The organism is Streptomyces sp. CBMA291 (genome assembly GCF_014596525.1).
GTDB lineage: Bacteria > Actinomycetota > Actinomycetes > Streptomycetales > Streptomycetaceae > Streptomyces.
Genome location: NZ_MSJP01000011.1, coordinates 112,929 through 154,221 on the forward strand (window position 1 = coordinate 112,929; position 41,293 = coordinate 154,221).

Genomic DNA, 41,293 nt, shown 5'->3' on the forward strand with positions numbered 1-41,293 from the left:
CGCTGCCCGTGCTTCCGGTGATCGGGGCGAGTTCGACGGCGCAGCTGGACGAGACGCTGGGCGCGGTAGGGCTGCGGCTCGACGCGGAGCTGAGGAAGCGGCTCGACGATGTCGACTGAGCGGCGGGCCGGACTGCCGGTGTTCGCGGTGCGCCACCGGGTGGCGTTCGGGGTGGCCTGGCTGCTGGTGCTGCTCCTCGGCGGGGTGGTGACGGTGGCGGGGCTCGGACGGCTCGACCAGTCGTTCACCCCGTCGGGCGGGCCCGGCTTCCGGGCGAACCAGGCGGTGCAGGAGCGGTACGGGAACGGGGCGGCGGTCGCCCCGCTGGTGGCCGTCGCGAGCTGGCCGGCGGGGGTGGACGTACGGGCTCCGGAGGCGGCGGGCCGGTTCGCCTCGGCCGTGGCGCGAGCGGCGGGTCCGGGGGCGCGGGCGGTCTCGTACGCGTCGACGGGTGACACCGGGTTCCTGGGCGCGGACGGGCGGAGCGCCTACGCGCTGGTGTATCCGGGGGCCGGGAAGCCGGATCTGGCGGGGCTCGCCGTCGTCGAGGACACGGCGGTGGCCCTGCGTGCGGGGCTGCGGTCGGCGCTGCCGGAGGCGCGGGTCGAGGTGACGGGTGTGCTGCCGCTTCAGCACGACAGCGCGCTCGCGGGGCCCGGTCCGGTGGCCCTGGCGGTGAAGGCGGGCTGTGCGCTGGGGCTGCTGGTGCTGCTGTTCCTGGTGTTCCGTTCGCCACTTGGGGTGCTCGCCCCGCTGTTCGTGGCGGGGGCGACCTCGGCGGGGGCGCTGGCCCTGGTGGTGGCGGTGGCCGGGTTCACCGAGGTGGGGTTCACGGTGGTGTATCTGGTGCCGGTGACGGCGCTGGTGCTGGCGGTGCACCGGTGGGCGTGGCCGCCGGGTCCGGCGGCCGCCCGGTCGGCGGTCGTGGCGGGGGCGGCGGGGGCGGCCGCGTGTGCGGTGCTCGCGCTGTTCCCGGCGGGCGCGCTGCGGTCGGTGGGGCTCGCGGGGATGGCGGTGTGGCTGGTGGGCACGGCGGCGACGCTGACCCTGGCCCCGGTGCTGGCCTCGCTGCGGGGCGGCCGACCGTCCGCCACCCCGGCTCCGGCCTCACGGGGCCTGGAACCGCCCGCAGCCGCCGTGGTGCCGGGCACGCTGCGGGGCGGTCGGCCTGCCGTCGCCGTTCCGGTTCTGGTTCCGGGCGCGTCGCGGGGCGAGCGGCGGACTGCCGCTGTACCGGTGCCGGGCGCGCTGCGGGGCGGACAGCCGACTGCCGCCGTACCGGTGCCGGGCTCGCGGGGTTCGAAGTCGCTCGGCTCCGTCCCGGTGGCGGGCTCGTGGGGCGGTGTGTCGTCCGCCGTCGTCCCGGTCTCGTCCCGGTGGCGGATTCTCGCCGGGGCGGTCGGTGCGATGCTGCTCGTGCTGCTCGCGGGGGCGTCCGTCCAGCTGCGGGTGGGCAATCCGGAGGCGCGGGCGCTGGTGGCGAGCGGTCCCGCGCGGGACGGGCTCGACCGGCTCGCGGCGGCCGGGGTGCCGTCGGGCGTGCTCAATCCGCTGGAGGTGCTGGTCCCGGCGGGCGGCGACGCGGCGGCGGTGGCCGAGCGGGCGTCGCGGGTGCCGGGGGTGCTGCTCGCGGCGGCCCCTTCGGCGGGCGAGTGGCGCAGGGGCGGTACGGCGCTTGTCGTGGTGGTGCCGGTGGCGGAGCCGATGACGGCGGCGGGCGCGTCGACGGTGACGGCGCTGCGGTCGGCGCTCGCGGACACGTCCGCCCTGGTGGGCGGCTCGGGTGTGGTGGACCGGGATCTGGTGGAGGGGGTGTACGGGCTGCTGCCGTACGCGGTTCCGGCGGCGGCGCTGGCCGCGTTCGGGGTCCTCGCTGCCTTCGGTGCGGCCGGGGTCGGGGCGCGGGCGGTGCCGGTGGCGGTGCTCGCGGCGGTCGCTCCGGCGGGTGCGCTGGCGCTGCTGTGGCAGGAGGGCCCGGCGGGGACGGGCGCGGTGACGGGATGGGTGCCGCTGGTCGTGGGCGGGTTCGCCTTCTGTGTGTCCCTGGAGCGTGCGGTGGCGTCGGCGGCGGGTGGTCCGGGCCGGGCGGGGCCGGTGGCGGCGGGTGCGGTCGCGCTCGCGGTGCTGGCGGTGGGGATCGGCCCCCAGGTGGAGCTGGCCCTGCTGGTCTCCGGGTTCGCGATGGCGGCGGTGGTCGACGCGTGGGCCGGGCGGCTGCCGGGTGGCGGTCGGCTGCCGAGTGGCGGTCGGCTGCCGGGTGGCGACGGCAGGCCGCCGGGCGGGCGGACGCGGATACGGGACGCCATTCACCGGAGATCCCCTCAATTGGTCTAGACCTAGACGGCTCCGGCGCCTAACATCGACGACCGCGCTCACCGGAAACGGGTGAGTGTGTGACGGAACGTGACGAGGGGGAGTTGCGGATGCTGGAGGCGCTCGGCATACAGGAGTCGACGGAGGCCGTCTACCGGCTGCTCCTGGAGCGACCGGAGTACGACGCGACGGACATGGCGGCCCATCTGGGCCGCCCCGAACCCGAGGTCCGCGAGGCGCTCGCCTGCCTCGCGGACCTCAAGCTCGTCCTGATGGACGACTCCTCGGGCGAGGTGGAGCCCTTCAACCCCGATGTCGGCTTCTCCTTCCTGCTCTCCCGCGCCGAGGCCGAACTGAGCAAGCGCAGACGCCAGGTCGAGCAGGCGGGCAGAGCCGTGGCGGGCATCCTCGCCTCGTACACGGACACCTCCGACACCGGCGTACGGCATGACCTCGTGGACCGCATCACCGGGCTCGACCAGGTCCGCGAACGGCTTGAGGACCTGGCGGCGAACGCCCGCACCGAGTGCCTCTCGCTGCTCCCCGGCGGCGCCCAGCTCCCCGACACCATGGACGCCAGTCAGCCGCTCGACCAGCTCGCCCTGGAACGCGGGGTGAAGATCCGTTCGATCTACCAGGAGAGCTTCCGCAACGACCAGCCGACCGCCGAATACGTGCGCTGGTACTGCGACCTCGGCGGCGAGGCGCGGACCGTGCCCGTGGTCCCGATGCTCATGGTGGTCGTCGACCGCGAGGCGGCGCTCGTGCCCGTCGACCCGGAGGACGGCCGCGCGGGAGCCCTCGAAGTCCGCAGTCCCGGTCTGGTGCACGCGCTCGTGGTGCTCTTCGACCGCCTGTGGGAGGCGGGCACCCCGTTCGGCGAGGCCCCACGCCGTAACGAGCACGATCTCTCGCCGCAGGAAAGGGAGTTGCTGATGCTCCTCGGCATCGGCTGCACCGACGACATCGCCGCCCGGCGCCTCGGCGTCTCGCTGCGGACCGTCCGCCGGATGAGTTCCGAACTGATGAACAGACTCGGTGCCCGCAGCCGCTTCGAAGCGGGCGTCCGAGCCGCCAAGGAAGGCTGGCTCTAGCCATCGGCCCCCGCCCCCGGTACGGAAGAGGCCGCACGGAGTCCCTTCCGTTATACGGGCGGGGGTTCCGTGGAAGCCTCGAAGTCCCCTAGATTTCCCCAGCACTACCGAGGTGATCAGCGAGGGGACGGAATCGCCATGCCAGAAGCGACACAAGGGAAACAACCCACCATCACACCCTTGAGGGTGGTGATCGCGCTCTGTCTGATCGCCCCCTTCGTGGCGATGCTCTGGGTCGGCTCCTACGCGAAGACGGAACCGCTCCTCGCCGGCGTCCCGTTCTTCTACTGGTACCAGATGCTCTGGGTCCTCATCTCGACGGTGCTCACCGTGATCGCCCACAGGCTGTGGCGGCTCGACCAGCGCGCCCGCAAGGGAAGTGAGCAGCGATGAACGACGGTGTGAACGGCGTCGCGCTCGGCGTCTTCATCTTCTTCTTCCTGGCCGTCACGGTCATGGGCTTCCTCGCCGCGCGCTGGCGCAAGGCGGAGAACGAACAGAGCCTCGACGAATGGGGGCTCGGCGGGCGCTCGTTCGGCACCTGGGTCACCTGGTTCCTGCTGGGCGGCGACCTCTACACCGCGTACACCTTCGTGGCCGTCCCCGCGGCCATCTACGCGGCGGGCGCGGCGGGCTTCTTCGCCGTCCCGTACACGATCCTGGTCTACCCGCTGATCTTCACCTTCCTGCCGCGTCTCTGGTCGGTCTCGCACAAGCACGGCTACGTCACCACCTCCGACTTCGTCCGGGGACGCTTCGGCTCCAAGGGGCTCTCCCTGGCGGTGGCGGTCACCGGCATCCTCGCCACCATGCCGTACATCGCGCTCCAGCTCGTCGGCATCCAGGCGGTCCTGGACGTGATGGGCGTCGGCGGCGGCGAGAACACCCACTGGTTCGTCAAGGACCTGCCGCTGCTGCTCGCCTTCGGCGTCCTCGCCGCGTACACCTACTCCTCGGGGCTGCGCGCGCCCGCGCTCATCGCCTTCGTCAAGGACACCCTGATCTACCTGGTCATCGCGGTGGCGATCATCTACATCCCGATCAAGCTGGGCGGCTTCGACGAGGTGTTCAGCAAGGCGACCGAGGCCTACGCGCAGACCAATCCGGCCACCGGGAAGCCACGCGGCGCGCTCGTGCCCGGCGAGGCGGGCCAGTGGACGTACGCCACGCTCGCGCTCGGCTCGGCGCTCGCGCTCTTCATGTACCCGCACTCCATCACGGCGACCCTGTCGTCCCGGAGCCGTGAGGTCATCCGCCGCAACACCACCATCCTGCCGCTGTACTCGCTGATGCTGGGCTTCCTCGCGCTGCTCGGCTTCATGGCGATCGCGGCGGGCATCCAGGTGAAGAACGGCCAGCTCGCCATCCCGCAGCTGTTCGAGAACATGTTCCCCGACTGGTTCGCGGGCGTCGCCTTCGCCGCCATCGGCATCGGCGCGCTCGTCCCCGCCGCGATCATGTCCATCGCCGCCGCCAACCTCTTCACCCGCAACATCTACAAGGACTTCATCAAGAAGGACGCCACCCCGGCCCAGGAGACCAAGGTCTCCAAGCTCGTCTCCCTCCTGGTCAAGGTCGGCGCCCTCGCCTTCGTCCTCACCATGGACAAGACCGTCGCCATCAACTTCCAGCTCCTCGGCGGCATCTGGATCCTCCAGACCTTCCCCGCCCTCGTCGGCGGGCTCTTCACCCGCTGGTTCCACCGCTGGGCCCTCCTCGCCGGCTGGGCCGTCGGCATGGTCTACGGAACCGTCGCCGCCTACGGTGTCGCCAGCCCCACCCAGAAGCACTTCGGCGGCTCCTCCGCCGAGATCCCCGGCATCGGCGAGATCGGCTACATCGGCCTCACCGCCTTCGTCCTCAACGTCGTCGTCACCACCGTCCTCACCCTCGTCCTCAAGGCCCTCAAGGCCCCCGAGGGCGTCGACGAGACCTCTCCCGAGGACTACACCGCCGACCGGGGCGACACGGGCGTCAAGGACCTGCCGAAGGTCGGCGCCGAGGCGCACTGACCCCGCTCCGCTCCCAGGGGCCCGGGATCTCCGTACGGGGATACCGGGCCCTTCCCGTTCCCCCGTCCGAGGCAGACTTTCCCCATGGACTTCACGATCAGGGCGGTACGGCCCGAGGAGTACGAGGAGCTGGGTGACCTCACCGGGCTCACCTATCTGAACGACGGACTGCTGCTGCACGGGGAGGACGACTCCTATCTGGCGGTCCTCCGCGACACCGCCCGGCGGGCCCGCGAGAGCGAGGTGCTCGTCGCCGTCGACGCCGACGAGCGGCTCGTCGGCGGGGTGACCTTCGCCCGCGGCGGCACCGCCTGGGCGGACATCGCGGTCGAGGGCGAGGCCGAATTCCGGATGCTCGTCGTCGGGCCCGACGCCCGTGGCCGGGGCATCGGCGAGGCCCTCGTCCGGGTCTGCCTCGACCGGGCCCAGGCCCTCTCCGGCTGTGCCCGGCTCGTGCTCTCCACCGGCGAGACGATGGTCGCCGCGCACCGGATCTACGAGCGCATGGGCTTCGTCCGCACCCCCGAGCGGGACTGGGAACCGGTCCCCGACCACCTGCTGCGCACCTACGCCCTGGAGTTCTGACCCCGGGCGGCGACACAAGATGTGGGGGGTGCGACGAGCAGCGCCCCCCACATGTATGCTCGTCCTCGCTGTCGTCGCAGGGGAATCCGGCGTGAATCCGGAACTGTCCCGCAACGGTGTGCTTCGTACCGACATGTCACGTGTACCGACATGTCATGGGCACGGAGCGAGTCCGAAGACCTGCCGACGGTGCGCCCGGTCCGTCCGTTCCGGGTGCCAGAGACGTCCGGGCCTCGCGGAGTGGGCCGGTGGACGCGGCGCACCCGCGCGTACGGGTGCCCGCCTGCCCGCCTCCCTCCCGTGCCCAGAGCCGAGCGAGGGAGAGCCCCCACGTGACCATCGCGCCTGCCGATCCGGCATCCGCCGAGGCTTCCGCGGTCGAGAACGACGGCCCCGGGACCACGCTGCTGCGGACCCTGACCGGCCTCACCGCCGATCTCCCCGACACCGACCCGGGCAGGGTCGCCGCCGCCGCGCTCCGCGTCCGCAGCGCCGCGGCGGACGAGGCGGAGCTGCGCGAGCTGGCCACCGAGGCCGCCGCCGGACTGATCGCCGACGACCCCGCGTACTCCCGGCTCGCCGCCCGGCTCCTGGCGATCACCATCGCCGAGGAGGCCGCCTCGCAGGGCTCCGTGCTCTTCTCCGCCTCCGTGGCCGTCGGCCACCGCGAGGGCCTGATCGCCGACCGCACCGCCCGCTTCGTCGCGCTCCACGCCGACCGGCTCGACGCGACGGTCGACCCGGCGGGCGACGACCGCTTCGGCTACTTCGGCCTGCGCACCCTCTACTCTCGCTACCTGCTGCGCCACCCGATCACCCGCAAGGTGATCGAGACCCCCCAGCAGTTCATGCTCCGGGTCGCCTGCGGTCTCGCCGAGGACGACGGCGTCCGCGCCCTCGACGAGGTCGCGGCCCTCTACGGGCTGATGAGCCGGCTGGACTACCTGCCCTCCTCCCCCACGCTCTTCAACTCCGGCACCCGCCACCCGCAGATGTCCTCCTGCTACCTCCTCGACTCCCCGCAGGACGAGCTGGACTCCATCTACGACCGCTACCACCAGGTGGCGCGGCTCTCCAAGCACGCCGGCGGCATCGGCCTCTCGTACTCCCGCGTCCGCGCCCGGGGCTCGCTGATCCGGGGCACCAACGGGCACTCCAACGGCATCGTGCCGTTCCTGAAGACCCTCGACGCCTCCGTCGCCGCCGTGAACCAGGGCGGTCGCCGCAAGGGTGCCGCCGCCGTCTACCTGGAGACCTGGCACGCCGACATCGAGGAGTTCCTGGAACTCCGCGACAACACGGGCGAGGACCAGCGCCGTACGCACAACCTGAACCTGGCGCACTGGATCCCCGACGAGTTCATGCGCCGGGTCAACGCCGACGCCGAGTGGTCGCTGTTCTCCCCGGCGGACGTGCCCGAGCTGGTCGACCTGTGGGGCGAGGAGTTCGACGCCGCCTACCGCGAGGCCGAGGCGGCGGGTCTGGCCCGCAAGACCATGCCCGCCCGCGACCTGTACGGCCGGATGATGCGGACCCTGGCCCAGACCGGCAACGGCTGGATGACCTTCAAGGACGCCTCGAACCGTACGGCCAACCAGACCGCCCTGCCCGGCCACACCGTCCACTCCTCCAACCTCTGCACGGAGATCCTGGAGGTCACCGACGACGGCGAGACGGCCGTCTGCAACCTGGGCTCGGTCAACCTGGGCGCGTTCGTCTCCGGCACCGGCATCGACTGGGAGCGGCTCGACGCCACCGTCCGCACCGCCGTCACCTTCCTCGACCGGGTCGTCGACATCAACTTCTACCCGACCGAGCAGGCGGGCCGCTCCAACGCCCGCTGGCGTCCGGTGGGTCTGGGCGCGATGGGCCTCCAGGACGTCTTCTTCCAGCTGAAGCTGCCGTTCGACTCCCCCGAGGCGCGCGCCCTCTCCACCCGGATCGCCGAGCGGATCATGCTCGCCGCGTACGAGGCGTCCGCCGACCTCGCCGAGCGCAACGGCCCGGTCCCCGCCTGGGAGTCCACCCGCGCCGCCCGGGGCGTGCTGCACCCGGACCACTACGACGTGGAGCTGAACTGGCCGGAGCGGTGGGCCGCGCTGCGCGAGCGGATCGCCGCCGTCGGCATGCGCAACAGCCTGCTGCTGGCCATCGCGCCGACGGCGACCATCGCCTCGATCGCGGGCGTCTACGAGTGCATCGAGCCGCAGGTCTCCAACCTGTTCAAGCGCGAGACGCTCTCCGGCGAGTTCCTCCAGGTCAACTCGTACCTGGTCGACGAGCTGAAGGAACTCGGCGTGTGGGACGCGCAGACCCGCGAGGCGCTGCGCGACGCCAACGGCTCCATCGCCGGCTTCGGCTGGGTCCCGGCCGAGGTCCGCGAGCGGTACCGCACGGCCTGGGAGATCCCGCAGCGCGGCCTCATCGACATGGCGGCGGAGCGGACCCCGTTCCTCGACCAGTCGCAGTCCCTGAACCTGTTCATGGAGACCCCGACGATCGGCAAGCTGTCGTCGATGTACGCGTACGCCTGGAAGCGGGGGCTGAAGACGACGTACTACCTGCGCTCCCGCCCGGCCACCCGGATCGCCCGCGCCGCCCAGGCGTCGACGGTCCCCGCCGCCCTCCCCGTCCAGCAGGTCACCGACCCCGACGCGGTCGCCTGCTCCCTGGAAAACCCCGAGTCCTGCGAGGCCTGCCAGTAATGACCAACGAGACGAAGAACCTCCTCGACCCGGGCTTCGAGCTGACCCTCCGCCCCATGCGGTACCCGGACTTCTACGAGCGCTACCGGGACGCCATCAAGAACACCTGGACCGTCGAGGAGGTCGACCTCCACTCGGACGTCGCCGACCTCGCCAAGCTCAGCCCCGGCGAGCAGCACATGATCGGCCGCCTTGTCGCGTTCTTCGCGACGGGCGACTCGATCGTGGCGAACAACCTGGTCCTGACGCTGTACAAGCACATCAACTCCCCGGAGGCGCGGCTCTACCTCTCGCGCCAGCTCTTCGAGGAGGCCGTCCACGTCCAGTTCTATCTGACGCTCCTGGACACCTACCTCCCCGACCCGGACGACCGCACGGCCGCGTTCGCCGCCGTGGAGAACATCCCCTCCATCCGCGAGAAGGCCCAGTTCTGCTTCAAGTGGATGGACTCGGTCGAGAAGATCGACCAGCTGGAGACGGCCGCCGACCGCCGCCGCTTCCTCCTGAACCTGATCTGCTTCGCCGCCTGCATCGAGGGCCTGTTCTTCTACGGCGCCTTCGCCTACGTGTACTGGTTCCGCTCCCGCGGCCTGCTGCACGGCCTGGCCACCGGCACCAACTGGGTCTTCCGCGACGAGACCATGCACATGAACTTCGCCTTCGAGGTCGTGGACACCGTCCGCAAGGAGGAGCCGGAACTCTTCGACGCGGAACTCCAGCAGCAGGTCACGGACATGCTGAAGGAGGCGGTCGAGGCGGAGCTCCAGTTCGGCCGCGACCTGTGCGGCGACGGCCTGCCCGGCATGAACACGGAGTCGATGCGCGAGTACCTCCAGTGCGTGGCCGACCAGCGCCTCCAGCGCCTGGGCTTCCCCCCGGTCTACGGCTCCGAGAACCCCTTCGCCTTCATGGAACTCCAGGGCGTCCAGGAACTCACCAACTTCTTCGAACGCCGCCCGTCCGCCTACCAGGTGGCGGTGGAGGGCTCGGTGGACCTGGACGAGGACTTCTGAGCCGGGTCCTGTAGCGCCACGGGGAGGGGCCCCGCACTCTGGGGAGTGCGGGGTCCTTCCCCGTATCCGGCAGTACGATTCCCCGATCCGAGCGGCCGTTCACGAAGAACGGCCACGCGAGGCCGGACCGCTCGGCCGCGAGGGAGGATGCCATGGGTACCGGAGACTGGGTCAGCACGTCCATGCCGTACCTGACGCCGCAGGGCGGGGACGGGCAGTCGGACGCCTGGGCCGCAGAGGCGGCGGCCAAGGGGGGCGTGGGGACTCAGCGCATCCTTCATGCCGGTGAGACACCGGCCCCCGAGGCCGTCGCCGCGCTGCTCGGTGTGGCCGTCGGCTCGCCGGTCGTCGTACGGCGCCGGGTCATCGAGCTGGACGGCGAACCGTGCGAGTTGACCGACACCTACTACCCCGTGGACATCGCGCGGGGGACCGGCCTCGCCGAGACGCGCAGGATCCGGGGCGGCGCCGTCGCGCTGCTCGCCGGACTCGGCCATGCAGGCGTTCGCGTACGCGAGGACGTGACGGCCCGGATGCCCGACGCGGAGGAGCGGGAGGCACTGCGCACGGGCCCCGAGGAGCCGGTGCTCCGGCTGGCGAGGGTGACGCTCGACCGCCGGGACCGGCCCGTCCAGGTGGACCTGATGACCATGCCCGCGCACCGGCAGCGGCTTCGCTACGAGATCACGATCGGATGACCACCGGAGCACCCGCATACGGGGAGGGGCCCCGCACTCCCAAGAGTGCGGGGCCCCTCCCCGTATCCGAAGACGATCAGGCGTTCGGCACCGTCTCGTAGCGCGGGGTGCCCTCGGACATCTGGCGGAGGGCGTCCTTGCGGTCGCGCTTGGAGAGGCGGTCGATGTACAGGTAGCCGTACAGGTGGTCCGTCTCGTGCTGGAGGCAGCGGGCGAAGTAGCCGGTGCCCCGGACCTTGATCGGGTTGCCCTGGGCGTCCTGGCCGTGGACCTCCGCGTAGTCCGGGCGGGCCAGCTCGGCGTAGGCGGTCGGGACGGAGAGGCAGCCCTCGTTGGACTCGTCCAGGACGCGCTGCTCGGCCGGCAGCTCCTGGAGGACCGGGTTGACGACGACGCCGGTGTGCCGGACGCCCTCGTCGTCGGGGCAGTCGTAGACGAAGACCTTGAGGTCCACACCGATCTGGTTCGCGGCGAGGCCCACGCCCTCGGCGGCCTTCTGGCTGGCGAACATGTCGTCGATCAGCGCCGCGAGCGAGTCGTCGAACTCGGTGACGTCCTTGCACTCCTTGTGCAGCACCGGATTGCCGACCACCGTGATCGGGCGGGCCGTGCCGCGCTCGCGGTAGGCGAGCTCGCGCGCCTCGCAGTCCTCCGTGTCCACGACGTAACCGTCGTCGATCTGCGTCTGCTCGTCCGTCTCCTGCTGCGCCATGTCCGGCCGCGCCCTTCTGAAAACCCGATTCCGTCGTAGGACAGCCTACGGGCCCGGCGGCGGACGCTCAGCAGACCTCTTCGAGATCGCGCCACTCCCTGCTGTCGGGACTGTCGGCCACCCAGCCGTCGAGGAGCCCGCGCACCAGGCCCGGCGGGGCCGCGATGCCGCACTCCCGCTCCGGGACCCACAGCTCGCCCGGCGAGCGGTGGCCCAGCGGCCCCGGGTGCCCCGGCTCGCTGTGGTCGTGCGGGTCGTTGTGCTCGCCCTCGCCCTCGGCGCTCGGCATCGTCGACTCCGAGCAGGCCCGGCACAGCAGCCGCACGGAGGACGACCAGTCCTCGGCGGCGAAGCCCGCCTCCGCGGCCAGCTGCTCCAGGGCGTCCCGGTCGGCCTCGGTGGCCGCCTCCAGGAGGACCACCCAGGTGGGAACGGGTGACGGCGCCCACAGCTCGATCTCGTCGAAGACCGGGTAGGAGGGGCCCGCGGTGGTGGTCCGCTCGCCGTTGGGCACACCGTCGTGCAGGACGACCTCGCCCCAGCGGCGCCCCGACGACGGCAGCGGGATCGAGAGGACCTCCATCCGCGCCGGGTCGAGCCTGCGGCCCCACACCACCTCGGCCTCGCCCTCAGGCGAGAGCCGCACGGCGGCGCTGCCCAGCTCCATCCCGGCGGGCTTCCCGGTGCCCTCGGCGGCCCCGGGCACCTTGAGCCCGTACGCCTGCCAGGCGCGGCGGGCCAGCGGCCAGTCCTGGAGCGCGGTGGCGGCGATGCCCACGTTCCACCAGTCCGGGGCGCCGGTCTCCTTGTCGAGCAGGGCGACCGCCCGCAGCCCGGCGGCCCGCGCCTGCTCCCAGTCGTGCCGGAACTTGTGCAGCAGCGCCAGGTTGAACCAGGACTCGGAGAGCCAGGGCTCCAGATCCGCCGCGCGCGTGAGCAGGGCTCCCGCGTCCTCGTACCGGCCGTCGCCGATCAGCGTGAACGCGCGGTCGGTGGCCTGCCGCCACGAGGCGGAGGGCCGATGCCGTACCTTCCCGAAGATCTTCACGATTCCCGCCTGCCGGTCGCTTCACCCTCTTGTTCGCATCCAACCATGCCCGGTCCGACGCGCGCTCATTACCCATGGGTTACCCAGAGACGAGGGGAGCCACCCCAGTCCCGCCGCCCCGCGCGAGGACCCTGGCCAGGCATTCGACGACATCCGGGTGATAGTCGCGGGCGGTGCCGAGCCGGAGCCGTTCCAGGGCGTCGAGGGCGGCGCCCGCGTGCTCGCCGCCCGCGAGGTCGTCGTAGGCGTTGACGGCCCGGACGATCCGGGCGGGCAGCGGCTGCTCGCGGTACGGGTCGGCCTGCCGCTCCACGACGAGCGCCACGGCGACGGGCACGCCGGTCCTGCGCACCACCTCGCCGCCGAGCAGGGCGATCCTGCGCTGCTCCTCGGCGGGCAGCAGGGCGGTGGCCCCGCCGGGCACCGGGTCGACCAGGGAGAGCTGTCCGATGTCGTGCATGAGCGCGGCCTGTTCGAGAAGGGTCAGTTCGGCGCCGGAGAGTCCCAGCTCCCGCCCCACGGCCGCGCTGAGGGCGGCGACCCGGCGGGCGTGGCCGGGCGGGGTGCAGCCGGCGATCTCGGTGGCGCGGGCCAGCGAGGCGATCGTCTGCCGGTTGACCGTGCGGACGGCCGCGTACCGCTGGAACGAGACCTGGGTGAGCAGCAGTGGCACGGCGAGCACGGGCAGCGCCCAGAGCCCGGCGGCGGCCACACCGAGCGCCATGACGGCTCCGGTGGCGCAGACGGCGGAGCCGATGCCGAGGAGGGCCCGCAGCTCGTCGCGGAGGAGGGGCCCGTACGGGAATCCCGTACGGGCCCGGAGCAGGAGCGCGGCGAGTACGGCGTCGCACAGGGCGGTGAGGCCGAGCAGCAGCAGGAGGAAGAGGGCGTACGAGGGGCCCTGGCCGAGCTGTCCGACGGCGGAGCCGGAGTTGTACAGCGGCTGGAAGCAGAGGGCGGCGAAGCCGACGGTGAGGACGCGGCGGGCGATGTGGTCGGGGCAGGGACCCCGGCCCCGGGCGGCGTGGGGGGCGATCCCGGCGAGGCAGGCGGTGACGACGACCGCGACGATCTGGAGGACGCCGTGGGGGGTGGTGGTTCCGGCGCTGGAGCCGAGCATGGCGTAGCCGAGGGCTCCGGCGGCGGCCAGCGGCGCGAGTTCCCGTTCGCGCGCCCCGTCGGGCGGGGTGGCGGCGCAGGGGGTGCGGGCGGCGCCCCAGCGGGCGAGTTCGCCCAGGGCGGTGAGGGCGCCGAAGGCGAGGGCGGTGCCGGGTTCGTCGATGCCGTAGCGGAGGGTGGAGACGATTCCGGCGATCCCGAGGAGCAGGGCGGCACCGTGGACGGCGCCGAGGGTGAGGACGCCGGGGCGGGGGCGCGGGAGTGGCCGCTGCGGTTGGGGTTGGGGTTGGGGTTGGGCTTGGGGTTGTGGTTGGGGCAGAGGTTGCGGTTGGGGTTGCGGTCGGGGTCTCACGCGCGCTCCCTGGAGCGGGGGGTGGGCCCGGCGGGGCCGCCGGGCGGGGGTGGGACGTTTCCGCCGGGGGTGGGGGTGGGCTCAGGGGCGGGATCGGGGGCGCGTGGGGGCGGCACGTTGTCGTCGGGGGCGGGAGCGCCGGGGGTGGCCCTTACGGGGGGCTGGGGGGAAGGGGTCGTGGGCGCGGCGCCCTCGGACGGGACCGTGCCAGAGGGCTGGGGGGAAGGGACCGTGGGCGCGGCACCGTCGGACGGGACCGTGCCAGAGGGCTGGGGCGGGGAGACCGTGGGCGCGGCGCCCTCGGACGGGGCCCTCGTGGGGGGCTGGGGTGCGGTGGGGGTCGTCTCGTCGGAGGTGACGGCCGGGCGCCAGCCGTGGCGGGCGAGGGCGCGGACCAGGGCGGCGACCATCCGGGGGTCGAACTGGGTTCCGGCGCAGCGTTCGAGTTCGGCGACGGCCGTGGGGACGGGGCGGGCGCGGCTGTAGGAGCGGGTGGAGGTCATGGCGTCGAAGGAGTCGGCGACGGCGACGACCCGGGCGAACTCGGGGATCTCCTCGCCGCGCAGCCCGTAGGGGTAGCCGTTGCCGTCCATGCGTTCGTGGTGGTGGAGGATCGCGGTGCGGGCCTCGCCGAGGAAGCCGATGCCCCGGACCATCTCGTGGCCGTACTCGGGGTGCAGTTCGATGATCCGGCGTTCCTCGGGGGTGAGCGGACCGTCCTTGGTGAGGACCCGGGTGGGGACGCCGAGTTTGCCGACGTCGTGGAGGATCCCGGCGAACCGTACGACGTCGAGCCGGTCCCCGGTCATGCCGAGTTCGCGGGCGATGAGGACGGAGGCGTGTCCGACGCGTTCGCTGTGGCCCCGTGTGTAGTGGTCCTTGATGTCGACGGCCTGGACGAGGGCGCGGATGGTGGCCTGGTGGGCGGCGCGTTCGCGGTGGTACTGGGCGAAGACCCAGCAGGAGATGTACATCGGCAGGAGGACGAAGAGCGCGGCGACGGGCCCGTAGGAGCTGCGCCAGAGCACGGCCATCATCAGTCCGGCGAGGCCGTGGACGGCGTGCGGGGCGAGGGAGCGGCCGAGGAGTCCGCGCCAGGCGCGGCGGAGGGCGACGCCGTCGGCGGTGGCGCGGATGCCGCCGTCGAGGGCGGTGAGGACCAGGCAGAAGGCGAGCGCGGCGGCGAGCGCGGGCAGCAGCGCGTAGGGGAAGTCGGGGGTGTCGGGTCCGTGGCCGAGGGCAGGGCGGCAGCTCAGGGCGGCGGCGGTGTGGGCGGCGGCCCAGACGGCGAGGGCTGCGGAGGCGGCCCGCCAGGCGCGGCGGGGGGCGGCCGGTGGGTCGTCGACGCGGGTGAGGAGGCCGCCGGGCAGGGCGGTGAGCGCGGCGGCGGCGGGGGGCAGGAGGAGGGCGGCGGCGAGGAGGACGGGGAAGAAGGGGCCGGTGCCCAGGGCCGCGGAGCCGCCGGGGGCGCGGTCCCTCGCGGGCAGTTCGCAGAGCGCGTACAGGGTGGTGAGGAGGGCGACCGTGCCCCAGGGGGTGGTCGCGCCGGGGCGGAGCGCGGGCAGGACGCAGGCTCCCGCGCCGAGCAGGGCGCAGCCGATGTACCCGCGGGCCGCTCGGGGAAGGGACTGGTATCCGAGGGCCGCTCGTGGAAGGGACTTCGCGCCGGTCATGGCCTGGCCTTCACGCCGATCATCCCCGTCACGGTAGCGAGCGGGACGGCCGGTGGCGGGCGGGCGCCGAGGGATTCGCACCTTCGGGTGATACAAGCTGATGTACGAAGGAGGCCGCCGTGATCGTGTCACGGCGGCCTGCGAGTCCCGGTGCGGGTGGTTCTACTCCTGCGCCGCGGGGCTGGTGGGGAGGCCCGGCGCCAGCTCCTGCTCGGGCACCGGGTGTCCGGCGCGGATCAGGTCGATCCGGCCCATCACCTTGGCGCGCAGATCGGTGGGGACGTCGTCGCTGCCGCAGCAGCGCTTGACGAGCTTCTTCACCGCCTGTTCGAGCCCGTACTTCTCCAGGCACGGGGAGCACTCCTCGAAGTGCACCTCGAACTTGGTGCAGTCACTGTCGGGCATCTCGTGGTCGAGGAACTCGTAGAGATGGTCCAGGACTTCCGAGCAGTCCGTCTCGTGCGGCTCTCCGCAGCTCATGAGCCCGAGCCTTTCAGATCGTGCGACGACTCTCCGGCGCCCGCCGGGACGAGCCCGCGGTCGCGGGCGTAGTCCTCCAGCATGCCGCGCAACTGGCGGCGGCCCCGGTGCAGTCGGGACATCACCGTACCGATGGGAGTCCCCATGATGTCCGCGATCTCCTTGTACGCAAAGCCCTCGACGTCCGCGAGATAGACGGCGATGCGGAACTCCTCGGGAATCGCCTGGAGCGCTTCCTTCACATCGGAGTCGGGGAGGTGGTCGAGCGCCTGGGACTCGGCGGAGCGCAGACCGGTCGACATGTGCGACTCGGCGCGGGCCAGCTGCCAGTCCTCGATCTCCTCCGCCGCGCTGCGCTGGGGCTCGCGCTGCTTCTTGCGGTACGAGTTGATGAAGGTGTTGGTGAGGATGCGGTACATCCACGCCTTGAGGTTGGTGCCCTCACGGAACTGGTGGAAGGAGCCGTACGCCTTGGCGTAGGTCTCCTGCACCAGGTCCTCGGCGTCCGCCGGGTTGCGCGTCATGCGCAGCGCCGCCGAGTACATCTGGTCCAGGTAGCCGAGGGCGTCCCGCTCGAAGCGCGCGTTGCGCTCCGCGGTCGTCTCCTCGGGGCCTTCCTCGGTCCCTGTGTCGGTACCGGTGACCGGACCCACCTCCTCCAGCGTGGCGTCGGGCCCGGGGACGGACCCGCTCGTTTCGGAGGATAGACGAGGAACCGCTCCGCCCGCCGCTCGAATGCGGCCTCCCTTGGGTGCGGGCAGCACTGTCCAGTCGAGGTCAGCGGCGCTCGCACGCTCCGGGCAGATGGTCGAACCCATGCGACGGACTCCCTCTTCCTTGGCTCTCACCGGCGCCCCGAACAACAGCGGCCGCACCGCCCGCATTCCCGGGGCGTCAGCGCAGTCCGGAAAGCCAGCCGTCGACTCCGGCCACGAGGAGGGCCATGGCCTCCCGGGGGTCCAGGGGTGCCTTCTTGGGCAGGGCGAAGCCGTGGTCCCCGTAGGGGATCTCCAGGAGGTCGTGGGGGCCGTCCGGGAATTCGGCGGGGCGTCCGAAGGGGTCGTTGCCGCCCTGCACGACGAGGGTCGGCAGGCCGGTGCCGAGGAGTTCCTCGGCGCGGGAGCGCTCCGGGCGGCCCGGCGGGTGGAGGGGGAAGCTCAGGGCGAGGACGGCGCGGGCGCCGAGTTCGCTTCCGGTACGGCAGGCGACGCGGGCTCCGGCGCTGCGTCCGCCCGCGATCACCGGGAGGCCGGGGGCGGCGAGGGCGGGCCACACCCCGCGCCAGCCGGTGTCGAGGGTCTTCGGCGCGGGCGCGACCTTCTTCCCCGCGACCCGCCAGGGCTGTTCGACGAGGGCCACGGTCACGCCGAGGGCGGGCAGCGCCACCGCGAGGGCCCGCAGGTCACGGGCCTCGATCCCGCCGCCCGCCCCGTGTCCGAGGGCGAGGACGGCCCAGGGCTTCGTCCCCTCGTGCCAGGTCACGCGCGCCTCACCGGCTCCGGTGGGGACGGTCTCGTACGGGGTGGGGTGGGCGGGGTCGCGCGGTGCGTCTTCCGGGAGGCCGTGCGGTGCGTTTTCCGCGGAGTCGTGCGGTGCGTTTTCCGCGAGGCCGTGCGGTGCGTCTTCTCGGGTCACGGGGTCATCCTGCCGCCCGTACGGGCGGATCCGTACGGGACCCGCCACCCCGTCGCCCGCGGACTCCTGCGGGGCCCCCGGTCAGAACAGGGTCGCCTCCTCCGGGCCCTCCAGTTCCGTGAGGAGTTCCGGGCCGTTGTTGCGAACGTTGCTGACGGCGGTCGAGACCGGGTAGGCCCGCATCAGGCCCTCCGGCGGCGGGGCGAGCAGGCCGCGCAGTTCCTCCGGGTGGGCGCGCGCCGGGTCGAGCCAGGCGTCCCAGCGGTCCTCGGTGAGCATCAGCGGCATCCGGGGGTGGATGTCGGCGAGCGAGCGCGGGCCCTCGGCGGGCGCCACGCCCAGCGGGCCGGACTCCGCCTCCGTGGTGATCACCGAGCAGGTCGCCCACCACGCGGAGGGGTGTCCGGCGGGGAGGGTGGGGTCGCGCCAGAACTCGTAGATCCCGGCCATCGCGAAGACCGAGCCGTCCGACGGGGTCACGAAATACGGTTGCTTGCGGGGCCGTTTCCGCTTCCCCTCGACCTCCAGATCCCGCTCCCCCGCCCCCGTCACCCATTCGTAGTAGCCGTCGGCGGGCAGGATGCAGCGGCGGGACTCGAACGCGCGCTTGAACGAGGGCTTCTCCGTCAGCGTCTCGGCCCGCGCGTTGATCATCCGGGCCGCGCCCTCGGGGGACTTCGCCCAGGACGGCACCAGACCCCACTTCAGCACGCGCAGCTGGCGAACCGGACGCGGCGATCCCGCGTCTTTCAGAGGGCGCTCCAGAACGGCCCAGACCTCCTTGGTCGGGGCCACGTTCCAGTCGGGGGCCGGCCCCTCCGCCGGCTCGTGCCGCTCGATCCCGAAGGCGTCCACCAACTCCTCGGGCCGCCGACTCGCCGCATACCGTCCGCACATGCGTGCCACACTGCCACGTTCCACGACCCCCGAGGAGCCGCCCGGACCATGGACCCCTTCCGTACACAGGCCGCCCCCGCCGACTGGGTGGTGATCGCCACCGGTCTCGCCGCCCTCGTCGTCACCACCGTCCGCCGCCTCTGGCTGCCCGCCCGCAACGCCGTCACCATCGCCCACGAGGGCGGCCACGGACTCGTCGCCCTGCTCACCCGGCGCCGCCTCGAAGCGATCCGGCTGCACTCGGACACCAGCGGACTGACCGTGACCCGGGGCCGCCCGACGGGGCCCGGCGTCGTCCTCACCCTCGCCGCCGGATACCCGGCGCCCTCCCTGCTCGGCCTCGGCGGCGCGGCCCTGATCGGCACCGACCGGATCACCCTGGCCCTGTGGATCGGCTCGGCGCTGCTCCTCGCCCTGCTCGTGACGGTCCGCAACGCGTACGGCGTCCTCACCGTCCTGCTCAGCGCCGCCGCCTTCCTCCTCGTCTCCTGGCTCGGCTCCCCCGCCGTCCAGGCCGCGTTCGCCTGCGCCGGGGTCTGGTTCCTGCTGCTCGGCGGCGTCCGCCCGGCCTTCGAACTCCAGGCGCGACGGCGCAGGGGCGGCGCGCCCGACTCGGACGCGGACCAGCTCGCCCGGCTCACCCAGGTGCCCGCCGGGGTGTGGCTTTTCTTCTTCCACGCGGTCGCGATCTGCGCCCTGATCGGCGGCGGTCGCTGGCTCCTGGGCATCTGACACCCCCGTACAGTGAGTCCATGACCGCAGTGACCCCCGTGCGCACCGACCCGCCCACCGACCTCTGGCCCGCCCCGTACGCGCGCGGCGCCGTCGACGCGACCGTCACCGTGCCCGGATCGAAGTCGGTCACCAACCGTGCCCTCGTGCTCGCCGCGCTGGCCGCCGAGCCCGGCTGGCTGCGCCGTCCGCTGCGCTCCCGCGACACCCTGCTGATGGCCGAGGCGCTGCGCACCCTCGGCGTCGGCATCGAGGAGGGCGTGGGCCCCGACGGCACCGGCGAGGCCTGGCGGATCGTCCCCGGCCCGCTGCGCGGCCCGGCCGCCGTCGACGTCGGCAACGCCGGTACGGTCATGCGCTTCCTGCCGCCGCTCGCCGCGCTCGCCGACGGCCCGGTCCGCTTCGACGGCGACCCCCGCTCCCACGAGCGCCCGCTGCACGGTGTGATCGACGCGCTGCGCGCGCTCGGCGCCCGGATCGACGACGCCGACCGGGGCGCCCTGCCGATGACGGTGCACGGCACGGGCGGTCTGGACGGGGGTGCCGTCGAGATCGACGCCTCCTCGTCCTCCCAGTTCGTCAGCGCCCTGCTGCTCTCCGCGCCCCGTTTCAACCAGGGCGTCGAGGTGCGACACGTGGGCGGCAGGCTGCCGTCGATGCCGCACATCCGGATGACGGTCGACATGCTGCGCGCGGTCGGCGCCCGGGTCGACGAGCCGGAGCACGGCGGCGAACCCGACGTGTGGCGGGTCGCGCCGTCCGCGCTGCGCGGCCGTGACCTGGTCGTGGAGCCCGATCTTTCGAACGCCCAGCCGTTCCTGGCCGCCGCCCTGGTCACCGGGGGCCGGGTGACCGTCCCCGACTGGCCCGAGCGGACCACCCAGCCCGGCGACGCGCTGCGGGAGATCTTCACCGCGATGGGCGGTGCCTGCGAGCTGACCCCTGCGGGACTCGTCTTCACCGGCACGGGCAGGATCCACGGCATCGACGCGGACCTCGGCGAGGTCGGCGAGCTGACCCCGGGCATCGCGGCGGTCGCCGCCCTCGCCGACTCCCCTTCGACCCTGCGCGGCGTCGCCCATCTGCGGCTGCACGAGACGGACCGGCTCGCGGCGCTCACCCGGGAGATCAACGGTCTCGGCGGCGACGTGACCGAGACCGAGGACGGTCTGCACATCCGCCCGCGCCCGCTGCGCGGCGGCGTCTTCCACACGTACCACGACCACCGCATGGCCACCGCCGGAGCGATCATCGGCCTGGCCGTCGAGGGCGTGGAGATCGAGGACGTGGCGACGACGGCGAAGACCTTGCCCGACTTCCCCGGGATGTGGACCGAAATGCTCGGGGTCTGAACCATGCGGCGTTACGGCAAGCACACCGACGAGGACGACATCCGCCAGCGGCCCAACCGCAAGGGCACCCGTCCCCGTACCACCATCCGGCCCAAGCACGAGGACGCCGTCGAGGGCATGGTCCTCACCGTCGACCGGGGCAGGCTGACCTGTCTGGTCGGCGAGCGGGTCGTCACCGCGATGAAGGCGCGCGAGCTGGGCCGCAAGGCGGCCGTCGTCGGCGACCGGGTCCTGCTGGTCGGCGACCTCTCCGGCGAGAAGGACACCCTCGCGCGGATCGTGCGGATCGCCGAGCGCAGCTCGGTGCTGCGGCGCACGGCCGACGACGACGACCCGTACGAGCGGGTGGTGGTGGCCAACGCCGACCAGCTGGCGATCGTCACCGCGCTCGCCGACCCCGAGCCGCGCCCCCGGCTGATCGACCGCTGTCTGGTGGCCGCGTACGACGGCGGTCTCAGCCCGCTGCTCGTGCTCACCAAGTCGGACCTGGCGTCGCCGGACACGCTCCTCGACATGTACGGGGCGCTGGGCGTGCCGTATGTGGTGACCACCCGGGACGAGTTCGTGGACGGGGTCGCCGCCGAGCGGGTCCACGAGCACCTCAAGGGCCGGACGACCGCGTTCGTCGGGCACTCGGGCGTCGGGAAGACGACGCTGGTCAACGCGCTGGTGCCGCCGGACAGGCGGCGGACCACGGGCGTCGTCAACGCGGTCACCGGCCGGGGCCGGCACACCACGACCTCGGCGCTCGCCCTGCCGCTCGACGCCAAGGAGGGCGGCTGGGTCATCGACACCCCGGGCGTGCGCTCCTTCGGCCTGCACCACGTGGACCCCTCGCGGGTGATCCTCGCCTTCCCCGACCTCGTACCGGGTACGGAGAACTGTCCGCGCGCCTGTAGCCATGACGAGCCGGACTGCGCGCTCGACGCGTGGGTGGCGGAGGGGCACGCCGATCCGGCGCGCCTTGTCTCGCTGCGGCGGCTGCTCTCGACGCGGGAGCGGCGCGAGGGCGACTGAACCGTCATGTTGACGGGCACCCACCGCGGTCAAGTGCATAATCGCACCGAGTGCGACGAAGCGGTCACCGACGGCGTGGGAGGCACTGACGATGGCGTGGCTGCTGGTGGTGGTGGCGGGCATCCTGGAGACCGGGTTCGCGGTCTGTCTCAAGCTCTCGCACGGATTCACCCGGCTCTGGCCGACGATCGCCTTCGCCTCCTTCGCGCTTGGCAGCTTCGGTCTGCTGACCCTCGCCCTGCGCAAGCTCGACGTGGGTCCGGCGTACGCGGTGTGGACCGGGATCGGCGCGGCCGGTACGGCCATCTACGGCATGTTGTTCCTCGACGACCTGGTCTCCACGCTCAAGATCGTCTCGATCACGCTCGTCATCGTCGGGGTGATCGGGCTCCAGCTCTCCGGCTCCGGCCACTGACCCTCCGCGCCCGGCGGCTCCGGCGCCACGATGTGGCTGAGCGCGAGCCGCACGGCCAGTTCACAGCCCGCCGCCCACTCCTCGGCCGCACAGGCGGCAGCGGCGGCCACCAGTTCGCCCGGCGAGGGCGGGCCCGCGTCCGCCCGGCGCTGGGCGGGGACGGGCGCGGGGCGGGCGCCGGGTCTGGCCGGGCGCGGCGCGGGCAGCCGGTCGCTCCAGGCACCGGTGAGCAGCGCCCGGAGCAGCGGGTGGGCGGCGGCCCGGGTCACGGTCCACTCGGCGACGGCCACCAGGTTCCGCTCGGGCGGCCCGGGGACGGCGAGCAGCCGTCGGACGCCCGCGAGGAAGGCGTCCGCCTCCCGGCGCACGAGGGCGCGGGCGAGCCCCTCCTTGCTGCCGAACTCGTTGTAGAGGGTCTGCCGGGAGACCCGGGCGATGGCGGCCAGATCGGCCATCCGCACGGTGGACCAGGGCCGGTGCACCAGCGCGGCGTGCGCCGCGTCGAGCAGGGCCTCACGGGCAGTCGGCATGCTCGCCTCCCGGAACGAACGTTTCCTTACGCGGTTCCGCGCCCAGCGTCGACAGCGGGCCGGGCCCTGTCAAGGGGACACGGAGGGCCGCCGTGGACGGGTTCCCGTGCTCCGGCCACGCGCGGATAGAGTGCCGGACATGGCCGATTACCACGATGATCTGCGTCTCGCCCATGTCCTCGCGGATGCCGCCGACGCGGCCACCATGGACCGATTCCAGGCGCTCGACCTCAAGGTCGAGACGAAGCCCGACATGACCCCGGTGAGCGAGGCCGACAAGGCGGCCGAGGAGCTGATCCGGGGCCAGCTGCACCGCGCCAGGCCGCGTGACGCGATCCTGGGCGAGGAGTACGGACTGGAGGGCTCGGGCCCGCGCCGCTGGGTGATCGACCCGATCGACGGGACGAAGAACTACGTGCGCGGGGTGCCGGTCTGGGCGACCCTGATCGCGCTGATGGAGGCCGGGGAGACCGGCTTCCAGCCGGTGGTCGGCGTGGTGTCGGCCCCGGCCCTCGGGCGCCGCTGGTGGGCGGCGAAGGGGCTCGGCGCGTACACCGGGCGCAGCCTGGTATCCGCCTCCCGGATCGAGGTCTCCAAGGTCGCGTCCCTGGAGGACGCCTCCTTCGCGTACTCCTCGCTGAGCGGCTGGGAGGAGCAGGGCAGGCTCGACGGCTTCCTCGACCTCACGCGCGCGTGCTGGCGGACCCGGGCATACGGCGACTTCTGGCCCTACATGATGGTCGCGGAGGGCTCCGTGGACATCTGCGCGGAACCGGAACTGTCGCTGTGGGACATGGCGGCGGTGGCGGTCGTGGTGCAGGAGGCGGGCGGCACGTACACGGGCCTGGACGGCCGGCACGGCCCGCACAGCGGCAACGCGGCGGCCTCCAACGGCCTGCTCCACGGAGAGCTGCTGAGCTATCTGAACCAGGAGAACGGGGAGGGCTGAGGGTCTTCCCTCACGGGCGGGTCCAGGCAGGCCCGTACGGGGCCGAGGTTGCTCCCGTACCAGGCCGAGGTTGCTCCCGTACGGGGTTCAGGCGGGCCTGACGGGGCTGAAGTTGCTCCCGTACGGGATCCAGGGCGGCCCGTGAGGGGGCCGAGGGCGTTCCCCGTACGGGGGCCCCCGTCGAAGGGCTGGGGTCGCTCCCGTACGGGCCCGCGAGAGGCTGGGGTCGCTCCCGTACGGGATCCAGGGCGGGCCCCGAAGAGGCCGAGGGTCTTCCCGTACGGGGTCCGGCGCGGGCGTTCGCGCCGTGTGCGCGGGCGTGGGGGCGCTCCGGGGCCTGCCGGTGGTACCGCGTGTGCCCCTTGTCGGTGCCCGCTCCCCGGTGCGACCCTGGGAGTCCCCCCACTTTGTGAACTTGTGCATTCACATCGGGCGCCGTCCGGCGCCGGGCTTCCCCTCGAATGGCTTCGTCAAGGAGGTGGCTCCGCCCATGCTCGTCCGTGACGCCATGAGTACCGTGGTCCTCACCATCGGTCCCGCCCACACCCTCCGCCAGGCCGCCCGGCTGATGACGGCGCGGCGCGTCGGCGCCGCCGTGGTCCTCGACGCCGACGCCGGCGGCCTCGGCATCCTCACCGAGCGGGACGTCCTGCGCTCCCTCGCCCGCGACCAGGATCCCGACCGGGAGACGGCGGGCTCCCACACCACCCATGACGTCGTCTTCGCCGCGCCGGGCTGGACCCTGGCGGAGGCGGCGGCGGCGATGACCCACGGCGGCTTCCGCCATCTCGTCGTCCTCGACGACCGGGGACCCGTCGGCATCGTCTCGGTGCGCGACATCATCCGCTGCTGGATCCCGGTGCACAGCGTCGCGAGCTGAGCGGGCCCGGCGGACCGGACGCGTGAAGGCGGGCCGGATCCCCCGTACGGAGATCCGGCCCGCCTTCCCTACGGCAGGCGCCGTCAGCCGCGCAGGGCCTGGACCGCGGCGTCGAGCCGCTTGCCGAAGTCGTCGTCCGCCTTGCGGAAGTTGTCGACCGCGCGCTCCACGATGTCCTGGCGCGAGACCTTGGCGATGAAGCCCGCCAGGTTTCCGACCAGACGGCCCTTCTCGTCCTCCGACATCAGCCGGTAGAGGTTGCCCGCCTGCACGAAGTCGTCGTCCTCGGCGTGCGAGGGGGCGACGTGGTCGCCGGTGGCGCCGGTGACGGCGCTCGGCTGCCAGAGCGGGCGGTCCGTCTGCACGGGGCCGCCGAAGCTGTTCGGCTCGTAGTTCTTCGCGCCCTTGTGCCGGCCGTCGTAGAGGAAGCCGTCACGGGAGTGGGTGCGTGCCTCGGTGGCGTGCGGACGGTTCACCGGCAGGTGGTCGGCGTTGATGCCGACGCGGTAGCGGTGGGCGTCGCCGTAGGCGAAGAGACGGCCCTGGAGCATCTTGTCCGGGGACGGGCCGATGCCGGGCACGAAGTGCGCGGGGCTGAAGATGGACTGCTCGACCTCGGCGAAGACGTTCTCCGGGTTGCGGTTCAGCTCCAGCTTGCCGATCTCGACCGGCGGGTAGTCCTCGTGCGGCCACACCTTGGTGAGGTCGAACGGGTTGAAGCGGTAGTTCGCCGCGTCCGCCTCGGGCATGATCTGGACCTGCACGGTCCAGGTCGGGAAGTCGCCGCGCTCGATGGCCTCGCGCAGGTCGCGCTGGTGCGAGTCCGGGTCCTCGCCCGCGAGGCGGTTGGCCTCGTCCTGGGTGAGGTTCTTGATGCCCTGGTCGGTCTTGAAGTGGTACTTGACCCAGAAGACCTCGCCCGCCTCGTTGTTCCACTGGAAGGTGTGCGAGCCGTAGCCGTTCATGTTCCGGTACGAGGCGGGGATGCCTCGGTCGCCGAAGAGCCAGGTGACCTGGTGGGTCGACTCCGGGGAGAGGCCCCAGAAGTCCCAGACGTTGTCCGCCTCCTGCGAGCCGGTGTACGGGTCGCGCTTCTGGGTGTGGATGAAGTCGGGGAACTTGATGGCGTCCTTGACGAAGAACACCGGGGTGTTGTTGCCGACGAGGTCGTAGTTGCCCTCCTCGGTGTAGAACTTCAGCGCCCAGCCGCGCGGGTCGCGCACGGCGTCGGCCGCGCCGAGGTTGCCCGCGACGGTGGAGAAGCGCAGGAAGGTCTCGGTCTGCTTGCCGACCTCGGAGAGGAAGGCGGCGCGCGTCCACTGCGAGACGTCACGCGTGAGGGTGAAGGTGCCGTAGGCGCCCGCGCCGCGTGCGTGGACCACGCGCTCCGGGATGCGCTCGCGGTTGAAGTGGGCGAGCTTCTCCAGGAGGAGCTGGTCCTGGACGAGGACCGGTCCGCCGACGCCCGCCGTCTCGCTGTTCTGGTTGTCGGCGACCGGCGCGCCGGCCTCCGTGGTGAGCGGTCCCTGCGTCACGTGCGCCTCCTGCGTCGTGTTCCTGCGTGCCCTGTCCGTCGGCCGGTCCCCGCCGGGGATCTTGGCCGATGCCGATTCCGATCCTACAATGGACATTGTCTAAGTCAAGTGAACTTCCAAAGTCATACTTCTTCGGAGTCCTTTCCCCCCGACTGTTAGGCTGGCCCTCATGAGCGACTTGTTGGAACGACTGCGCGGACGCGGCTGGCGGATGACCGCGCAGCGGCGCGTCGTGGCCGAAGTGCTCGACGGGGACCATGTGCATCTGACCGCCGACGAGGTCCACGCGCGCGCGGTGTCCCGGCTTCCGGAGATCTCCCGGGCGACCGTCTACAACACGCTGGGCGAGATGGTCACCCTCGGCGAGGTCATCGAGGTCGCGACCGACGGCCGCGCGAAGCGGTACGACCCGAACGCGCACCGGCCCCACCAGCACCTGGTCTGCGGCCGTTGCGGTGCGATCCGTGACGTCCACCCGGGCGGCGACCCGCTGGCGGACCTCCCGGCCGCCGAGCGCTTCGGTTTCACGATCTCCACGGTCGAGGTCACCTACCGGGGCGTCTGCCCCACCTGCGCCGGCACCGCCTGACCGGCCCACCTCTCCGTACGGAAAAGGCCCCCGCCTCGACGGGGGCCTTTTCCGTACGCGCCTCGATCCGGCCCCCGTACCCGCCTCGGCCCGCCTCCCGTACGCGCCCGAACCCGGCCCCCGTACGCGCCCGAGCCCGCCCCCGTACCCCCGAAAAGCCCCGTACACACACCGAAGTCCTGTGCGCACGAGAAGGCCCGGACACACGACGAAGGCCCGGATCCAGTGAATGGATTCGGGCCTTCGTGCTACTGAGTAGCGGGGACAGGATTTGAACCTGCGACCTCTGGGTTATGAGCCCAGCGAGCTACCGAGCTGCTCCACCCCGCGTCGGTGAACCCAACCTTACGGGCACACCCCCCAGCAGGGCAAATCCATGTGTCGCCGGGTCTCAGGCGGTGAGTTCCTGGTGGAGTGCCTCGCTCAGCCGGGCCGCCCGTTCGGCGACCTCCGCCGGTCCCAGCTCCACCGCGCGGGCGCACCAGTGGCGCCCCTCGGACAGTTCCCCCCTGCGGGCCGCGAGGAGCGCGAGGCGGAGCGCGGCCCTGCCGTGCCCGGCCCTGGCCGCCCGGGTCCACCAGAGGGCCGCCTCGCGCTCGCTGCCCTCACGGGCGAGGAGCAGTCCGAGGTTGAAGGCGCCGTTGCGGCTGCCCGCCTCGGCGGCCTCGCGGTACCAGCGGTCGGCCTCGGCGAGGTCGCCGCGCCCTGCGGCGAGCATCCCGACCCTGACCTGGGCGCGCCGGTGGCCCTGTTCGGCGGCCCGCTCGTACCACTCCTCGCACTCGGTCTTCTCGTCCCTCGGCGCACCGAGGACGGCGGGGCCGGGCTCGGGGCGGCGCGCGTCGAGCACCGAGGCGAGCCGGAAGGCGGCCTCGGCGCTGCCGCCGCCTGCCGCGCACCTCAGGTGCCGCTCGGCGGTCTGCTCGTCGCCGTCGCGGAGGGCGGCGATGCCGACCTGGAGGGCGGCCTCGGTGTGTCCGGCGGCGGCGGCCCGCTCGTACCAGACCAGGGCGGTGTGGTCGTCGTCCCGGCCCGCGTGCAGGATGCCGAGGTTGAAGGCGGCGTCCACGCTGCCCGCTTCGGCCGCCTTGGAGAACCAGGGCTCGGCGCCGTTGGCGTCACCGGCCTGGAGGAGCAGGACGGCGAGCGCGTTGGCGGCCTCGCGGTGGCCCGCGTAGGCGGCCCTGCGGTACCACTGCTCGGCCTGCTGGATGCGGTCCTGGGCGGCGCAGAGCAGCCCGAGGTTGTAGGCGCCGTTGACGTCGCCCGCGTCCATGGCGGCGCGGTACCAGCGCTCGGCGGTCTGCTGCTCGCCCCGGGCCGCGTGCAGGGCGCCCAGCGCGTTGGCCGCGTTGCCGTCGCCGTCCTGGGCGGCGCGCAGCCACCAGACGGCGGCGCTCTCCACGTCGCCCGCGTCGCGGAGCAGGAAGCCGAGCGCGCAGGCGGCCTTGGCCTCGCCCTCCTTGGCGGAGCTGAGGTACCAGCGTCCGGCCTCCTTGAGTTCGCCCCGGTGTTCCAGGAGCGCGCCGAGGTGGAGGGCCGCCTTCCGGTGGCCGCGCGCGGCGGCCTGCCGGAACCATCCCTCGGCCTCGGTGGGCTCTCCCCCGGCCTCGCCCGTGGCGGACGGGGGCAGGACGGGGCCCGGGGCGGCGGAGCCGGGCACGATGGCGCCGGTGCCGGGGACCCTGAGCCGGGTGCCGGTGTCGTGCGGGCCCCGGGTGGTCTCTGCGGCGCGGCGCTCCAGGGCGAGGGCGAGCCGGTAGGCGGCCTCGCGGTGGCCCTGTTCGGCGGCGGCGCGCAGCCAGCGCTCGGCCCCGACGTCGCTGCGGTGTTCCAGGAGGTCGGCGAGGGCGTACGCGCCGAGGGCGTGGCCCTGTTCGGCGGCCTGGCGCAGCCAGTACTCGGCGGCGGGTTCGTCGCCGCGCTCGCGGTGGTGGCGGCCGAGGGCGTGGGCGGCGGGCGCGGAGCCCGCGACGGCGGCGACCCGCCACCATCCCGCGGCTTCTTCGGCGTATCCGCGCTGGTGGAGCAGGACGCCGAGGTTGTTGGCGGCGGCCCGGTCGCCTTCGGCGGTGGCGCCGCGCAAGTAGGGTTCGGCGCCGTCGAGGTCGCCGCGGCGCAGCAGCAGCGCGCCGAGCGCGCTCATGGCGGCGAGGTCGCCGTGCTCGGCGGCGCGTCGGTGGCGGGCTTCCGCCTCGGTCTCGTTCTCGGCGTCGTTTACGGTGTCGGGATCGGTCTCGGCGGTGGTGTCGACGGCCGCGTCGACGGCCCTCGCTGCCTCGATGATCTCGTTCGCGGCGTCTCTGGTGTGCCGCTGCACAAACCGCCCTGTCTCCAACAGAGTTGCCCTGTCCCCCATAAATACCATCGTCGCACCACCCACAACACGAGCACACCTGGTATACCGCAGCCGGCGAGCCGCTCAGCGTTGTTTTGTCGACATGCCCACAGAGAGACAAGTCAAACACGACTCACGCCAACTCACCCTTGCCTACCGCCCTTTACGCCTCCATGCACCTCGACACACGACGAGGGCCCGGATCCTTATGGATCCGGGCCCTCGTTCTCAAGTAGCGGGGACAGGATTTGAACCTGCGACCTCTGGGTTATGAGCCCAGCGAGCTACCGAGCTGCTCCACCCCGCGTCGGTGAAACAACAGTACCACGCATGCGGGGTGGAAAAGCTCAGGTCAGCCGCTTGATCCCGGCGTCTTGAGCCTGGCCCCGGCCTCGGCCGCCCGCTGGAGCGCGGCCTGGAGGTCCTCCTGGGCCTTGCCGTACGCGTTCCAGTCGCCCTTCTGGAGCGCCGCCTCGCCCGTGTCGTACGCCTTCTGGGCGTCGGCGATGGCCTGCTTCAGGGCCACGTCGGTGGAGGCGGTCGGCGGGGTGGTGGTGCCCGGCGGGGTCGTGGGCGGGGTGGGCCCGGTGGGCGCCTCCACTCCGAAGACCGCGTTGAGCGCCTTGGTGAGGTTGTCCTCGAACACCGTGGTGTCCTTGGTCGTGTCACCGCTCGGCTGGTCCGCGTCCACGTACGACACCGCGACCTTCTTCAGGAGCGGGTAGAGCGCGTTGCGGCCCTGGGCGTAGACCGGCTCGACGTACAGGAAGCCGCCGTCGAGCGGGACGGTCAGCAGGTTGCCGTACTGGATGTCGGAGTCGGCGCCCTTCATGTCCCGGACGAAGGTGGCCACCGACGGCAGACCGTTCAGCTTGCTCTGCACCTGGGCGGGGCCGGGCACGTCCTCGGTGACCCGGAGCAGTCTCAGCCGGCCGTACTCCTTGCTGGTGGCGTCCGCGTCGACCGCCATGAACGCCCCGAGGTTGGGCCGCCCGTTCGGGGTGAACGTCGTCGTCAGCGAGAAGCGCTGCGCCGAGTCCCCGGGCATCTTCATGCTCAGGTAGTACGGCGGGACCGCGTTGCCGTCCTTGTTGGTCGGGTCGTCCGGCACCTGCCAGGCGTCCGAGCCGCTGTAGAACTGCGCGGGGTCGGTGACGTGGTAGCGGGTCAGCAGCTCGCGCTGGACCTTGAACATGTCCTGCGGGTAGCGCAGGTGCTGGAGCAGGTCGGCATTGATCTCCGACTTCGCCTCGACCGTGCCCGGGAAGGCCTTCATCCAGGTCTTGAGGACGGGGTCCTCGGTGTCCCACTCGTAGAGCTTCACCGTGCCGTCGTAGGCGTCGACGGTGGCCTTCACCGAGTTGCGGATGTAGTTGACCTGGTTCTGCTGGGCGACGACCGCGCGCTGCTGGTTGCCGACGGTCAGCGAGTCGGCCGTGGTGTCGCCGAGCGTGGTGCGCGAGGCGTACGGGTAGCCGTTGGTCGTGGTGTAGGCGTCGACGATCCACTGGATCTTGCCGTTCACGACCGCCGGGTAGGCGTCGCCGTCGATGGTCAGCCAGGGGGCGACGGCCTCGACGCGCTCCTTGGGCGTGCGGTTGTAGAGGATCCGCGAGCCGTCGCCGATGGCCCCCGAGTAGAGGATCTGCGGCTCGCTGAAGGCCACCGCGTACGCGGCACGGTTGAACGTGCTGGAGAGGCTGACGCCGCTCTTCTCCTGGTAGCTGGTGGTCTTCTCGCCGTTCTCCTCGTAGTCCAGCTCCTTCTGGGGGCCGCCCACGATCGAGTACTGGTCGGTCTTCTCGCCGTAGTAGATCCGCTGCTGGTACTGGCCGAGCTGACCGGTGGTCGGCAGCCCGGACTCGGTGAAGACCGGGGAGCCGTTGGCGTCCGTCTGCGTGCCCGAGGCCAGGATCGCGCCGTAGCCGTGGGTGTAGGTGAAGTGGTCGTTGATCCAGTTCCGCTTCGGGATGCCCTTGATGTTGAGCTCACGGAGACCGACGACGGTGTCCTTGCCGTCGTAGCGGTCCACGTCCAGGGTCGTCGGGAACTGGTAGTACTTCCGCTTCTGCTCCAGCTGCTGGAACGTCGGCGAGACGATGTTCGGGTCGAGGAGGCGGTAGCTGGCCGCCGTGTCGGCGTTGGTCCGCAGCTGGTCCTTGGCCTTGACCGTCGACTTGCCCGAGTAGTTCTCCGGCTTCGTCCCGTCGATCGCGTACGCCTTGCGGGTCGCGTCGATGTTCTTCTGGATGTACTCGGCTTCCTTGGCCTGCTCGTTCGGCTGGACCTGGAACTTCTGCACGATCGCCGGGTAGAGACCGCCGATCAGGACGGCGGAGAGCACCATCAGGCCGAAGCCGATCACCGGCAGCTGCCAGGTCCGGCGCCAGAGCGTCGCGAAGAACAGCAGGGCGCAGATCACGGCGATGCAGAACAGGATGGTCTTCGCCGGCAGATACGCGTTGGCGTCGACGTACCGCAGACCCGTCCAGTTGCCGGTGGCCTTGAAGTCGCTGGACTTCACCGCGAGACCGTACCGGTCGAGCCAGTACGCGACCGCCTTCAGCGACACGAAGACGCCGAGCAGCACCGAGAGGTGTCCGGTGGCGGCGGCGGTGGCCCGCGCACCCGGGCTGGTGATCCGCAGCCCGCCGTACAGGTAGTGCGTGATCCCGGCGGCGATCAGCGAGAGGATCGCGGCGGCGAAGCCGAAGGAGAGCAGGAAGCGGTACCAGGGCAGGTCGAACGCGTAGAACGACACGTCGAGACCGAACTGCGGGTCCTTCTGCCCGAACCGCACCCCGTTGATCCACATCAGCCAGGTGCGCCACTGGCCCGAGGCGGAGGCACCCGCGATCAGCGCCACCAGGGCGGTGACGGCGAGCAGCACCCACTTCTTGAACGGGGCCAGGCCCATCCGGTACCGGTCGAGGCTCTGCTGCTCCAGCGACATCGCGCTGAGCGGCGGACGCAGCCGGTACGCCAGCCAGACGTTCAGCCCGACGGCGAGCCCCATCAGCAGACCGAAGACCGCGAAGAGGCCGATCTTGGTCCACAGCGTGGTGGTGAACACGGACGAGTAATCGACCGAGCGATACCAGAGCCAGTCCGTCCAGAACCCGGCGAACATCACGAACGCCATGGCCAGAACGGCCAGCACCCCGAGAGTCATGAGCAGGGTGCGGGCCCGCCGGGACGGCCGGCCGACTCTCATCCTCGGCCCGGACGGACTTCCGCCCCGGTCCGGCATCTGGAAAGCCAACGTGCGCCCCTCGATGTTGATACGTCTGAAAGCAGGCCCCGCGAATCGTAGAGCCCACTGGTGCAACTTACTGAGGCTTTACCTAGTTCCCGTGTTCCGGTGCAAAGGAGGCAGGATATTGGTCATGTCCAATGTTTCCCCCTCCGGCCCGGCTATGGCCGCGAGCCCCCTCACCCGCGCGGTGCTTGAGATCGACGAGTACGCGTCGGGTCTCGGCTGGGACCAGCCCGCCCGCCTTTTCGCCCTGGTCGACACCGCACGGCTGCGCGCCCAGGAACCCTCTCTCGCCTCCCAGCTGGGCCTGGGCGACGACGCCACCGCCTACACCCCGATCGAGCAGGACAAGCTGCCGCGCGGGAAGCCCCTCGACGAGTTCCTCGGCACCATCGCCTGGCCCACCGCCGTGGTCGGCTGCGCCCTGACGGTGGAGCGGCTGATGCTGCCCCCGTCGGCCGAGGCCCAGGTCCCCCAGGGCCTGAACGACAAGCAGCTCGCCAAGTGGGTGGCCGCCCACCCGGACCGCCAGGAGGTCCGGATGACCGTGGCGGTGCTGCGGAAGGGCACCCGCGAGGCGGCGATCCGGCTGCGCGAGAAGGACAGCCCTACCGAGGTCCTGACCGGCCCCGACCTGGTGCCGGGCCTGGCCGAGGCGCTGGCGGCGACCTTCGAGAGCTGAGGACCGCTCCCGGGGCTCCGATGGAGAAGGGCTCCCGGCCGGTCGGCCGGGAGCCCTTTTCGACGCCACTGGAGGGCGGTCGTTTTCCGTGCGTACGCGCGCGCGTGCCCGGTCCCGGACCTTCGCGGCGTCCGGATTCAGCCCTTCGAGCAGCTCGGCAGGGACTTCGTGTCACCCGCCTGGAGCATTTCCAGGGACTTTCTGGCGTCGTCGATGGTGTCGACCTTGATGAGGGTGAGGCCGTCGGGCGTGTCGGCGGCGGCGGCCGCGCAGTTGTCCGCGGGGGTGAGGAAGTACTGGGCGCCCGCGTTGCGCGCGCCCACCAGCTTCATGTCGATGCCGCCGATCGGGCCGACCTCGCCCGCGTCGTCGATCGTGCCGGTTCCCGCGATGAACCGGCCGCCGGTGAGACTCTCCGGGGTCAGCTTGTCGACGATTCCGAGGGCGAACATCAGACCGGCGCTGGGCCCGCCGACATCGGCCAGGTTGATGTCGATGTCGAACGGGAAGACGTGGTCGGTGCCCGCCTGGATGCCGACCACGGCCCGGTCGCCCTCCTCCGACGTGGTGGTCGTGATGACCACCTCGCGGGTGACGGTCGGCTCCTTGCGCGCCTTCTCGGCGGCGACGGCGTCCTTCGCCGGGACGATCGTGAACGTGACATCCTGACCGGGCTTGTGCTTGACGACCTGCTTGGCCACATCGCCCTGGCCGACGATCGGCACCCCGTCGACGGCCTTGATCACGTCACCGGCGTGCAGTCTGCCCTCTGCGGGCGAGTCCTTGACCACCGCGCCGACGACGACCCGCGAGACCACCGGGATGTCCAGCTCCCGGAGCGCGGCGACCTTGGCGCTCTCCTGGGACTGGCTGAACTCCTCGGCGTTCTCCTGGCTCGACTGCTCCTCGGTCTTGCCGTCCGGGTAGAGGGTGTCGTGCGGCACCACCACGTTGTCGTGGGCGAGCCAGCCGTAGATCGCCTCGACCGCGTTCATCCGGTAGTCGGCGCTGGTGACCCGGACCGTGGTCATGTTGAGGTGCCCGTCGGTCGGGTAGGTCTTGCGCCCCGAGATCCGCAGGACCGGTTCTCCCCTGGCCTCGCCGAGGGTGTTGACCGTGGGTCCCGGGCTCATCTCCGCGTACGGCACCGGGATCAGAACGCCCGCGATGAGCAGACAGATCAGGACCAGGGTGGAGGCGAGCATCGTCGCGGTGCGGCGTGGCATGGAACGACAGTACGGGACTCGCCTGTGGGCGCACCCGTGGGGCGGGGCCGGACGGGACCGCCCGCGTCAGCCCGAGGCGGAGGTGGTGACGGGGCCTGCCGTCGTGGCCGGTTCTCGCTCCGGCCGGGGGGCGTCGGGGGCCGGGGTGTGGGAGCGTTCCATCGCGTCCCTGAAGCGGGCGTAGCCGGCGAGTTCGGCCACGTCGCCCGTGGTCTTGTCCCTTGAAGCCCAGCTTCCCCATATCGCCGCGCCGACGACTGCGAAAAGCGGAATCAGCAACCAGGCCAGCGCTGCCATCCCGACCTCCCATCCCCAGTGAGTTGATCAGCAGACTGTGTCATCCGTGGGGTCAACGCTCGCGCGTGGGGGGCGGTTACGCAAATCGGGCGTTCGACTACGTCGTGTCGGCGCGGCGCCTTGCCGATCCGGAAGCTGATGGTAGAGGGGCTACGGGACCCCTGGAGGCGGGTTCCGGGGTGCTGCGAAGCCGGGACAGGGGGCCTCGGAAGGCGGGGTCCGGAGGCTTCGGAAGGCGGGGTCCCGGCACCTCGGAAGGCGGTGCGGCCCGGGTGCTCCGGAAGGACGGGGTCAGCAGGCCCCGACCCACTCCTCCGTACCGTCCGAGAAGGTCTGGTGCTTCCAGATGGGGACCTCGTGCTTGAGGTCGTCGATGAGCTTGCGGCAGGCGGCGAAGGCCTCGGCCCGGTGCGGACAGGAGACGGCGACGACGACGGCGATGTCGCCGACCCGCAGCTCTCCGACCCGGTGGACGGCGGCCAGCGCCCGCACCGGGTGGTCGGCGACGACCTTCTCCGCGACACGACGCAGCTCCGCCTCTGCGGTCGGATGGCAGGAGTAGCCGAGCGCGTCGACGCCCGCGCCGCCGTCGTGGTCGCGCACGGTGCCGACGAAGAGCGTGGTGCCACCGGCGGCGTCGTCCCCGACCGCCCGGAAGACCTCGTCGACGGAGAGCGGGGTCTCCCTGATCGCGAGGAGCTTGATCGGGTCGTCGGCGGCCAGCTCGCCGGGGTGCTCATGCGTCGGTCCCATGGGCCCATCGTGCCCCACCCGTACGACATCCCGGAAGCGAGACCCGGACCGGCGGTTCGGACCGGGGATTCGGACCGGGGAATCGGATGGGGCGGGCCGGGATCCGCGCGGGAGGGACGGGCCGGGACGTAGGGGGGGCTGGAAGGCGCGGACCGAGGGTTCTGGTCGTGCGCGCGGACCGCCCGTCCGCCCACGCGCGCGTACGGCGTCGGGGCGCCCATCGCACGGCCCCACGCGCGCGTGCCCCCGCTCCCGTACCCATAGAGCGCGGCCCGTGCCCGTGAAGCCCGGCCCGTACCCGTAAGGCCCCGCCCCCTTGCCCGTGAGCCCGGTCCCGCGCGCGTGGCCCCGGTCAGATCCCGCGGCGCTTGCGCATCTGGCGGACCAGGGCCGCCGTGCCGAGCAGCGCCACCGTCGCACCGGCCGCGCCCGCCGCCGTGGCGTCCTTGCGGCCCAGACGGCGGCCCGCGACAGTGTGGCGGCCCTCGACCTCCGCCAGGAGCGAGGCGAGGACCTCCTCGTTCGTCCACTTCGGGCGCCATCCGGCGTCGTGCAGCCGGCCGACGCTCACCACCCACGGGTGCATGGTGTAGGCGAGGTCGCCCGCGGGCGAGGGGGTGAGACCGATCCGGTGGAGCCTGGCCGCCGCGCCGAGCGCCACCGCCGAGGGCAGCTCCATGCGCCGGATCCCGGAAAGCTCCTCGACCTCCTCCTGTTCGAGCCAGCCCTCGCAGCCGACCGCGAACTCTCCCTCGACCTTGCCGAGGGCCGCGTACTCCAGCGCGCTCACCAGGTCCTCGACATGGCAGAACTGCCAGGTCGGCCGGGAACCGGCGACGACGAGCAGCCGGGGCGACTCGAAGTAGCGGGTCAGCGCCGTGTCCGTACCGCCGACGAGGACGGCCGGGCGGACCACGGTGACGTGGAGTCCGGGGTGCGCCCGGGGCGCGCGGCGGCCGAGCCGCTCGATCTCCAGGAGGTCGCCCACGCCGGTGGCCTCCGCCGTGGCCCGCAGCTCGGCGTCCTCGGAGAGCGGGATGTCGTTGTCCGGCAGGGCGCCGTAGACCATCGCGGAGGTGCACAGCACGACCCGGTGGACCCCGGCAGCGGCGGCGGCGGTCAGCACGGTCTGCGTCCCGCGCACGTTGTAGGCGGTACGGGCGGCGGGGTCGGTCTCCAGGTCGAGATCGACGGCGAGGTGGACGACGACGTCCGCGCCGCGCAGTTTCTCGGCGATGGCCGGGTCCCGCACGTCGAGGACGTGCCACTGCGCCTCGGCGATCTCGCCCCGGCGCTCGTCGAGGGCGACGACCTTTCTGATCTCGTCGGACGCCGCCAGGCGTCGGGTCAGCAGCTCACCGATGCCGGACGCGGCGCCGGTGACCGCGACGACGGGGCCGCGCACGGCGGACCGGGTTGAGGGGTTTCGCGCTCCGCGAACCTGTGGATCTGGGGAACTCACCGGGCGTCTCCAGCGGTTGTCTTCAGTACGTACGGGCATGACGCGTACGGACCAGGTGGCGTCCATCCTGCCGCAGGGCACGTCCCGGCGGAGCACCGAGCCCGATTCCGGCCCGGATGTCTACGCTGGTGGTGTGCGGGGCCTGTCTGGACAGGCCCTGGTCGGGCAGTCGCCGTCGGCAGGAGGCCGGCGGCCCTACGAGCCGAGGAAACCTGTGAGTGACACCCCATTCGGATTCGGCCTTCCGCCGGAGGAGCCGGAGAACGGCGACGAAGGCAAGAAGAAGGACCCCGCCGGAGGTGGCCAGGGGTCCGGCGGCCAGGGCGGCGGCAACCCGTTCGGTGCGAACCCGTTCGGCTTCGGCGCCCTGCCGGGCATGGGCATGGGCGGGCCGGGCGGCGGCGGGGACAACCCGTTCGCGGCGATGTTCGGCTCCCTGAACCCCAACGATCTGGGCGCGGCCTTCCAGCAGCTCGGGCAGATGCTCAGCTACGAGGGCGGTCCCGTGAACTGGGACATGGCCAAGCAGATCGCCCGCCAGGTGGTGGCCCAGGGCACCCCTGACGGCACCAAGGACGCCAGTGTGGGACCGGCCGAGAAGTCGGCGGTCGAGGAGGCCGTGCGCCTCGCCGACCTCTGGCTCGACCAGGTCACCCCGCTGCCCTCCGGGGCGGGTACGGCGGTGGCGTGGAGCCGCGCGGAGTGGGTCGAGGCGACCCTCCCGGCCTGGCAGCAGCTCGTGGACCCGGTCGCGGAGCGGGTCGGCGCGGCGATGGGCGACGTCCTGCCGGAGGAGATGCAGGCCATGGCCGGCCCGCTGATCGGCATGATGCGCTCCATGGGCGGCGCCATGTTCGGCCAGCAGATCGGCCAGGCCGTCGGAGCGCTCGCCGGTGAGGTCGTCGGCTCGACCGATGTCGGTCTGCCGCTCGGTCCGGCCGGTCGCGCCGCGCTGCTGCCGCTGAACATCGAGGCCTTCGGCAAGGACCTGGGCGTGCCCTCCGACGAGGTGCGGCTCTACCTGGCGCTGCGCGAGGCCGCCCACCAGCGGCTCTTCTCGCACGTGCCGTGGCTGCGGGCGCATCTCTTCGGTGCGGTCGAGGGATACGCGCGCGGGATCAAGGTCGACACGTCGAAGCTGGAGGAGGCGGTGGGCCAGCTGGACCCGACGCACCCCGAGCAGCTTCAGGAAGCCCTTCAGCAGGGCATGTTCCAGCCGGAGGACACCCCGGAGCAGAAGGCGGCCCTGGCCCGTCTGGAGACGGCGCTCGCGCTCGTCGAGGGCTGGGTGGACGCGGTGGTCCACGAGGCCGCCAAGTCGCGGCTGACCTCGGCGGACGCGCTGCGCGAGACGCTGCGCAGGCGCCGTGCGTCGGGCGGTCCCGCCGAGCAGACCTTCGCGACGCTGATCGGTCTGGAGCTGCGGCCGAGGCGGCTGCGGGACGCGGCGCGCCTGTGGGCCTCGCTCTCCGACGCGCGCGGGGTCGACGGCCGGGACGCGCTGTGGGAGCACCCGGACATGCTGCCGACCGCCACCGACCTGGACGACCCGGACGGCTTCGTGCACCGCGAGCACCTGGACTTCTCCGAGCTGGACAAGATGCTCGGCGAGGCGGCCGAGGGCCGTGCCGACGAAGCCGGCGAGAACGGCAAGGACGGCAAGGACGACGAGGGCAAGGGCGACGGCGCACGGTGAGCCTGTACGACGACGCGGTCCTCGTGCTCAAGCAGTACGAGGACCAGCCCGAGCTGCGCGATCGGTATCTGGCGCATCTGGCGGAGCACTCGGACGGCATGTACAAGCCGTGCGGGGCGGGGCATCTGACCGGCAGCGCGCTGGTGGTCGATCCTTCGCGGGGGCGGGTGCTGCTGACCCTGCACAAGAAGCTGGGCATGTGGTTGCAGATGGGCGGTCACTGCGAGTCCGGTGATCCGACGATGGCGGCGGTGGCCCTGCGGGAGGCGACCGAGGAGTCGGGGATCGAGGGTCTGACGTTGCTGCCGGGCGGTCCGGTGCGGCTCGACCGGCATCCGATTCCGGCGCCCTGTCACTGGCATCTGGACGTGCAGTACGCGGCGCTCGCCCCGGCGGGGGCGGCGGAGCGGATCAGCGAGGAGTCCCTGGACCTGCGCTGGTTCGCGTACGACGAGGTGGCGGGGGTGGCGGACACCTCGGTGGTCCGGCTGCTTGAGGCGACGCTGGCCCGGCTCGCGTAAGAGTCCGGCGCGCGTAAGAGCCCGGCTCGCGTAGGGGCCTGGCGCGCGTAGGAGCCCGGGGCCGTGTCCCGACCGGGACAGGAGTCCGGGGCCCGGTCCCGGCTCGCGTGGAAGGGCGGTCGCCGACGGCGACCGCCCTTCGTGTCGCTTCCCTCTCTTCGCGTCCTCGCTCCGGTCAGTTCCAGGCGTTGTTCTGGTTCTGGCCGTGGACGCCGTGCTGACCCATGCCGTACTGGGCGGCGATGCCGTGGAGGGCCGCGTGCTGCGGGGGCAGGACCTCGCTGGGCTGGACCAGCGCGAAGCCCTGGCCGAGGAAGCTGAGTTCCCAGCCCTCGCCGGTGTCGCCGCGCCTGCGGCGGACGCTGGAGCTGTGCGTCTGCGCCTGCATCTGGACGCGCAGTCCGGTGGACCAGGCGACGATCGCGTCGGCGTCGGCGCTCACGTACTTGTCGGGGGTGACGTGCATCATCAGGGGCTGCCCTGAGGTCATCAGGGCGACCTTGCCCCGGCCCGAGACGTTGAGCTGGTACTTGCCGGAGCCGGAGACGCCGTACTGGCTGTCGACGGCGATGACCTCGGTGTGGAGGGTCGAGTCGAGCGCGAGCACGTACGAGCTGTCGACGGTCAGGCCCTCCTGCTCGACGTCCACGACGTGCACGTACTGGGCGAGGTTGGCGAAGTAGACCGTGCCCTGCCCCGAGCAGCGCATCAGGTCGAGCCCCTCGCCGGTGTGGGCGCGGGCCCGCTGCTGGCCGCTGCTCTGGTACTCGCCGTCGAAGTCGATCAGCCCCTGGTACGCGACCATGGCGCCCTTGCGGGCGAGGACGTCGTCCTGTCCTGTGAGGCTGACCCGCAGGAGCTGCGGGTTCTGGACGACGTAGCGCTCCTGGCTCTGCTGTTCCGCGTGGTTGAAAAGCGGGCTCTGCATGGTGTGTTCTCGCTCCCCCTCAGCCCCGGACCCGCAGGCGGTCGGTGCTGTCCTCGCTCGGCTGTACGACGACGATGCCCTGGCCCGAGAAGGCCATCTGGTAGGCCTCGCCGCTGCCCCGCCCGATGAGCGAGGAGGCCTTGAAACTGCGCTTGCCCTTGACCTTGAGCGCCGGCGACCAGGCGACGAGCGCGTCGGGGTCGACGTACGTCTCGTCCTCGCCGCGTCCGCAGTCGACGACGATCGGCGTGCCGCGCGAGGTGAGCGCGATCCAGCCGGTGCCGGAGATCGTCACGTTGAACAGGCCCTGTCCGGTGAACTTGGCGAGCCCCTTGACCCGCTCGACGCCCCACTGGAGGTGGGCGTCGAAGGCGAGCACATTGGTGCCGTTGACGGAGAGGGCGTCGTTCTGGAGGTTGATCACGACGACGTCGGCGCCGTAGTCGGCGAGGTAGAGCAGTCCGTCGCCGGAGCAGCGCATCACCGGGGTGCTCTCGCCGGTGATCCACTGCTGGGCGACCTGCCGGACGGCGGGGGGGTTGGGCTCGTAGGTGATGAAGCCCTCGTAGGCGACCATGGAGCCGGTCCGGGCGTAGAGGTCCTGGCCGGAGGCCATGGCGACCTTCAGCATGGAGTGTCCGTGGTTCTCCATCCGGGCCGCGACGGGCGACGGGGCGTAGCCCGCGAGTTGCTGGTTCATGACTTCCGGCTCCCTCAGACCTCGTAGGGCTGGACGACGACGAAGTTGCCGGGGGCTCCCCGGAACTGGAGGTTCACGGTCTCCCCGCTGTGGCCCGGGTAGGCGTTGCGGCGCAGCCGCACCTGGCTGGAGAGGACCACCTGGGCCGCGGAGGACCAGGCGACGACGGCGTTGCAGTCGGCGAAGGTGGTCGGCGTGACGGGCAGGACGACGGGGGTGCCGTGGGTCTTCACGACGACGGTCCCCGAGCCGTGGAACTGCATGGTGAAAAGGGCGCCGCCGGGGATGCCGTGGCCCTCGATGCGCCGGACCTCGTACTGGAGGGACTCGTCGAACGCGAGGACGTTCTCCGCGGAGACGCAGATGCCGTCGCCCTGGAGCTCGATCGGGTGCAGATGGGTGCCCTCCTCCGCGAGGAAGACCTGACCGCGTCCGGTGCAGCGCATGAGCTGCATCTCCTGACCGGTGGCGTTGCCGACGATCCGGCCCGCGAAACCCGCGCCCTTGTAGCCGAAGTCGACCTTGCCCTGGTACATGACCATGGAGCCCTGCCGGGCCAGGACGGGTGTGCCGCCCTTGCCGAGGTCGACCCGCATGAGCTGCTGGTTCTGCGGGGTCCAGCGGGCGCCGGTGGCGGTCTCCTTGTACGGCGCGAGCGCGGCGGCGAGACCCGCCCCGGCGGCCGGGGCACCCCCGGGAACGCCTCCCGGGACTCCCTGATGCTGCCCGTAGGGGGCGGGGGCCTGCCCGTAAGGGGCCGAAGGCTGCCCGTAGGGGGCGGAGGCGTTCTGCCCGTACGAGGGCGGGCCCTGCTGCGGGTAGGGACCGGGCGCCTGTCCGGGGTACGGCCCGGGGACCTGACCGTGCTGGGGAGGCTGCGGCGGCTGCCCGTAGGGGGCGGGGGCCGGGCCCGGCGGCGGGACCGGGGTGTGCGTCGGGGTGTGCGTCGGCGCGGGGACCAGCGGGGCCACCATCGTGGGCGCCGAGTGGACCGACGGCAGGGGCGCCGGGGGCTGGGGCGCGTGCGGCGGCAGGGGCTCGTGCGGGGCCTGGGGTACGTACGGGGGCTGGGGCGCGGGAGGTGCGGGGGGCGCGCCGA

At 72.3% G+C, this 41,293-nt stretch carries 37 protein-coding genes, 2 tRNA genes, 1 pseudogene and 1 riboswitch (1 of these 41 running past the window's edge); of the genes and pseudogenes, 19 read left to right on the forward strand and 21 right to left on the reverse strand.

Annotated features, from left to right (window positions below; translation table 11 throughout):
- From BU197_RS03155 to BU197_RS03195, 9 genes are all read left to right on the forward strand, one after another.
- Positions 1-119, forward strand: the end of a protein-coding gene (locus BU197_RS03155; protein ID WP_188266610.1) for an aldo/keto reductase. 847 nt of this gene lie to the left of the window's left edge; 119 of the gene's 966 nt are visible here — the last part of the coding sequence; its start codon lies beyond the left edge, outside the window; the stop codon is at positions 117-119.
- Positions 109-2,334: an MMPL family transporter gene (locus tag BU197_RS30910; RefSeq protein ID WP_188266611.1), complete on the forward strand. Its 2,226-nt coding sequence runs from the start codon at positions 109-111 to the stop codon at positions 2,332-2,334. The genes BU197_RS03155 and BU197_RS30910 overlap by 11 nt, the downstream gene beginning before the upstream one ends.
- Before the next feature lie 89 nt (positions 2,335-2,423).
- The gene (locus BU197_RS03165; RefSeq protein ID WP_188266652.1) at positions 2,424-3,407 is read left to right on the forward strand and encodes a helix-turn-helix transcriptional regulator; all 984 of its coding nucleotides are present in this window, start codon (positions 2,424-2,426) and stop codon (positions 3,405-3,407) included.
- 138 nt (positions 3,408-3,545) lie between these two features.
- On the forward strand, positions 3,546-3,800 hold the full coding sequence (locus BU197_RS03170; RefSeq protein ID WP_188266612.1) for a DUF3311 domain-containing protein: 255 nt from the start codon (positions 3,546-3,548) through the stop codon (positions 3,798-3,800).
- A complete protein-coding gene (gene mctP, locus BU197_RS03175) occupies positions 3,797-5,419 on the forward strand; it encodes a monocarboxylate uptake permease MctP (protein WP_188266613.1) in 1,623 nt (540 codons plus the stop codon). The genes BU197_RS03170 and mctP overlap by 4 nt, the downstream gene beginning before the upstream one ends.
- Before the next feature lie 84 nt (positions 5,420-5,503).
- Complete coding sequence (locus BU197_RS03180) at positions 5,504-6,004, forward strand: GNAT family N-acetyltransferase (RefSeq protein WP_188266614.1); 501 nt, start codon at positions 5,504-5,506, stop codon at positions 6,002-6,004.
- A 38-nt stretch (positions 6,005-6,042) separates the two neighbouring features.
- A riboswitch (cobalamin riboswitch) is annotated at positions 6,043-6,207 on the forward strand.
- A gap of 129 nt (positions 6,208-6,336) precedes the next feature.
- Entirely contained in the window at positions 6,337-8,709 is a 2,373-nt protein-coding gene (locus BU197_RS03185) for a ribonucleoside-diphosphate reductase subunit alpha (RefSeq protein ID WP_188266615.1), read from the forward strand.
- Complete coding sequence (locus BU197_RS03190; RefSeq protein ID WP_188266616.1) at positions 8,709-9,722, forward strand: ribonucleotide-diphosphate reductase subunit beta; 1,014 nt, start codon at positions 8,709-8,711, stop codon at positions 9,720-9,722. The genes BU197_RS03185 and BU197_RS03190 overlap by 1 nt, the downstream gene beginning before the upstream one ends.
- Before the next feature lie 152 nt (positions 9,723-9,874).
- Entirely contained in the window at positions 9,875-10,420 is a 546-nt protein-coding gene (locus tag BU197_RS03195; protein WP_188266617.1) for a GntR family transcriptional regulator, read from the forward strand.
- 76 nt (positions 10,421-10,496) lie between these two features.
- Here the strand turns inward: BU197_RS03195 and def are convergent, their stop codons facing one another.
- From def to BU197_RS03235, 8 genes and pseudogenes are all read right to left on the reverse strand, one after another.
- On the reverse strand, positions 10,497-11,132 hold the full coding sequence (def, locus tag BU197_RS03200) for a peptide deformylase (RefSeq protein ID WP_188266618.1): 636 nt from the start codon (positions 11,130-11,132) through the stop codon (positions 10,497-10,499).
- 67 nt (positions 11,133-11,199) lie between these two features.
- Positions 11,200-12,180 carry a tetratricopeptide repeat protein gene (locus tag BU197_RS03205; protein ID WP_188266619.1) on the reverse strand — a complete coding sequence of 327 codons (981 nt, stop codon included), beginning with the start codon at positions 12,178-12,180 and terminating at the stop codon, positions 11,200-11,202.
- A 79-nt stretch (positions 12,181-12,259) separates the two neighbouring features.
- Entirely contained in the window at positions 12,260-13,507 is a 1,248-nt protein-coding gene (locus tag BU197_RS03210; RefSeq protein WP_188266653.1) for an HD-GYP domain-containing protein, read from the reverse strand.
- A 395-nt stretch (positions 13,508-13,902) separates the two neighbouring features.
- Positions 13,903-15,324 (reverse strand): annotated as a pseudogene (locus BU197_RS03215) (HD-GYP domain-containing protein); the annotation flags it as partial.
- A 162-nt stretch (positions 15,325-15,486) separates the two neighbouring features.
- On the reverse strand, positions 15,487-15,804 hold the full coding sequence (gene rsrA / locus BU197_RS03220; RefSeq protein WP_188266621.1) for a mycothiol system anti-sigma-R factor: 318 nt from the start codon (positions 15,802-15,804) through the stop codon (positions 15,487-15,489).
- Positions 15,801-16,457 carry a sigma-70 family RNA polymerase sigma factor gene (locus BU197_RS03225; RefSeq protein WP_188266622.1) on the reverse strand — a complete coding sequence of 219 codons (657 nt, stop codon included), beginning with the start codon at positions 16,455-16,457 and terminating at the stop codon, positions 15,801-15,803. The genes rsrA and BU197_RS03225 overlap by 4 nt, the downstream gene beginning before the upstream one ends.
- A gap of 241 nt (positions 16,458-16,698) precedes the next feature.
- Positions 16,699-17,286: an alpha/beta family hydrolase gene (locus tag BU197_RS03230; protein ID WP_188266654.1), complete on the reverse strand. Its 588-nt coding sequence runs from the start codon at positions 17,284-17,286 to the stop codon at positions 16,699-16,701.
- Between the two features lie 234 nt (positions 17,287-17,520).
- Entirely contained in the window at positions 17,521-18,336 is an 816-nt protein-coding gene (locus BU197_RS03235) for an SOS response-associated peptidase (protein WP_188266623.1), read from the reverse strand.
- Between the two features lie 48 nt (positions 18,337-18,384).
- Between BU197_RS03235 and BU197_RS03240 the strand changes: the two genes are divergently transcribed.
- The 4 genes from BU197_RS03240 to BU197_RS03255 all read left to right on the forward strand — a co-directional run bounded on the left by BU197_RS03240 (position 18,385) and on the right by BU197_RS03255 (position 21,852).
- The gene (locus BU197_RS03240) at positions 18,385-19,068 is read left to right on the forward strand and encodes a M50 family metallopeptidase (protein ID WP_188266624.1); all 684 of its coding nucleotides are present in this window, start codon (positions 18,385-18,387) and stop codon (positions 19,066-19,068) included.
- Positions 19,069-19,088: 20 nt separating this feature from the next.
- Positions 19,089-20,420, forward strand: coding sequence for a 3-phosphoshikimate 1-carboxyvinyltransferase (aroA, locus tag BU197_RS03245; RefSeq protein WP_188266625.1), 1,332 nt, complete (start codon positions 19,089-19,091; stop codon positions 20,418-20,420).
- A 3-nt stretch (positions 20,421-20,423) separates the two neighbouring features.
- On the forward strand, positions 20,424-21,437 hold the full coding sequence (gene rsgA / locus BU197_RS03250; protein WP_188266626.1) for a ribosome small subunit-dependent GTPase A: 1,014 nt from the start codon (positions 20,424-20,426) through the stop codon (positions 21,435-21,437).
- Between the two features lie 91 nt (positions 21,438-21,528).
- The gene (locus BU197_RS03255; RefSeq protein WP_188266627.1) at positions 21,529-21,852 is read left to right on the forward strand and encodes a DMT family transporter; all 324 of its coding nucleotides are present in this window, start codon (positions 21,529-21,531) and stop codon (positions 21,850-21,852) included.
- Here the strand turns inward: BU197_RS03255 and BU197_RS03260 are convergent.
- A complete protein-coding gene (locus BU197_RS03260) occupies positions 21,744-22,382 on the reverse strand; it encodes a TetR/AcrR family transcriptional regulator (RefSeq protein WP_188266628.1) in 639 nt (212 codons plus the stop codon). The genes BU197_RS03255 and BU197_RS03260 overlap by 109 nt on opposite strands.
- A gap of 139 nt (positions 22,383-22,521) precedes the next feature.
- Between BU197_RS03260 and hisN the strand changes: the two genes are divergently transcribed.
- Positions 22,522-23,331, forward strand: a complete 810-nt coding sequence (gene hisN / locus BU197_RS03265; protein WP_188266629.1) for a histidinol-phosphatase — start codon at positions 22,522-22,524, stop codon at positions 23,329-23,331.
- Between the two features lie 490 nt (positions 23,332-23,821).
- Entirely contained in the window at positions 23,822-24,211 is a 390-nt protein-coding gene (locus BU197_RS03270) for a cyclic nucleotide-binding/CBS domain-containing protein (protein WP_188266630.1), read from the forward strand.
- A gap of 83 nt (positions 24,212-24,294) precedes the next feature.
- Here BU197_RS03270 and BU197_RS03275 read toward each other — a convergent pair whose 3' ends face one another.
- Complete coding sequence (locus BU197_RS03275) at positions 24,295-25,746, reverse strand: catalase (protein ID WP_188266631.1); 1,452 nt, start codon at positions 25,744-25,746, stop codon at positions 24,295-24,297.
- Positions 25,747-25,915: 169 nt separating this feature from the next.
- Here BU197_RS03275 and BU197_RS03280 point away from each other — a divergent pair, with 169 nt between their 5' ends.
- Positions 25,916-26,335 (forward strand): Fur family transcriptional regulator, encoded by a 420-nt coding sequence (locus BU197_RS03280; protein ID WP_188266632.1) that lies wholly within the window; start codon positions 25,916-25,918, stop codon positions 26,333-26,335.
- Between the two features lie 256 nt (positions 26,336-26,591).
- Here BU197_RS03280 and BU197_RS03285 read toward each other — a convergent pair.
- The 4 genes from BU197_RS03285 to BU197_RS03300 form a co-directional block, all read right to left on the reverse strand.
- Positions 26,592-26,665 (reverse strand) — tRNA-Met (locus tag BU197_RS03285).
- Between the two features lie 61 nt (positions 26,666-26,726).
- A complete protein-coding gene (locus BU197_RS03290; protein WP_188266633.1) occupies positions 26,727-28,703 on the reverse strand; it encodes a tetratricopeptide repeat protein in 1,977 nt (658 codons plus the stop codon).
- Positions 28,704-28,906: 203 nt separating this feature from the next.
- Positions 28,907-28,980: transfer RNA gene (locus tag BU197_RS03295), tRNA-Met, on the reverse strand.
- Positions 28,981-29,025: 45 nt separating this feature from the next.
- Positions 29,026-31,923 carry a UPF0182 family protein gene (locus tag BU197_RS03300; RefSeq protein ID WP_188266655.1) on the reverse strand — a complete coding sequence of 966 codons (2,898 nt, stop codon included), beginning with the start codon at positions 31,921-31,923 and terminating at the stop codon, positions 29,026-29,028.
- A gap of 136 nt (positions 31,924-32,059) precedes the next feature.
- On the opposite strand from BU197_RS03300, the gene BU197_RS03305 reads away from it, so the two are divergent.
- The gene (locus BU197_RS03305) at positions 32,060-32,611 is read left to right on the forward strand and encodes a PPA1309 family protein (RefSeq protein ID WP_188266634.1); all 552 of its coding nucleotides are present in this window, start codon (positions 32,060-32,062) and stop codon (positions 32,609-32,611) included.
- Between the two features lie 137 nt (positions 32,612-32,748).
- Here the strand turns inward: BU197_RS03305 and BU197_RS03310 are convergent, their stop codons facing one another.
- From BU197_RS03310 to BU197_RS03320, 4 genes are all read right to left on the reverse strand, one after another.
- Positions 32,749-33,837 carry a PDZ domain-containing protein gene (locus BU197_RS03310; RefSeq protein ID WP_188266635.1) on the reverse strand — a complete coding sequence of 363 codons (1,089 nt, stop codon included), beginning with the start codon at positions 33,835-33,837 and terminating at the stop codon, positions 32,749-32,751.
- A gap of 66 nt (positions 33,838-33,903) precedes the next feature.
- Positions 33,904-34,038 carry a hypothetical protein gene (locus BU197_RS30915; RefSeq protein ID WP_262928223.1) on the reverse strand — a complete coding sequence of 45 codons (135 nt, stop codon included), beginning with the start codon at positions 34,036-34,038 and terminating at the stop codon, positions 33,904-33,906.
- 387 nt (positions 34,039-34,425) lie between these two features.
- A complete protein-coding gene (locus BU197_RS03315) occupies positions 34,426-34,887 on the reverse strand; it encodes a molybdenum cofactor biosynthesis protein MoaE (RefSeq protein WP_188266636.1) in 462 nt (153 codons plus the stop codon).
- Between the two features lie 352 nt (positions 34,888-35,239).
- On the reverse strand, positions 35,240-36,349 hold the full coding sequence (locus BU197_RS03320; protein WP_188266637.1) for an SDR family oxidoreductase: 1,110 nt from the start codon (positions 36,347-36,349) through the stop codon (positions 35,240-35,242).
- Positions 36,350-36,563: 214 nt separating this feature from the next.
- Here BU197_RS03320 and BU197_RS03325 point away from each other — a divergent pair, with 214 nt between their 5' ends.
- Positions 36,564-38,045, forward strand: a complete 1,482-nt coding sequence (locus tag BU197_RS03325) for a zinc-dependent metalloprotease (protein WP_188266638.1) — start codon at positions 36,564-36,566, stop codon at positions 38,043-38,045.
- Positions 38,042-38,566: an NUDIX hydrolase gene (locus BU197_RS03330; RefSeq protein WP_188266639.1), complete on the forward strand. Its 525-nt coding sequence runs from the start codon at positions 38,042-38,044 to the stop codon at positions 38,564-38,566. Before BU197_RS03325 ends, BU197_RS03330 begins: the two co-directional genes overlap by 4 nt.
- Positions 38,567-38,741: 175 nt before the next feature.
- Here the strand turns inward: BU197_RS03330 and BU197_RS03335 are convergent, their stop codons facing one another.
- From BU197_RS03335 to BU197_RS03345, 3 genes are all read right to left on the reverse strand, one after another.
- Entirely contained in the window at positions 38,742-39,494 is a 753-nt protein-coding gene (locus tag BU197_RS03335; RefSeq protein ID WP_188266640.1) for an AIM24 family protein, read from the reverse strand.
- A gap of 19 nt (positions 39,495-39,513) precedes the next feature.
- Positions 39,514-40,194, reverse strand: coding sequence for an AIM24 family protein (locus BU197_RS03340; protein ID WP_188266641.1), 681 nt, complete (start codon positions 40,192-40,194; stop codon positions 39,514-39,516).
- A 14-nt stretch (positions 40,195-40,208) separates the two neighbouring features.
- A partial coding sequence (locus BU197_RS03345; RefSeq protein ID WP_188266642.1) for an AIM24 family protein occupies positions 40,209-41,293 on the reverse strand: 1,085 nt, incomplete at its 5' end.

What these genes read in the sequence shown, in the direction of transcription:
- BU197_RS30910 (WP_188266611.1), top strand. Translation starts at nt 109, where the DNA reads ATGTCGACTGAGCGGCGGGCCGGACTGCCGGTGTTCGCGGTGCGCCAC.
- BU197_RS03165 (WP_188266652.1), top strand. Translation starts at nt 2,424, where the DNA reads ATGCTGGAGGCGCTCGGCATACAGGAGTCGACGGAGGCCGTCTACCGG.
- BU197_RS03170 (WP_188266612.1), top strand. Translation starts at nt 3,546, where the DNA reads ATGCCAGAAGCGACACAAGGGAAACAACCCACCATCACACCCTTGAGG.
- mctP (WP_188266613.1), top strand. Translation starts at nt 3,797, where the DNA reads ATGAACGACGGTGTGAACGGCGTCGCGCTCGGCGTCTTCATCTTCTTC.
- BU197_RS03180 (WP_188266614.1), top strand. Translation starts at nt 5,504, where the DNA reads ATGGACTTCACGATCAGGGCGGTACGGCCCGAGGAGTACGAGGAGCTG.
- BU197_RS03190 (WP_188266616.1), top strand. Translation starts at nt 8,709, where the DNA reads ATGACCAACGAGACGAAGAACCTCCTCGACCCGGGCTTCGAGCTGACC.
- BU197_RS03195 (WP_188266617.1), top strand. Translation starts at nt 9,875, where the DNA reads ATGGGTACCGGAGACTGGGTCAGCACGTCCATGCCGTACCTGACGCCG.
- def (WP_188266618.1), bottom strand. Translation starts at nt 11,132, where the DNA reads ATGGCGCAGCAGGAGACGGACGAGCAGACGCAGATCGACGACGGTTAC.
- rsrA (WP_188266621.1), bottom strand. Translation starts at nt 15,804, where the DNA reads ATGAGCTGCGGAGAGCCGCACGAGACGGACTGCTCGGAAGTCCTGGAC.
- BU197_RS03235 (WP_188266623.1), bottom strand. Translation starts at nt 18,336, where the DNA reads ATGTGCGGACGGTATGCGGCGAGTCGGCGGCCCGAGGAGTTGGTGGAC.
- BU197_RS03240 (WP_188266624.1), top strand. Translation starts at nt 18,385, where the DNA reads ATGGACCCCTTCCGTACACAGGCCGCCCCCGCCGACTGGGTGGTGATC.
- aroA (WP_188266625.1), top strand. Translation starts at nt 19,089, where the DNA reads ATGACCGCAGTGACCCCCGTGCGCACCGACCCGCCCACCGACCTCTGG.
- rsgA (WP_188266626.1), top strand. Translation starts at nt 20,424, where the DNA reads ATGCGGCGTTACGGCAAGCACACCGACGAGGACGACATCCGCCAGCGG.
- BU197_RS03255 (WP_188266627.1), top strand. Translation starts at nt 21,529, where the DNA reads ATGGCGTGGCTGCTGGTGGTGGTGGCGGGCATCCTGGAGACCGGGTTC.
- BU197_RS03260 (WP_188266628.1), bottom strand. Translation starts at nt 22,382, where the DNA reads ATGCCGACTGCCCGTGAGGCCCTGCTCGACGCGGCGCACGCCGCGCTG.
- hisN (WP_188266629.1), top strand. Translation starts at nt 22,522, where the DNA reads ATGGCCGATTACCACGATGATCTGCGTCTCGCCCATGTCCTCGCGGAT.
- BU197_RS03270 (WP_188266630.1), top strand. Translation starts at nt 23,822, where the DNA reads ATGCTCGTCCGTGACGCCATGAGTACCGTGGTCCTCACCATCGGTCCC.
- BU197_RS03280 (WP_188266632.1), top strand. Translation starts at nt 25,916, where the DNA reads ATGAGCGACTTGTTGGAACGACTGCGCGGACGCGGCTGGCGGATGACC.
- BU197_RS03290 (WP_188266633.1), bottom strand. Translation starts at nt 28,703, where the DNA reads ATGGTATTTATGGGGGACAGGGCAACTCTGTTGGAGACAGGGCGGTTT.
- BU197_RS03300 (WP_188266655.1), bottom strand. Translation starts at nt 31,923, where the DNA reads ATGCCGGACCGGGGCGGAAGTCCGTCCGGGCCGAGGATGAGAGTCGGC.
- BU197_RS03305 (WP_188266634.1), top strand. Translation starts at nt 32,060, where the DNA reads ATGTCCAATGTTTCCCCCTCCGGCCCGGCTATGGCCGCGAGCCCCCTC.
- BU197_RS03310 (WP_188266635.1), bottom strand. Translation starts at nt 33,837, where the DNA reads ATGCCACGCCGCACCGCGACGATGCTCGCCTCCACCCTGGTCCTGATC.
- BU197_RS03315 (WP_188266636.1), bottom strand. Translation starts at nt 34,887, where the DNA reads ATGGGACCGACGCATGAGCACCCCGGCGAGCTGGCCGCCGACGACCCG.
- BU197_RS03335 (WP_188266640.1), bottom strand. Translation starts at nt 39,494, where the DNA reads ATGCAGAGCCCGCTTTTCAACCACGCGGAACAGCAGAGCCAGGAGCGC.
- BU197_RS03340 (WP_188266641.1), bottom strand. Translation starts at nt 40,194, where the DNA reads ATGAACCAGCAACTCGCGGGCTACGCCCCGTCGCCCGTCGCGGCCCGG.